A 57671-nucleotide genomic window follows, 5' to 3' on the forward strand; every position below is an offset into this window, starting at 1 on the left:
AACGTCCAGCAGGTCACTGACCAGGCGGGCGAACCGCTCGAACGCCTCGTCCGGGGCGGCGTTCAGCCCGGTGTCGGCGAGCGCCCGCAGCCGTGCCGGGTCGCTGAGCGCCGGGGGTGGGGCGATCGCGCGCCGGGGGCGGGCGGGGGAGCCGTCGGTCATCGCGAACCTGTCTGCCGGGGTGGAGGCCGAACTGGGCTCCGGCCCCTCGTTATACCTCGTCGGCGCCTGGCCTGAACATCGGTGTGCCGAGGCTCGCTCGCCCTGCGCGCCGCCACCTCCGGATCCCCGTTTGCCGCCGTGCCCGCACCGTCCACGGCCTCGGAGGCTATCGTCGGCGGACGTGAAGGTATGGATCCCGCACCAGGCCGGCCTGAACCTCATCGGCGAACTGCCCCCGGACGTGACGGTGGAGGTCGTCGAGCACGCCGACCGGCTGCCCTCGGCGGTGGCCGACGTGCGGTTCTGGGTGCCGCCGTTCCTGGCCGGCTCGGACGCGACCGCCCTGCTGCACGAGCTGCCCGATCTGGCGGCGGTGCAGCTGCTCTCCGCCGGGGCGGACGCCTGGGCCGGCCGCATGCCGGCGGGCGTCACGCTGTGCGACGCCCGGGGCGTGCACGACCCGTCCACCGCCGAGTGGGTCGTCACCGCGATCCTGGCCCAGCTGCGGGCGTTCCCGGCCTTCGTCCGGGCGCAGGCCGACCGGCGGTGGGCGTTCCAGGAGGAAGCCCCGACCGACGAGCTGACCGGCAAGCGGGTGCTCATCGTCGGGGCCGGGTCGATCGGCACCGCGGTACGGAACCGGCTCGCCCCGTTCGAGGTGAGCTTCACCCTGGTCGCGCGGACCGCCCGGCCCGAGCAGGGGGTGCACGGCGTCGACGAGCTGCCCCGGCTGCTGCCCGAGGCCGACGTGGTGGTGGTGCTGGTGCCGCTCACCGACCAGACCCGTGGCCTGATCGACAAGGAGTTCCTCGCCGCGATGCCGGACGGGGCGCTGCTGGTCAACGCGGCCCGGGGGCCGGTGGCCCGTACCGAGGCGCTCGTCGCCGAGTTGGGCACCGGCCGGATCGCGGCGGCGCTGGACGTCACCGACCCGGAGCCGCTGCCCGCCGACTCTCCGCTCTGGACGATGCCGAACGTGCTGCTCACCCCGCACGTGGCCGGGTCGGTGCGGGGGCTGCTGCCGCGGGCCTACCGGCTGGTCGGCGATCAGGTGCGGCGGTTCGCCGCCGGTCAGCCGCTGATCAACACGGTGGTCGACGGGTACTGACGGGAAGAGGTCTCAGCCGGCCGTGTCGGGCAGCGTCTGGCCGGTGGCGGAGACCAGCCGGGGCAGGTCCGTGCCGCGGACGGCCGGCAGGACGACCTGCTGGCCGTCGTCGAGCCGGGCGACCGCCCGTCCGCGCTGGTCGGTGACCAGCTCGACGACCCGGTCCCAGCTGATCCGGCGCTGCCCCGTCAACGCCCGCAGGCGCAGCTCCCGGGCGTCGGCGTCGGTGCCGGCCCGCCAGGCCCACACGCCGACGGCGAGTGGGACGAGCAGCACCGGCAGCAGGTACGCCCGGGCGTTGGCCAGCGGCAGGGCGCCGATGAAGGCGATGACCGCGGCCACCAGGATGGCTTGGTTGTACCGGAAACGGACCGTGTCGGGCGTACTCACCCTCTGATGATCCCACCACCGGCCGGTCCGGCTCGCGGCGGGCGGTGTCCGGCCGGTCAGCAGGCCGTACAGTGACACGGGTCACTGGCTCCTTCGGGTGACCGACGCGTAACCGATCTGGCCGCCGTTCGTTCTCGATTGTTGGGCAGCGGACCCGCAACGTCCGGCGCCCCGCACCGCCGCACCGCCCCCGTGCCCCTCACGAAGGCGACCGCCGTGCTCCTCGCGTACCCGTTCCGCCTCCTCGTCCCCCGCCGGGCCGCACCGGAGGCCGCCGTGTCCGCGGCGGTGGCGCTGCTCGTCCTCACCGGTGCCGCTGATCTGGTCCCGACCTCGGTGGTGATCGCGCTGGCCGGTGGCGCGGGCGCCACGCTCGCCGGGGTGCGGCTCTCCCGGCTGGCGACCCGCCGCCCCACCGATGCGTCCCCCACCGAGCTGTCGCCCACCGAGGTCACGCCCGCCGACCCGTCGACCGCCGGACCGTGGCGCGCCGACGCACCGCCCGGTAGGCCGATCGCAGTCGATCCCGTCGCCACGATGCCGTCGGGGCCCACGCCGCCCGCGTCGGGCGTGGATGCGGCCGGCGGGATGCCGGCGGCACGTCCGGCCGGGCGAGCCACCCGGCGGCGCGTGGCCGCACGTGCGGCGGGCGTGCTGCTCGACGCGGCGGTGGTGGCGGCCGGCCTCACCGCCGCCGTGCTGCCGCTGGCCGACACCGGGCACCGGACCGCGGCGCTGGTCGGGTTGCTGGTCGCGGCAGCCCTGTCCGCGGCCGGACTGCGCCGGCTCCCCGACCGGACGCGGCCACCGGTCCGGGTCCGGCTGCGCCACCTGATCGAGGCGACCGGCCCGGCCGTGGGGCTGGCCCTCGCCGCCTGGCTGCTGCTGCCCCGGGACATCCTGCCGGTGCCCGCCCGACTGGTCGCGGCACTGGGGCTCGGCGGGCTGGGCATGGCCGCGCTCAGTGCGCTCACCGGCCCGCATCGGCGCTCGGGTGCCGCGATCTGCCGGGGTGGAGTTCTGCTCACCCTGGTCGGGCTGGCGCTGCTGGCCACCCTGCCGCCCGCGCCGGCCGGTCGGGCGGCCCTGCTGGCCGTACCGCCGCTGGTGCTCGGGATGCTGCTCACCGCGCTGGGTGCGGGCGACGCCATGGATGCCGCCGGCGTGGAGGCGACGGATGAGCCGGCCGCCTGGCCCCGCTCGGTGCTCCCGGCGGCGATGCTGCTGCTGGCGGCGGGTCTGCACCTGGGCGCTGGCCGTTCGCCGGACCGGATGAGCGTGCTGCTGGCCGTGGCCGCGGTGCCGCCACTGGTGCTGCGCGAGCTGTTGCGCGCCGGTGACACGGCAACTCCCGACCGCCGTGCCGCACACCGCCGGCGTGCCGGCCGGGCCGTCCGGCACCGCCGCGCGAGCCAGCCACGCTGGCTCGGCGCGCCGGACCGCCGGGCCGGCGCGCCCGACGACCGGCCCGCCAGCTCGAACAGCATCGGCTCGACCTGGCCGCCCGACGGCGCGGTGCCGTGGTCGCCGCTCAGCCCCCGATCCGCGCGAGGTGGCGGCGGTCCGGGCGACCGCGCGGCCCTGATGGATGCCCTCGCCGCGATCGGCGACGTGCCGGCGCCAGCCGGCGCGCTGCTGCTGGTCGACCTGCACGGCGCGGACGGGATCGGCCCGGCGGCCAGGGAGGACGTGCTGGCCGAGGCGGTCCGTCGGGCCCGCGCGGTCGTCGCCCCCGGCGACCTGGTCACCGGCTGCGCGGGTGCCGGCTTCGCGGTGGTCACCGCCGTCGGCCCGGTGCTGGCGTACGCGTTGGGCACCCGGCTGATGACGGCGCTCACCCCGCCCTACCGGCTGGCCGGGTCGGTGCTGCGGGTGCAGGCGAGCATCGGGCTGGCCGAGGTGAGCGGCGCCGGACCGGCGGACGTGCTCCGCCAGGCCGAGCTGGCCCGGCGGCGGGCCGTGCAGCTGGGCCGGGACCGGGTCGAGTGGTACGACGCGTTCCTCGAGGAGCAGTTGGTCCGCCGGCTCGACCTGGAGCGTGAGCTGCCGGGTGCGGTGGCGCGTGGCGAGCTGGATCTGGTCTACCAGCCGGTGCTCGACCTGGGCGGCCGGCAGCCGGTGGGCGCTGAGGCGCTGCTGCGCTGGCGCAGCCCGGTGCTGGGCACGGTGCTCCCGGCTGAGCTGCTGCCGGTCGCCGAGGACCTGGACCTGGTCGGGGAGTTGGAGTGGTGGGTGTTGGACCGGGCGTGCCGCCAGTTGGCCGACTGGTCGGCGGGCACCCGGGAGCTGTGGATGGCGGTCAACGTCACCACCCGGGAGTTGACCACGCCCGACTTCGTGCAGCGTGCCGCGGCCGTACTGGCCGCGTACGGGGTGTCGCCGGAGCGGCTGGTGGTGGAGGTGGCTGAGCCGAGGATCGCCGCCGACCTGCCGACCGTGGTGGCCCGGCTGGCCGGCCTGCGGTCGCTGGGCGTCCGCACCGCGCTGGACGACTTCCGGGCCGAACAGGCCTCGCTGGCCCAGCTGCGCCGGCTGCCGATCGACCTGCTCAAGGTGGGCCCGGAGCTGGTGGGCGCCCGACCGGACGGGCAGCCGCCGCTGATCGACGTGGTGGTCAACGTCGGCGAGCGGCTGGGGGTGGAGATCGTCGCCGAGGAGCTGGAGTCACCGGCCCAGGTCGAGGGGGCGCACCGGGCCGGCTGCCGGTACGGGCAGGGCTTCGCGCTGGCCCGCCCGGCGACCGCCGAGCGGGTCGAGGCGTACTTCGAGGAGTTTCCCTCGACGTCCCGCTGACCACTCACCGCGGGTGAACCGGCTCACCTGCTCCGCGGAGGTGCGGTGCTGCCGCGCGGGGTGAGGTGCGGCGTCTCGTCCTGGACCCGGGTCGCGGGCTGCCCGGCGATGACGGCGAGAAGTTGCCGGGCGGCGTGCGCGCCGTACGCCGGGATGTCGCGGCCCAACGCGGTCAGCGGCGGGTGCACCAGCCGGCAGAGCGGTGAGTCGTCCCAGGCCACGATGGACAGATCGCCCGGCACGGTGAGCCCCATCTCCTGGGCCACGGAGAGCCCGGCGATGGCCATCACGTCGTTGTCGTAGATGACCGCGGTGGGCCGCTGCGCGGCGCTGAGCAGGCGGCGGGTGGCCCGGCCGCCCTCCTCGCCGGTGTAGTCGGACCAGACGGTGACCGCGTCGAGCAGGTCGAGCCGCCGGCATACCGCCGCGAAGGCCTCGGTACGGATCTCGGTGTGCCGCAGGTCGGGCAGGCCGCCGACCCGGGCGATGCGGCGGTGCCCGAGCGCGACCAGGTACTGCACCGCCTCGGTCAGTGCGGCTGCGTCGTCGGACCAGACGCTGGCCAGGTCGCCGGTGCCGCCCGGCCCGCCGATCACCACCGCCGGTAGCTGGAGCTGTTCGAGGGCGGGGATGCGGCGGTCGTCGGTGCGCAGGTCGCAGACGAGCACGCCGTCCACCCGGCGCTCGCCCCACCAGCGCCGGTAGACCGCGATCTCGGCGTCCTGGTCGGCCACCACCTGGAGGGTCAGCGCGTACGAGCGGGCGGAGAGTTCGGCCTCGACGCCGCTGATCAGCTCCATGAAGAACGGCTCGATGCCCAGTATCCGGGCCGGTCGGCACAGGGCCAGGCCGACCGCCTCGGCCGTGGCGCCGGAGAGTGCCCGGGCGGCGCTGCTCGGGCTGAACCCGATCTCGTCGGCGATGGCCAGGATGCGCTGCCGGGTGGTCTCGGAGACGCCGGGCTGCCCGTTCAGCGCGTACGACACGGCGCCCTTGGACACCCCGGCGCGTCGGGCGACGTCGGCGATGGTCGGCCGCTTCACCGGCGTGCTCCTTCACTCTCCGCCCCCAGGGGCCGGGTTTCTGGCTGACCGTCACCACACTCGGCCCGGTCAGCGGGCGGCGGGGTGAGTCGGCGGCCTCAACCTAGCGCAACCGGTGTCGGCGGCGGGCGACCGAAAGTCCACGATCGAATCGGCCGCCGGCTGCGGGGTGCTTGCACGGTTCAGCGTACCGATGCCCTCGCGGTTTCAGAGCGCGGTCCGGCGTGCGGAGCTGCTACGGAAAGCGCTCCACCACTCGTGTTCGCGCTCCCAGGAATCCCTCCGGGTGACGGGCCGAGCACCGCCGTAACAAGCCGTTGACACCCCTGGAACCGGCCCGTACGGTGGCCTCACTTATCCGGTTCAGTCAACGTCTCTCGTCATCTACCGCCGGGTGCTCGCCGAGGCCTTCGTGGCTACCATCCCCTTGCTGATCATGCTGTTCATCGGTGGACGCCAGATCGTCCGCGGAATCATGGAAGGTGCGGTGAAATCTTGAGCCGACAGGCACTCCACGACGGCTGGACCCTGCGGGCGGCGCCCGGAGCACAGGTCCCGGCGGAAATCGCCGACCGGTCCGTGCCGGCCACCGTGCCCGGCTGCGTGCACACCGACCTGCTCGACGCCGGCCTGATCCCCGACCCCTACCTCGACGACAACGAGGTGGCGCTGGCCTGGATCGGGCGCACCGACTGGAGCTACCGGACGAGCTTCCGCCGCCCGCCCGGCGACCACGACCGGGTCGACCTGGTCTGCGCCGGCCTGGACACCGTCGCCACCCTCACCGTCAACGGTGTCGAGGTCGGCCGCACCGAGAACATGCACCGCGGCTACCGGTTCGACGTCCGCTCGCTGCTGCGTGACGGCGACAACGACCTGGTGGTCACGTTCGGCTCCGCCTACCGGTACGCCGAGGCGCAGCAGGAGCGGCTCGGCGACCGGCCCAACGCCTATCCGGAGCCGTTCCACTTCATCCGCAAGATGGCCTGCAACTTCGGCTGGGACTGGGGCCCGACGCTGGTCACCGCCGGCATCTGGCAGGAGATCGGCCTGCACGCCTGGTCCACCGCCCGGCTGGCCACCGTCCGCCCGCTGGTCACCCTGGCCGGCCAGGACGGGCGGGTCGAGCTGCACGTCGAGGTCGAACGGGTCGCGGACGTCCCGCTGACCGTCCGGGCCACCGTCGCCGGCGCTCACGCCGAGGTGGTCGTCCCGGCCGGGCAGCGCACGGCCGTGCTGACCCTCGCCGTCCGCGAGCCCGCGCTGTGGTGGCCCCGGGGGTACGGCGAGCAGACGCGCCACCCGCTGGAGGTCACCCTGCACGCAGCGGACGGCGACACCCTGGACACCTGGTCCCGGCAGGTCGGCTTCCGCTCGGTCCGGCTGGACACCAGCCCCGACGAGCACGGCACCTCGTTCGCGCTGTCGGTCAACGACGTCCCGGTGTTCGTGCGCGGGGTCAACTGGATCCCGGACGACGCGTTCCCCACCCGGGTCACCCGGGAACGGCTGGCCGGGCGCTTCGACCAGGCCGCCGCGGCCAACATCAACCTGCTGCGGGTCTGGGGCGGCGGCCGGTACGAGTCGACGGACTTCTACGACCTCGCCGACGAGCGGGGCCTGCTGGTCCAGCAGGACTTCCTGTTCGCCTGCGCGGCGTACCCGGAGGAGGAGCCGTTCGGCAGCGAGGTGGCCGCCGAGGCCGCCGAACAGGTCACCCGGCTGGCACCCCACCCGTCGCTGGTGCTCTGGACCGGCAACAACGAGAACATCTGGGGCTGGCACGACTGGGACTGGCAGGAGGCGCTCGCCGGACGCACCTGGGGGCGCGGCTACTACCTGGACGTGCTGCCCCGCCTCGTCGGTGAGCTGGACCCGACGCGCCCGTACTGGCCCGGCAGCCCCTGGTCGGGCACTGAGGAGATCCACCCCAACGATCCGGCGCACGGCACCACGCACATCTGGGACGTGTGGAACACCGACGACTACACGAAGTACCGGGAGTACGTGCCGCGCTTCGTCGCCGAGTTCGGCTACCAGGGGCCACCGGCGTACGCCACCCTGCGCCGGGCGCTGAGCGACGAACCCCTCGCCCACAACTCACCGGGCATGGCGCACCACCAGAAGGCCGCCGGCGGAGACGCCAAGCTCCAGCGGGGCCTGGACGCCCACCTGCCCGCCCCGGCGGACTTCGACGACTGGCACTACCTGACCCAGCTCAACCAGGCCCGGGCGATCCAGCTCGGGGTGGAGCACTTCCGTTCGCACAGGGACGTCTGCGCCGGCACCATCGTCTGGCAGCTCAACGACTGCTGGCCGGTCACCTCCTGGTCGGCCATCGACGGTGACGGCCGGCGCAAACCCCTGTGGTACGCGCTACGCCACGCGTACGCCGACCGGCTGCTCACCGTCCAGCCCCGCGACGGCGGCCTGGCCCTCGTCGCGGTGAACGACGGCGGCACGCCCTGGCGGGCGTCGACCTCGGTGACCCGGCTGACCCTCGCCGGCGCGCCCAGGGTCAAGACGACGATGGAGCTGGACGTGCCCGCCTACTCGGCGGTGACGCTGGCGCTGCCGGCGGAGCTGGCCCGGCCGGACGAGGCCCGGCGGGAGCTGCTGGTCGCCGAGGCGGGGGAGAGCGCCGACCGGGCGCTCTGGTTCTTCGCCGAGGACCGCGACGGCGACTGGCCGGCGGCGGCCTGGGACGCGACGGTCGAGCCGGTCGACGGCGGGCAGCGGGTCCGGGTCACCGCCCGCACGGTGCTGCGCGACCTGACCCTCTTCCCGGACCGCCTGGACCCGACGGCGTCCGTGGACGAGGCGCTGGTCACCCTGCTGCCGGGCGAGTCGGTCACCCTCACCGTGCGGGCCGACACCGCGTTGGACCCGGCGGCGCTGACCAGCCGCCCGGTGCTGCGCTGCGTCAACGACCTCTGAAAGGAAGGGCCCCTTCTCAACGCCTCCGGTAGAGGAGGGGCCCCTTCTTGACAACCTGGGCGGACCGCCGTACCCAGCGGTTGAAGACTTCTTCAAGTGCTAAAGTCTTCGTATCGATCGGGGAGGTGCGCATGTCGGTCCCGCTTTACCAGGCGAAGGCGGAACTCTTCCGCACCCTCGGGCACCCGGTACGTATTCGGGTCCTCGAACTGCTTCAGGACGGCCCGAAGCCGGTCCGCGACCTGCTCGCCGTGATCGAGGTGGAGGCCTCCAACCTCTCCCAGCAGCTCGCCGTGCTGCGCCGTGCCGGGATGGTCACCTCACACCGCGACGGTCCCCTCGTCATGTACGCGCTCAGCACCCCGGACGTGGCCGACCTGCTGGCCGCCGGGCGGCGGATCCTCGGCGCGGTCCTCACCGACCGGGACGGCCTCCTCGACGAGCTGCGGGCCACCGGCGGGGACAGGTGAGCGGCGCCTTCCCTGTCGCCCGCGAGCGGCTCCTCGGGCTGCTGCCCGGCCGGGCCGACTGGGTGGCCGTCCGCCGCTCACCGCGCCGGGACCTGCTGGCCGGGCTCACCGTGGCGGTGGTGGCGCTGCCGCTGGCACTGGCATTCGGTGTCACCTCCGGGCTGGGCGCCCAGGCTGGGCTGATCACCGCCGTGATCGCCGGCGCGGTGGCTGCCGTCTTCGGCGGCTCCAACCTCCAGGTCTCCGGGCCGACCGGGGCGATGACCGTCGTGCTGGTGCCGGTGGTGCAGCAATTCGGAACCACCGGGGTGCTCATGGTCGGGGCGATGGCCGGCCTGGTGCTGATCGCGCTCGCCGTGGCCCGCCTGGGTCGGTACGTCCGCTACCTGCCCACCCCGGTGCTGGAGGGTTTCACCGCCGGCATCGCCGTGGTCATCGCCCTGCAACAGGTGCCCGCAGCGCTCGGCGTCACCGACGCGCACGGGGAGAAGGTCTGGGCCGTCGCCGCCGACGCGGTCGCCCGTTTCGTCGTACACCCGCGGCCGGCCGCGCTCGCCGTGGCCCTCGCCGTCGCGGCGCTGATGCTGCTGGGTGCCCGGTGGCGGCCCGGCCTGCCCTTTTCGCTGCTAGGCGTGAGCGCCGCCACCGTCATCGCCGAGGTTGTCCCGGTCGACCTGGTCCGGATCGGCGCGCTGCCGCAGGGCCTGCCCGCTCCCTCGCTCGGCTTCCTGGACCTCGACGCGCTCGGCGTGCTACTGCCCAGCGCGCTCGCGGTCGCCGCGCTCGCTGCCCTGGAGAGCCTGCTCTCCGCCACCGTCGCCGACGGCATGACCGTCGGTGAACGGCACGACCCGGACCGGGAACTGTTCGGTCAGGGGCTGGCCAACCTCGCCGCCCCGGTCTTCGGCGGCATCCCGGCGACCGCAGCCATCGCCCGTACGGCGGTCAACGTCCGCGCCGGGGCGGCCTCGAAGCTGGCGGCCCTCACCCACGCCGTCGCCCTCGCGGCGATCGTGCTGGCCGCCGCGCCGTTGGTCGGCCGGATCCCGCTCGCCGCCCTGGCCGGGGTGCTGCTGGCCACCACGGTCCGCATGGTGGAGGCTGGTTCGCTGTGGGCGTTGGCCCGGGCTACCCGGGGCGATGCGCTCGTGCTGGTGCTCACCTTCGCCGTCACCGTGATCTGGGACCTCGTCACCGCCGTCGCGGTCGGCGTCGGCGTCGCCGTGGTGCTCGCCCTGCGCGCGGTGGCCCGCAGCGCCCGGCTGGAACAGGTGCCCCTCGACCCCGGGGAACACAGCGCCGAGGAGTACGCGCTGCTCACCGAACACATCGTCGCGTACCGGCTGGACGGGCCGCTGTTCTTCGCCGCGGCCCACACCTTCCTGCTCGAGCTCTCCGAGGTCGCCGACGTCCGTGTCGTCATTCTGCGGATGTCCCGGGTGACCACCATGGACGCTACCGGTGCGCACGTCCTCGGCGATGCGATCCGACGGCTACGGGGACGCGGGATCACCGTCCTGCTCTCTGGCATCACCCCCGCCCACGAACAGGTCCTCGCCACCCTCGGAGTGGCCGACGACCTGCGCCGCGAGGGGCTGGTCTTTCCCGACACCCCGGCCGCGATCCGGCACGCTCGCGCGGAGGCGCTCTCCGTGCCGGGCGGCGCGGCTGGCCGGACGTGAGGGTCAGAGGGTGCGCGACCCGGGATCGGGGCCGGGTGGGGCTCAACCCAGGAGTCAGATCCGGGCGGCGGCGAGCACCTGGCCGACCAGGGCCCCGGACGTGCCCGATCGCTCGTACTCGGGCCGTTTGAGGCTGCCACCCATCAGCGGCGCAGGGTTGCGGTGCACCGCCGGGCTGTCCGACCTGACCAGGGCCGCGAAGTGGTACTCGTCGGCGCCGGTCGCCTCGACGATCCGGGCGATGTTGCGCGGGGTGATCCCGCCGCCCGGCATGATGATGATCCGCTCGGCTGCCCCGCGGACCAGGTCGGCGATGAGCGGGGCACCCTCCAGCACGCTGACCTCCTGGCCCGAGGTGAGCACCCGGTGGGCTCCCAGCTCGATCAGCTGCTCCAGGGCCGCGTACGGGTCGCGGGTCATGTCGAAGGCGCGGTGGAAGGTGATGCTGGCGCCACCGGCGGCGGCGATCAGCCGGCGGGTGGTCGGCACGTCGACGTCACCCTCGGCGGTCAGCGCGCCGATCACGATGCCGTGCGCGCCGGCGGCCACCGCGGCCCGTACGTCCCGCTCCATCGCCTCGATCTCCAGCGGCGAGTAGATGAAGTCGCCGGCCCGCGGCCGGACGATCACGTGCACCCGGATCCGGGTGACGCTGCGCAGGGTCGTTTCGATGGTGCCCAGGCTGGGCGTCAACCCGCCGTCGAAGAGTGCGGAGCACAGCTCCACCCGGTCGGCGCCGGCCTCCTCGGCGGCGACCGCCCCCTCGGCGCTGTCGACGCAGATCTCGAATGTGCTCATGACTCTTCCTTGTGATCGACACGGGGATCGCTGATATCGCGGTGTCCGGACCGACGGGATACCCCAGTCGTGTTGGTCATGCGAGCGCAGCCAAGCGCGTGACCGCTCGGCCCGACACGGTGGCCGCTCTACCCCGATGCCTACTCCGGGACGCGGCGGTAGGCGCCGTCGCTGGCCGAGGTGGCCATCGAGGCGTACGCCCGCAGCGCCGCCGACACCGGCCGCTGCCGGTCGGTCGGGGTGTACGGCTTGTCGCGCTTCTCCTCCTCGACCCGCCGGGCCTCCAACTCGTCGGACGGCACGTTCAGCTCGATGGACCGGCCCGGGATGTCGATGACGATCTCGTCGCCCTCGCGAACCAGTGCGATCAGCCCGCCGGAGGCCGCCTCGGGGGAGACGTGCCCGATGGAGAGCCCGGAAGTGCCGCCGGAGAAGCGGCCGTCGGTGAGCAGCGCGCAGGACCGGCCCAGCCCGCGGCCCTTGAGGAACGAGGTGGGGTAGAGCATCTCCTGCATGCCGGGGCCGCCCTTGGGCCCCTCGTACCGGATCACCACCACGTCCCCGGCGACCACCTGCTTGGCGAGGATCGCCGTCACCGCGTCGTCCTGGGACTCGTAGACCTTCGCCGGGCCGCGGAAGGTCAGGCAGTCGTCCGGCACGCCGGCGGTCTTCACCACGCAGCCGTCCGGTGCCAGGTTGCCGTGCAGGATGGCCAGCCCACCGTCGGCGGAGTACGCGTGCTCGCGGTCCCGGATGCAGCCGCCGGCCGCGTCGGTGTCCAGCGACGACCACCGGTTGGTGGTGGAGAACGGCTCGACGGTGCGCACCCCACCCGGCGCGGCGTGGAACAACTCGACCGCCGTCGGCGTCGGCGAGCCGCCGCGCACGTCCCAGTCGGTCAGCCACTGCGCCAGCGAGGGGGAGTGCACCGCGTGCACGTCCCGGTTGAGCTGCCCGGCACGATCCAGTTCGCCGAGGATCGCCGGAATGCCGCCGGCCCGGTGCACGTCCTCCATGTGGTACATCGGCGAGTTCGGCGCGACCTTGGCCAGGCAGGGCACCCGCCGGGAGATCGCGTCGATGTCGGCGACGCCGAAGTCCAACTCCGCCTCGCGGGCGGCGGCGAGCAGGTGCAGCACCGTGTTGGTGGAGCCGCCCATCGCCACGTCCAGGGCGACCGCGTTCTCGAACGCGGCCTTGGAGGCGACCGTGCGGGGCAGCACCGAGTCGTCGTCGCCGTCGTACCAGCGCTTGGCGATCTCCACGACGGTGCGGCCGGCCTCGACGAAGAGCGACCGGCGCGCGGCGTGGGTGGCCAGCGTCGAGCCGTTGCCGGGCAGCGCCAGCCCGATCGCCTCGGTGAGGCAGTTCATCGAGTTGGCGGTGAACATCCCGGAACAGGAGCCGCACGTGGGGCAGGCGGAGCGCTCGATCTCGCCGAGCTGGTCGTCGGTGACCGCCTCGTTCGAGGAGGCGATCATCGCGTCGATCAGGTCGATCTTGCTGTGCACGACGCCTTCGATCGCCATCGTCTTGCCGGCCTCCATCGGACCGCCGGAGACGAAGACGGTCGGGATGTTGAGCCGCAGCGCGGCCAGCAGCATGCCGGGAGTGATCTTGTCGCAGTTCGAGATGCAGACCAGGGCGTCCGCGCAGTGCGCGTTGACCATGTACTCCACCGCGTCGGCGATCAGCTCGCGACTGGGCAGCGAGTAGAGCATGCCGCCGTGGCCCATCGCGATGCCGTCGTCGACCGCGATGGTGTTGAACTCCCGCCCCACCCCGCCGGCCTCGGCCACCGCGTCGGCGACGAGGCCGCCCATGTCCTTGAGGTGTACGTGACCCGGCACGAACTGGGTGAAACTGTTGGCGATGGCGACGATCGGCTTGCCGAAATCGTCGTCGGTCATCCCGGTGGCCCGCCACAGGGCCCGGGCGCCGGCCATCGTACGACCGTGTGTGGAGGTCCTCGACCGCAGCTCAGGCATGCGTACCAGCATGACACCGCTCGGGCGCCGGACGTCCGGAGCGGGCGCCGTGTCCCAACAGATGCACACCCGGTCCCCACGACGAGCGCTCATCCGGCACTCTTGAGTGCGTGCACTTCCCCCCGGGCATGGTCGCTGTGGCGGCGCTGAGCGGGCTCGTCGCGGCTGTCGCCGCCGCACTGCTGACCGTGGTCGCCCGGCGGCGCACCGGGCCCCGCCGCCCCGCGCACGTCCTGCTCGTGGCTGCTGCCGGCGCCGCCGTGCTCAGCCTCCTGGTCGGGGTGGCGACCGTGCTCGCCACCGGCGAGCACTGGGCGCACGAGCAGGGGCAGCGCACCGGGTGGGCCACGGTGGTGGCGATCGGCACGGCGGTGAGTGGGCTCGCCTTCGCCGCCGGCCTGCTCCGGCTGCCCGGGGTGGCCGCCACCGCGGCGGGGACCGCCCGGCTGGCCCTGGACGGGTTGATCATGGCCGCCGCGCTCTGGTTCGTCGGCTGGGTGCTCTTCTCCGAGCCCACCCGGCTGCTCGGCGCCGCCACCCCGATGGCCTGCCCGGCGATCCTGCTGGCCACGGTGAGCGCCGCGCTCGGCACCGGGCTCTGCGTGATCGTCGTCTTCCGGGCCGCCGCCCCGCGTCGGCGGCTGGCCGCGCTCGGCGCGGGCATCAGCGCGGTGACCTGCGGCGGATTGGGTCTCGCCGCCGGGCTCTGCCAGGCCGGGCCGAGCATGGCGCTGACCGGCGCGGCGGTGCTCGCCGCCGGTCTGCTGACCGTCGCGCTCGCGGTGCATCGCGCCGACCGGCCGGGTCAGGTCGACCTGGATCTGATCGGTCGCGACGGCGAGTACGCGATCGCCCCGATGCTGGCGATGGCCGCCTCGGCGATGTACCACCTCCTCCAGGACGGCCGGTTCACCGCGGCGGGCATCGTCGCCGGCAGCGTTGAGGGCTTCGCCCTGGTGGCCCGGCAGTACCTCACCCTCAACGACGTCCGGAACTACGCCGGCCGGCTGGCCGAGCGGGAGGCGCACTTCCGCGAGCTGGCACACACCGACCCGCTGACCGCGCTGGCCAACCGGCGCGGGCTGCTGCGCGCCCTGCAAGACAGCGCGGCGGCGGGCACCCCGTGTGTGCTGCTCGGTCTGGACCTGGACGGCTTCAAGAACGTCAACGACATACGCGGCCACGACGTGGGCGACGCCGTGCTGGCCGAGGTGGGTCGGCGGCTGCGCGGCAACCTGCGCCCCGGCGACGTGGCGGCCCGACTCGGCGGCGACGAGTTCGCCGTACTCATGGCGGGCCGGCCCGCCGACGCGGATCGGGTCGCCGAGCGGCTGCTCGGGGTGCTCAACCGGCCGTACGACCAACCGGAAGGGCCCGTCTTCCTGTCGGTGAGCATCGGGGTGGCCGGGTGGGCCGGCGAGCCGGACGTCGAGTTGCTGCTGCGCCATGCCGACCTGGCGCTGCGCTACGCCAAGCAGCGCGGCAAGAACCGGATCGAGCGCTACGACGCCACGTACGACCAGCTGCTGCGCCGGCGCACGACGCTGGAGCACGAGCTGCGCGGAGCGATCGACCGCGACGAGCTGCGGCTGGCCTTCCAGCCGGTGGCCTCGCTGCCGTCGGTGCGGCCGGTCGGCGCCGAGGCGCTGCTCCGCTGGCACCACCCCGAGCTGGGTAACGTCCGCCCGGACGAGTTCATCCCGCTGGCCGAGGAGTGCGGCATGATCGCCACTCTCGGCGCCTGGGTGCTGCACCAGGCCTGCTACCAGCTTTCCCGCTGGCTGGCCGACGGGCACGACGTCTGGGTCTCGGTGAACGTCTCACCGCGCGAGCTGCACGCCCCGGAGTACGTGGTCCAGGTCGCCGAGGCGCTGCGCGCCCACCACGTACCGCCGCAGCGGCTGGTGCTGGAGGTCACCGAGCACGCGGTCGCCACCGACCTGGACGAGCTGATCCGGCGGCTGACCGCGCTGCGGCTGACCGGTGTCCGTATCGCGCTGGACGATTTCGGCGCCGGCTACTCCTCACTGGGGCAGCTGCGCCGGCTGCCGATCGACATCCTGAAGATCGACCACAGTCTGGTCGCCGAGCACGAGCCGGTCCGCCCGGTCGGCGCGGACGGTCCGGCGTTCGCGCCGATGGTCGACATCGTCATGCGCCTGGGCCACCAGTTGGGGCTGGAGGTGATCGCCGAGGGGGTGACCACCCCGACCGAGCTGGCCGCGGTGGTGGCCGCCGGCTGCCGATTCGGCCAGGGCGCGCTCTTCGGCTGGGGCGTGCCGGCCGAGCACCTGGAGGCGATGTTGGAGGCGGCCACCTCGCCGGGTGCGCGGCCCGCCCCGCTGCCCACGCCACGCCGGGTTCCGAGCGGGTCCGGGCAGGTCATTCCGGTTGCCGAGGGCGCGTCGCCGCCCGACGCGCCGCGCTCCGTTAACCAACATGTGGGATCAGTTGACTCATCGCGTGAGATGCGTCAGGCTTAGCCGCATGTCGTCGTACCGGTCGCTGCGAGTACTTACCTGAGCGCACTCTCCCTCATCGAGAGTGCGCTGGCCCCGTGCATCTGCACGAGGGCCGTTTTTATTGCCATCGGAACCTGTCGGGGCGGGCCCCGCCCGCGTCGCATCGCTTGACAAGCCCCAGCCATTCCAGCCGAAGGCCAGAACCGCCATGACGAGACCCACGCCCGAGACCCTCGCCCACACCGCCCGGCGCGCCCGCGCGGCCACCGAGCCGGCCGGCGACGTCGACCCCGCCGCCGCGAGCGCCGCAGCCACCCCGGCCGTCCCGGCGGTACGGACACCCGCTCCGGCGCAGGTCTCCGGCGCCGGCTCGCTCGTGCGGTCCCTCGAGGCGCTTGGCGTCGACGTCGTCTTCGGCATCCCGGGCGGCGCGATCCTGCCGGCGTACGACCCGCTCTACGACTCCACCGTCCGGCACATCCTGGTCCGCCACGAGCAGGGCGCCGGTCATGCCGCGACCGGGTACGCGCAGGCCACCGGCAAGGTGGGCGTCTGCATCGCCACCTCCGGCCCGGGCGCGACCAACCTGGTCACCCCGATCGCCGACGCGTACATGGACTCGGTGGCGATGGTGGCGATCACCGGCCAGGTGGCCCGCCCGTCGATCGGCACCGACGCCTTCCAGGAAGCGGACATCCAGGGCATCACCCTGCCGATCACCAAGCACAACTTCCTCGTGCAGAGCGCCGAGGAGATCCCGCAGGTGCTGGCCGAGGCGTTCCACCTGGCCAGCACCGGCCGGCCCGGCCCGGTGCTGGTCGACATCCCCAAGGACGTGCTCCAGGCGCCGACCACCTTCGCCTGGCCGCCCAACCTGGACCTGCCCGGCTACCGGCCCACCCTGCACCCGCACGGCAAGCAGATCCGCGAGGCGGCACGGCTGATGGCCGGCGCCCGCCGGCCGGTGCTGTACGTGGGTGGCGGGGTGCTCAAGGCCGGTGCCACCGACGGGCTGCGCCGGCTGGCCGAGCTGACCGGCATCCCGGTGGTCACCACGCTGATGGCGCTCGGCGCGTTCCCCGACTCGCATCCGCAGCACCTGGGGATGCCCGGCATGCACGGCACCGTGGCCGCGGTCTATGGCCTGCAGAAGGCGGATCTGGTCGTCGCGCTGGGTGCGCGGTTCGACGACCGGGTCACCGGCAAGCTCGACTCGTTCGCCCCGGACGCGATGGTGGTGCACGCCGACATCGACCCCGCGGAGATTGGCAAGAACCGGCACGCGGACGTGCCGATCGTCGGCGACGCCCGGCACGTCATCGACGAGCTGATCGCGGCGGTGACCGTCGAACGGTCGGCCGGGCACGGCAGTGACCTGGGCGACTGGTGGACCCAGCTCGACGACCTGCGCAACCGCTACCCGCTGGGCTACGACGAGCCGGCCGACGGCACGCTCTCTCCGCAGTACGTGATCAAGCGGCTGGGCGAGATCGTCGGCCCGGACGCGATCTACGTGGCCGGGGTGGGCCAGCACCAGATGTGGGCGTCGCAGTTCATCTCCTACGAGAAGCCGCACACCTGGTTGAACTCCGGCGGCCTCGGCACGATGGGCTACGCGGTGCCGGCGGCGATGGGCGCCAAGGTCGGCAAGCCGGACACGGTGGTCTGGGCGGTGGATGGTGACGGCTGCTTCCAGATGACCAACCAGGAGCTGGCCACCTGCGCGCTGGAGGGCATCCCGGTCAAGATCGCCGTGATCAACAACGGCAACCTCGGCATGGTCCGGCAGTGGCAGACACTGTTCTACAACGAGCGTTACTCCAACACCGACCTCGGCACGCACAAGCACCGCATCCCCGACTTCGTGAAGCTCGCCGAGGCGCTGGGCTGCGTCGGGCTGCGTTGCGAGAACGCCGATGACGTGGACAAGACCATCGCCGCCGCCATGGAGATCAACGATGCCCCGGTGGTGATCGACTTCGTGGTCGGCAAGGACGCGATGGTCTGGCCGATGGTCGCTGCCGGCACCAGCAACGACGAGATCATGTTCGCCCGCGGCGTCCGCCCGGTCTTCGACGAGGATGACATCTGATGACGATGCACACCCTGTCCGTGCTCGTGGAGAACAAGCCCGGCGTGCTCGCCCGGGTCTCCGGCCTGTTCTCCCGGCGCGGATTCAACATCGACAGCCTCGCCGTCGGTGAGACCGAGAACCCGGACGTCTCCCGGATCACCATCGTGGTCAACGCGGAGTCGTCCCCGCTGGAACAGGTCACCAAGCAGCTCAACAAGCTGGTGAACGTGCTCAAGATCGTCGAGCTGGACCCGCAGGTCTCCGTCGCCCGGGAGCTGCTTCTGGTGAAGGTCCGGGCCGACCGGTCCGCGCGCACCCAGGTGCTGGAGACGGTCAACCTGTTCCGCGCCCGGGTGGTCGACGTGGCACCGGACACGCTAACCATCGAGGCCACCGGCACCCCGGACAAGCTCGACGCGCTGCTGCGCGACCTCGAGTCCTTCGGCATCAAGGAAATGGTCCAGTCCGGGCTCGTGGCGATCGGGCGCGGCTCGCGTTCGATCACCGCCGGTCCCGCACTGCGGGCCGCCTGACCCATCCGCACAGACCACGACGGGCCGCCCGGGCCGTCGTACGAAAGGGAAGTCTCATGAGCGTTGAGGTGTACTACGACGACGATGCCGACCTCGGCCTGATCCAGGCCAAGAAGGTCGCGGTGATCGGCTACGGCAGCCAGGGCCACGCCCACGCGCTGTCGCTGCGCGACTCCGGCGTCGACGTGGTGATCGGTCTGCCGGAGGGTTCGAAGAGTCGCCCCAAGGCCGAGGAGCAGGGCCTGCGGGTCGTCACGCCGGCGCAGGCCGCCGCCGAGGCTGACGTGATCATGGTGCTCGCGCCGGACACCGCCCAGCGTGCCCTGTACACCGAGTCGATCGCCCCGCACCTCGCCCCGGGCAAGGCGATCTTCTTCGGCCACGGCTTCAACATCCGGTACGGGCTGATCAAGCCGCCGGCCGAGGTGGACGTGGCGATGGTCGCCCCGAAGGGGCCCGGCCACCTGGTCCGTCGCCAGTACGCCGACGGCAAGGGCGTGCCCTGCCTGGTCGCCGTCGAGCAGGACGCCAGCGGCAAGGCGCTCGCGCTCGCCCTCGCGTACGCCAAGGGGATCGGCGGCACCCGCGCCGGCGCGATCCGGACCACCTTCACCGAGGAGACCGAGACCGACCTCTTCGGTGAGCAGGCGGTGCTCTGCGGTGGCGCGGCGGCGCTGGTGCAGACCGGTTTCGAGGTGCTCACCGAGGCGGGCTACGCCCCCGAGGTGGCCTACTTCGAGTGCCTGCACGAGCTGAAGCTGATCGTCGACCTGATGTACGAGGGCGGCATCGCGAAGATGCGGTACAGCATCTCCGACACCGCCGAGTACGGCGACCTCTCCCGTGGCCCGCGGATCATCGACTCCCGGGTCAAGGACGAGATGCGCAAGATCCTCGGGGAGATCCAGTCCGGCGAGTTCGCCCGCGAGTGGGTTGCCGAGGATGAGGCGGGCCGGCCCAACTTCACCAAGTGGCAGGCCGAGGGTGCGGCGCACCCGATCGAGGAGACCGGCCGCAAGCTGCGCGGCATGATGAGCTGGGTCGACCGCCCGATCACCGAGACCGCCTGACGCCGCCGCGGGGACCGTCCGGCCGTCCAGCTACGGGCCGGACGGTCCCCGCGCGTCCATCTCGTCGATGCTCACTTGCTGGGACCGGGTGACCAACGCCTCGGCCAGCTTCCGCCGATCCGCAGAGATCGACTTGCGTCAGCCGCGCCAGGGGGTCCTCGCCAACCTGCGCTGAGCAGCGAGTCGCTGTCGTCGGCCGCCGTGACATGTCTGTTGAGCCGCTATACCTGTGGGTCATACCTATGACTCACAGGTATGACGGTCACGAGTGTGCGGCCCGCCGGGCCCGGGAGCTGGTGGGCGGCCGGCGGCGCGACGCCGCGAGACCAGCGGCCCGGAGCGGCGCCTCCCGGAGGGCCGCTGCCCTCGTTCGTCGTTGGCCCGCGTAACCGTGACGGTCGGGTGAACGGCCGATGTCCGGCGTCCGACCCGGCGTGTGAGGGCCCTCACCCCAAAGACCGGAACATGCCGACCAGCGAGGCCCCTACGATCGCGGGTAGGTGCGCAGCCGGCACCTGACGGCCACGGCACGGATCAGCGCAGGGCGCAGTGCGGCGCCTCGCCGCCCGGGCCGATCGCAAACACGACCTCTACGAGGACCGATGAATCCTGTCGTACTGATCGCCGAAGAACTCGCCCCCGCCGCCATCGAGGTGCTCGCCCACGACTTCGACGTCCGTCACGTCGACGGCACCGACCGTCCGGCCCTGCTCTCGGCGCTCTCCGAGGCCGACGCCGTCATCGTGCGCAGCGCGACCCAGATCGACGCCGAGGCGATCGCCGCCGCGCCGCGGCTCAAGGTGGTCGCCCGGGCGGGCGTCGGGCTGGACAACGTCGAGGTGCCGGCCGCCACCGCGCGGGGCGTCATGGTCGTCAACGCGCCCACCTCGAACATCGTCTCCGCCGCGGAGCAGGCCGTCGCGCTGCTCCTCGCCGTGGCCCGCAACACCGCGAGCGCCAGCGCCGCACTCAAGGCGGGGGAGTGGAAGCGGTCGAAGTACACCGGCGTCGAGGTGCAGGGCAAGACCGTCGGCGTGGTCGGGCTCGGCCGCATCGGGGTGCTCTTCGCGCAGCGCATCGCGGCGTTCGGCACCCGGCTGATCGCGTACGACCCGTACATCCAGCCGGCCCGGGCGGCGCAGCTCGGCGTACGCCTGGTCGGGCTGGAGGAGCTGCTGCGCGAGAGCGACTTCATCTCCATCCACCTGCCGAAGACCCCCGAGACGGTGGGCCTGATCGGTGAGAAGGAGCTGGCGATCGTCAAGCCGGGCGTACGCATCGTCAACGCCGCCCGCGGTGGTCTGGTCGACGAGCAGGCGCTCGCGGACGCCATCGCCGAGGGCCGCGTCGGCGGCGCCGGCGTCGACGTGTACTCCAAGGAGCCCTGCACCTCCTCGCCGCTGTTCGCCTTCGACAACGTGGTGGCCACCCCGCACCTGGGTGCCTCCACGCACGAGGCGCAGGACAAGGCCGGCCTGGCGGTGGCCAGGAGCGTGAAGCTGGCGTTGCAGGGCGAGTTCGTCCCGGACGCGGTCAACGTGCAGGCCGGTGGCGTGGTCGCCGAGGACGTGCGGCCGCTGCTCCCGCTGGCCGAGAAGCTCGGCCGCGCGTTCACCGCGGTCGCCGGCGGGGTCGCCGCCAGCGTCACGGTCGAGGTCCGCGGCGAGATCGTCAGCCACGACGTGTCGGTGCTCAAGCTCGCCGCCACCAAGGGCCTGTTCAGCTCGGTCGTCGAGGAGCAGGTCACCTACGTCAACGCCCCGCACCTGGCCGCCGAGCGCGGTGTCGAGGTCACCCTGGCCAGCCTGGTCGAGACGGCGGAGCAGCCCACCCTGGTCACGGTGCGTGGCGCGCTGCCGAACGGCCGTACGGTCAGCGTCTCCGGCACGGTCACCCACTCCGGCGCTCGCGACGTCCTGAAGCTGACCGAGGTGGACGGCTTCGACGTGGAGATCGGCGCGGAGGGCATCCTGCTCTTCCTGCGCTACGCCGACCGGCCCGGCGTCGTCGGCGTCGTCGGCACCCTGCTCGGCCAGTCGGGCATCAACATCGCCGCCATGCAGGTGGCCCGGCGCGAGGCGGGTGGCGAGACGTTGATGACGCTCACCGTCGACCAGGCGCTCGGCGCGGACCTGCTCACCTCGGCGGCCGACTCGATCGGCGCGACGGCGGCCAGCGCGGCGGATCTGCGCGACGAGTAGTCACGGCAGCACCACGGGGGGCCCGGCGATCCGCTGGGCCCCTTGTCGTACCCGGGGTGGAGTGTCCGGCCGCCCGGCCGGGTCAGCCGGGCAGCCGAGCCGGAGGTGGGTAGACCGAGCCGCCCTGCGGGTCGAAGAGCATCAGCCCGTGCTCGCCGGCCAGCCGCTCGATGTCCAGCAGCACCTGGTCCGCGCAGGTCGGGTGCAGGTTCAGCTCGACATGGTCGTGGGCGGCATGCAGTGGCGCCACCGCCCACGGGCTGTCCGCGCCGGGGTGCCGGTCCGGGTAGGAGGCGGTGATCGCCCGGTAGAAGGCCACCACTCGGGGATCCGGGTAACGGTCGCTGTGCCGCCCCTGCCGGCAACCCTCGACCGCGGCCCGCACGTCCTCGGGCGTCGCCCCGTCCTCCAGGGCCCACACGCTCAGATCGAAACTCACGGCGGACAGCGTGCCATCCGTCGATCACCATGTCGAAACTGCCTCGCCGCAGGCCAATCACTGATCTGCCACGCTCCGGTCGCGACCGTCCGCTGTGGAGACTCTTGCGTCGAGTTGCGTCGATTCGCTAGCGTACCGACTGCGGTCACTGGCCGAGTTCGCGGCGTCGGCCCGTCTTCGGGTGGCGCGGTCGACGTCCGGCCCGACCGGTCCGCACCCCTCGATTGTGCGAGCCACGCGCACTCGTCGCTGACCGGCCCCCACGGCCGTTGCCGAGACCGTGGGGGCCGATCGCAGGCCCGACCAGCCGACCGAGGGGACGGCCGAGGTGCGAATCGGGCTCGAGGGCGTGGCTCCCGGATCTTCGCCCGCTCAGCGCCGGTGGGCGAAGAGCGCGCGGTAGTCGGAGTTGCCGCGGAACCAGGCCAGGCCGGTGGGTCCGGCGGCGTAGAGCGCGGTGGCGTAGGCGTCGGCGACCGTCAGGTCCGGACCGACGACCGTGGCGGCGACGAGTTGGTTGGCCGGCTCACCGGTGTGCGGGTCCACCACGTGCCCCTGTCGTCCGGTCACCCCGGAGGTGCCGACCGCGCCGGCGGTCATCTCCAGCACCAGCGGCGCGCGGTCGGGTGCGGTCGGGTGGTGCACCGCCACCCGCCACGGCCCGCCATGCGGCGCGCGGCCGCGGACCACGAGGTCGGCACCGGTGAGCACGGCGTAGTCGTGGATGCCCGCGGCGCGCAGGCGGGCGGCCGCGCGCTCCACCGCCCAGCCGCCGAGCAGACCGCCCGGGTCGAAGCCGCCGGGCACCGCCCAGGCGTCGAACCACCCGTCGGTGGCGGCGCGCATCGCCGTGCAGCGGTCCACCAGGTCGGCCAGCGGGGGGTACGAGTCGGGACTGATCTCGCCCCGGCGCAGTCTGGAGACCAGGCTCTCCGGCCGGTTCGGGCCGTAGGTGAGGTCGATGGCGCGTAGCTCCGCGACGCTGTCCCGCAGCGCCTCGCCGACACCCCGGCGGCCGAGCCACTCCGGGGCGTTGAGCAGCAGGGTGTACTCGGCGGTCGGGGTGCGCACGCTGTGCTGCACCGCGATCCGGCCCTGACTGGCGGCGGCCGGGTCGATCCGCTGCCGCCGGCTGCCGAGCCGGAGGTCCGGCCGGCGGTTCCGGAACGCCGACGGTTCCGGCCAGCGTGTCCGCGGCTGCTCGTCGATGCGCATGGCACTGCCCCCTCGCAGTTGGAGTCGCGTCGTCGGCGACCCCCGGTCGCAGGCCCCCGTGACCCGCTGACCCCCACGGTAGGCAGCGGAGATGACCGCCGCATGAGTCCCGCCTGAGAGGGTGCTGTGTATCCGTGCTTCCCACATCATGGAAGCTCCGTACCGGGAGGCGGGACGGCGACGTACCGTTGCGGCGACGGTGCAGTCGAACAGAGGAGTGCGGGCGTGGCGCGGATCGCGGTGGTGGCCGGGGACGGCATCGGGCCCGAGGTGGTCGCACAGGCCCGCAAGGTCCTCGACGCCGTGCTGCCCGGCGTGCAGGCCACCGAGTACGACCTCGGCGCGGCCCGCTGGCACCGTACCGGAGAGGTGCTGCCCGACTCGGTGCTGGCCGAGCTGGCCGGCCACGACGCGATCCTGCTCGGCGCGGTCGGTGACCCGACGGTCCCGCCCGGAGTGCTGGAGCGGGGGCTGCTGCTCAAGCTCCGGTTCGCCTTCGACCAGTACGTCAACCTGCGCCCGTCCCGGCTCTGGCCCGGGGTCGCCGGCCCGCTGGGCAACGTGAAGCCGGGCGAGGTCGACCTCGTGGTGGTGCGTGAGGGCACCGAGGGGCTCTACGCCGGCGCCGGCGGCTCGCTGCACCGCGACACGCCCGCCGAGGTCGCCACCGAGGAGAGCCTGAACACCCGGCACGGTGTGGAGCGGGTGATCCGCGACGCGTTCGCCCGGGCCGGCCGCCGGGAACGGCGCAAGGTCACCCTGGTGCACAAGACCAACGTGCTCACCCACGCCGGGTCGCTCTGGGCCCGGGCCTTCGACGCGGTCGCCGCCGAGCACCCGGACATCGCCACCGAGTACCAGCACGTCGACGCGGCCGCGATGTTCCTGGTCACCCAGCCGCAGCGCTACGACGTGGTGGTCACCGACAACCTGTTCGGCGACATCCTCACCGACATCGCCGCCGCGGTCACCGGCGGGATCGGATTGGCCGCCAGCGGCTGCATCAACCCCGAGGGGGCGTACCCCTCCATGTTCGAGCCGGTGCACGGCTCGGCACCGGACATCGCCGGGCAGGGCATCGCCGACCCGGTCGCCGCGGTGCTCTCCGCCGCGCTGCTGCTGGAGCAGCTCGGGCACGCCGAGGCGGCGGCCCGGGTCAACGCGGCGGTCGCCGCCGAGCTGGCCGGTCGGACCCCGGGCGTGGCGCTGCGTACCGCCGAGGTCGGCGACCGGCTCGCCGCCCACGCCGTAGCCTGACCCGCCCCGGAGCGACGGCCACGCGCCGGCCGGTCCGGCAAGAGGCCATCCACGGTTTTCCATGCCCCGAGCGGCGCTACCCGCTGAACGACCGTTCGGGGTAAGTTTCTGGCACAGCCATGTCGGTGTGCGATCCCGCATGCCGTTGTCCCGCAGGGAGGTCAGCGCGATGAGCGGTGGTGACAAGCTCGACTTCGAGATCCGTCCGAATCCCGCGCCGGTATCCGCCACCGACCGGGCCGCCCTGCTGGCCAACCCCGGGTTCGGGCGGGTCTTCACCGACCACATGGTCACCGTCCGGTACGCCGACGGCAAGGGCTGGTACGACGCCCGGGTGGAGGCGCGCGGGCCGATCCCGATGGACCCGGCCAGCGCGGTGCTGCACTACGCGCAGGAGATCTTCGAGGGGCTGAAGGCGTACCGCACCGCCGACGGCGGCGTGACCATGTTCCGGCCGGACGCCAACGCCGCCCGATTCGTCGCCTCGGCGCAGCGGATGGCGATGCCCGCGCTGCCGCCCGAGGTCTTCATCGACTCGCTGCACAAGCTCATCGAGGTCGACCGGGAGTGGATCCCGACCGGCGAGGACGGCAGCCTCTACCTGCGGCCGTTCATGTTCGCCAGCGAGGTCTTCCTCGGAGTCCGTCCGGCCAACGAGTACCTCTACATGGTGATCGCCTCGCCCGTCGGGGCGTACTTCACCGGGGGCGTCAAGCCGGTCACCGTCTGGGTCTCGCCGGACTACACCCGGGCCGCGCCGGGCGGCACCGGCGCCGCCAAGTGCGGCGGCAACTACGCCGCGTCGCTCGCGGCCCAGGCCGAGGCCATCGAGGCCGGCTGCGACCAGGTGGTCTTCCTGGACGCGGTGGAGCGCCGCTTCGTCGACGAGCTGGGCGGCATGAACGTCTTCTTCGTCTACGACGACGACACGGTGGTCACCCCGCCGCTGACCGGCACGATCCTGCCGGGCATCACCCGGGACGCGGTCCTCACGCTGGCCGGCGCGGCCGGGCACCGGGTCGAGGAGCGGCCGGTCACCTTCGCCGACTGGCAGGCCGACGCGGCCAGCGGCCGGCTCCGCGAGGTCTTCGCCTGCGGCACCGCCGCGGTGATCACCCCGATCGGCGGGGTCCGCTTCCCCGACGGCGAGTTCCTGATCGGCGGCGGAGAGCCGGGCCGGGTCACCATGGCCCTACGTCAGCAGCTCGTCGACATCCAACGAGGCAAGGCCGCCGACCCCCAGGGCTGGGTACGCCGAGTCCTCTAACCCCGCCCCGCCGCCCCGCCGCCCGCTCCCGCCGTCCGCCGCGCCCCGCCGCCCCGCCCGCCGCCGTCGATCTAGGGCAGATCGTCGTGGATGGAGATCCACTGACAGCGATCTGCCCTAGATCGACGAGGTCAGGGGCGGGACGGGCCTGCGGGCGGACGGGGCGGGGTGGCAGCGGGCTAGTCGAGTAGGTGGTGGCGGAGGGCTGCCAGCTGCTCGTCGGTGACTCCGGCGTGACGCAGGTAGCCCTCGACCGAGCCGTGCCCCTCGCGCAGCTCGGCGAGGAACAGCTCCATCGCTTCGGCGGGCGAGGCCAGGAACGGCGCCGGCACGTTGTCCAGCCCGCCCGGGGTGGTCTCGGCCAGCCAGGCGCCGAACCGGGCCGACGCCTCGGCGGTGAGCGCGTAGTCCGCGACGATGTCGGCGTCGTCGACGCCCAGCACGGCGAGGGTCAAGGCGCAGACGATGCCGGTGCGGTCCTTGCCCGCCACGCAGTGCACCACCACCGGGGCGTTCGCGGATTCCGCGATCAGCCCGACCGCCTCGGCCAGCCCGGCCGTGCCGGTCTGCGCCAGGTCGGCGTAGCGGTCCGCGAGATAGCGGGCCAGGCTGACACCCTCCTCGTGTGGCCGCTCGGCCCAGTCCGCGTGCTCCGGGTGGATGTGCCGGTAGGTCAGCCCCTGGTACGCAGGCACCCGGCCGTCCCGGGCCACCTCGGTCGGGCGGCGCAGGTCGATGACGGTGCGGATGCCGATCGCGGCGAACGCGTCCTGATCCTGCTCGTCCAATCGGTGCAGCGAGTCGGAGCGGTAGAGCCGCCCCCGACGCACGGTGCGGCCGTCGTGGCCGGGGTAGCCACCGACGTCGCGGAAGTTGAAGGTCGCGGGCAGCGAGATGTGTCGGTTGTCCTCGATGGCGTCCACCCTGACACGGTAACGGCCGGTGGGACAGAGCCCCACCGGCCGTCGGGTCCGATCGGCTACCGCCCGGTGCCGGGCGGGAGCGCGCCGTACGTCTCGTCGTAGTAGCCACCCAGCTGGTTCCGGTAGTTCGGGTCGCTGTGGCTGGTCTCGTCGTACTCCGGGGCGGCCTTGATCTGGTCGCGGGTCCGGTCCACGGAGACGATGCGCTGGTCGTGGTCGACCTGGTTGACCGTGCCGGCCGGCAGCATCACCTTCTTGCCGAAGATCCACGGTCCGGTGTCCACCACCAGGTAGCTGCCGTCCACCTCGTGGCTGGCGCTGTCGATCTTTCCGATCCCACCGTCGGTGGCCTCGACCTTGTAGCCGACCAGGTCGGCGTCGGCCACCCCGGCCTGGTCGCGGTAGCGCCAGGGGTCGAAGGCGCCGGCCGGGGCGCCGCCGGGCACGGTGCCCTGGTCGCCTCCGCGCAGCGGCTCCGGCCCGGCGTGCGTCGCGTGCGGGTCGATCCTGTCCATGCCGTTCACTCCTGACTGTCGCCGATGCTCGCGGCGTAGGTGAGTGCGTCTCCGCAGGAGCTACCCGGCCGTCGGGGGCCGGAAACGGCGACGGGCCGACGCCGCGGGTGCGGCGTCGGCCCGTCGGGGCGTATCTGCTCAGGCCAGCGCGGCCTCGGCGTCGAGGGTGACCGCCGCGGCGTGCACCACGGCGGAGATCCGCAGCGCCTCGTGCACCTGCTCGCGGGTGAAGCCGCTGCCCCGCAGCGCCTTCTCGTGCGACTCGAGGCACACTCCGCAGCCGGTGATCGCCGACACGGCGAGGCACCAGAGCTCGAAGTCGCCCTTGTCCACCCCCGGCCGGGCGATGATCTGCATCCGCAGCCGGGCCGGCATCGAGGCGTACTGCTCGTCGCCGATGAGGTGCTTGGCCCGGTAGTAGATGTTGTTCATCGCCATGATGGCCGCGGCGCCCTTGGCCGCCTCGACGCCCTCGGGCCCGAGGTGACCGAGCGCCTCGGCGGCGATCTCGCGCAGCACCACCGGGTTACGGGCGGCCACCGCGCAGGCCAGCGCGGTGCCCCAGGCCTGAACCGGGGTCAGCGTCGAGGTGCCGACGGTGGAGCCCAGGTTGAGTTTGATGTCCTTGGCGTACTCGGGCAGGGCTGCCTTGATCGCGTCCAGACCCATGGTCAGGCTCCGGCGCCGGCGAGGAGGACGTTGGCGTCGAGGGTCTCGCCGCCCTTGTTCCAGTTGCACGGGCACAGCTCGTCGGTCTGCAGCGCGTCGAGCACCCGCAGCACCTCGGAGACGTTACGGCCGACCGAACCGGCGGTGACCATGGCGAACTGGATCTCGTTGTTGGGGTCGACGATGAACGTGGCGCGCTGGGCCACGCCGTCCTCGCCGAGCACGCCGCAGGCGGCGGCCAGCTCGCGCTTGATGTCGCTGAGCATCGGGAAGGGCAGCTCCCGCAGGTCCGGGTGGTCCTTGCGCCACGCGTAGTGGACGTACTCGTTGTCCACCGACGCCCCCAGGACCTGCGCGTCCCGGTCGGCGAACTCGCCGTTGAGCCGGCCGAACTCGGCGATCTCCGTCGGGCAGATGAAGGTGAAGTCCTTCGGCCAGAAGAAGACCACCCGCCACTTGCCCTCGTGGGACTTGTGGTTGAGCGTCTCGAACGCCTTGTCGGCGTCAAGCGACACGCAGGCGGTGAGTTCGTACTCGGGGAAGCGGTCACCGACAGTGAGCAAGGGTCCTCCTTGGGAGCGGCACAGAGGCCGTTAACTGGATCGGTTCCAGATACTTCCGTAGGCGAGTTTCCGCCGCTGAGCGGGCAGGTCACTTGTGAAGCCGATCACGAGCGGCGGGTTGCGTCCGAGACCGGACGAGGGCTGGAGTGAGGCAACGGTGCGTCACCATCCCGCCATGTGGATTGTTCCTCCCAAAACCAGGGGAGCGGTGGCAGAGTAGCGATCGTGACCAGCACCGCCCTGATTATTGCGACCTAGCGCGCCGGCCCTCCCTCCGCCGAGCGCGCAGACCTCCCGCATCCGCGGGGGGTCTTTTTGTTGCTCCGAGAAAGGATCCTGATGACGTTCCAGGTCTACGACACGACGTTGCGCGACGGTGCCCAGCGCGAGGGGCTCACCTACTCGGTGGTCGACAAGCTGGCGGTGGCCCGGCTGCTCGACGAGTTCGGCGTCGGCTTCATCGAGGGCGGCTGGCCGGGCGCGGTGCCCAAGGACACCGAGTTCTTCCGCCGGGCGCGCACCGAGCTGGACCTGCGGCACGGCGTGCTGGTCGCGTTCGGCGCGACCCGCAAGGCCGGCGTGGCGGTCGCCGACGACCCTCAGGTACGCGGCCTGCTGGACGCGCAGACCCCGGCGGTGGCGCTGGTCGCGAAGGCCGACACCCGGCACGTCGAGCGCGCGCTGCGCACGACCGGCGCGGAGAACCTGGCGATGATCCACGACACCGTGAGTCACCTCGTCGGCGAGGGCCGCCGGGTCTTCGTGGACGGCGAGCACTTCTTCGACGGCTACCGGCACGCCCCGGCGTACGGCGCGGCCGTGGTGCAGACCGCGCTGGCCGCCGGCGCCGAGCGGATGGTCCTGTGCGACACCAACGGCGGCATGCTGCCGTCCCAGGTGACCGCCGTGATCGCCGACCTCACCGGCCGGCTGGGGATCGACGCGGGGCTGCTCGGCATGCACGCGCAGAACGACACCGCCTGCGCGGTGGCCAACACGATCGCCGCGGTCGAGGCGGGCGTCCGCCACGTCCAGGGCACCGCCAACGGGTACGGCGAGCGCCCCGGCAACGCCGACATCTTCACGGTCGTCGCGAACCTTCAACTCAAGCTGGGCATGCCCGTCCTACCGGAGGGCTGCCTGGCGCAGATGGTGCGGGTCTCGCACGCCATCGCCGAGATCGCCAACATCGCCCCCGACACCCACCAGGCCTATGTCGGGGCTGCCGCCTTCGCCCACAAGGCGGGGCTGCACGCGAGTGCGATCAAGGTCGACCCGTTGCTCTACAACCACGTGGACCCGTCGGTGGTGGGCAACGACATGCGGATCCTGGTAACCGAGATGGCCGGCCGGGCCAGCGTCGAGCTCAAGAGTCGTGAGCTCGGCCTGGACCTGGCCGGCCGGCCGGAGGCGCTGACCCGGGTCACCAACCGGGTCAAGGAGTTGGAGGCCGGCGGGTGGTCCTTTGAGGCCGCGGACGCCTCCTTCGAGCTGCTGGTCCGCTCCGAGTTGCCGGAGGGCGGCCCGGCTCGGCCGTTCACTCTGGAGTCGTACCGGGTGCTGGTCGAGCATCGCGAGGACGGCGCGGTGGTCTCCGAGGCGACCGTCAAGATCCGGGTACGGGGTGAGCGGGTGATCGCCACTGCCGAGGGCAACGGTCCGGTCAACGCCCTGGACGAGGCACTGCGGGTGGGGCTGGCCCGGCACTACCCGCAGCTGCGCGACTTCGAGCTGGCCGACTACAAGGTGCGCATCCTGGAGGGCAGCCACGGCACCGGCGCGGTCACCCGGGTGCTGCTGGAGACCGCCGACGGCGGCGGCCGGGACTGGACCACCGTGGGTGTGCACCCCAACGTGGTCGAGGCCAGCTGGCACGCCCTCGTCGACGCCCTCACCTACGGCTTGGGCGTAAGGAAGGGCACCTTGTCAACGCCTCCGGTGGAGGATGGGCCCCCTACCAACACTCCGGCCGGCGCGCACGGGACGCCGGGCGGGCGCTGAGGATCGGTGCGGCGTCCGGTGGGGAGTCAGGCGGCGGGGAGGCGGATTGTGGCCAGTACGGGACGGTGGTCGGTGCCGGGTAGGTCGTGCACGGCCACGGCCCGGACGGCTATCCGGCGATCGATCAGCACGTGGTCGATGGTGACCGGCGGGATCAGGTCGCCGTCGTACGGGCCCCAGGTGCCGGTGAGCCCCGCCCCGGTGGCGTCGGCGGCATCGACGTAGCCGGTGCGCAGCAGGGCCCGCAGCGGGCCGTGGTCGAGGGTGGCGTTGAAGTCCCCGGCGAGGATTCGCAGGCCACCGTCCGGAGTGGCCGGTGGCTGGGTGGTGAGGTCGCCCCGCCAGGCGCCGACCTGGTCCAGCGCGTACGGCGCGGAGGGGTGGACCGACTCGACGCGGACCGGGGGCGCGCCGGGGACGGCCAGCGTGCCGTACGCCTGACTGAAGCCCCAACCGCCGCGGTTGTGCCGGACACCGGCGTCGGTGATCGGCCAGCGCGAGTAGAGGCCGGAGCCGGGCGTGCCGATCTGCGCGTTGAGCTGTCGGTGCGGCAGTAGGCGGTCGAGACCGAGCCGGTCCAGGGCGGCCTGCGCGTCCGGGGTGAACTCCTGCACGGTGAGCACGTCCACCCGGTGCCGCCGGACCAGCTCGACCAGTGTCCGGGCGTCGGCGGAGCCGGCGAGCAGGTTGGCGGTGAGCAGCCGCACGATGGGCCCGCCTGCCGCCGGTTGCGGAGCGGCCAGGGCCCGGGGTGCGACCACGCCGATCAGCACCGCCGCGGCCAGCGCCGCGACCGCCGCCGGCCACCAGCGCCGTAGGGCGAGGGCGAGGGTCAGGGCCAGCACGCTCCAGCCCGCGACGTACGGGGTGAAGGCGAGCGCCTGCACCAGCGGCCCCCGGTCCAGGCCGGCCAGCCGGGCGGCGGCCCAGGCGGTCGTCGGTACGACCGCCAACCAGCAGAGCGCCGTGCCGATCCCGTCGGCGCGGCGTCGGGTCGGCGCGGGCGGAGCGTCGACGATCATGGCGGTCAGCCTAGCGGCAACTGCCCGGTCCCATTTTCGTGAATGGTGACGCGCTCGCATTTCACAATTATCTGACGGTTGGCCGACAGTCCAATAAAGCTCGATCAACTATCGACGTTCGGCTTTTTCCGGTGCTACGTTCCATCTGGCCTAAACGACGCCACTCTGAGTAGTAATCCCTGCTCAGGCCGGATGCAGATCGTTGAGAAATCAACAACCTCACCAGGTGCGCGTGGGAATGCTTCCTCCGGTCTCATTGTCGTCGTCCACCTATTACAGGCAGTCATCCGTCCCGCCCCGCGGGTCGGCCGAATTCGCACGGTCACACAAGGGGGACCTGTCATGAGCACATCTTTCCGACGTAAGGCGGCAGCGGTCACGTTCGCTGTCCTGGGGCTGAGCCTGGCCGGCGGCGGGATCGCCGTCGCCCAGCCGAACGCGAAGGCGCCGGCGGAGACCGTCCAGCCGGCGGCGCGCAGCACGAACGCCCAGCCGCCGGTGACGGCGGAGTCCACTCGCAAGGCGAAGGCCGCACTGAAGGCCGGTGGGGCAACCACGCTCGCCGCCAGCACGTCCATCGTGGTCGTCAACGCCAACGGCACCAGGGCGCGCGGCGTCGGCACCGTGATCAAGTACGGCGTCGGCCAGTACGAGGTCCAGTTCGCTCGCAACGTCACCGGCGGCGTCTTCGTGGCCACCATCGGCCGCGCTGACGCCTGCTGCATCCCGTCTGCCGGCGAAATCTCGGTAGCGCGCCGGCTCAGCACGCCGAACGCGGTCTTCGTGCAGACCCGCAACTCGGCGGGGGTTGAGGCCGACCTGGGCTTCCACCTGGTCGTCCACACCCCCGACGGTCCGGGAGCCGGCCCTGGACAAGGGCCGGCGCCCCGGGTTGTTCCGATGAAGCCGCCGGCCCACCCGGCGGCTTCGCCCTGCACCCGGTCTGCCGCCGTAAGCGTGCCTCGTGCCGTCCCGGGGCCGTTGTCACCCGACCGGACAGTTCATCCCGGGCCGGGGTGCCCTTGGGCACTTCGGCGCTGATAATCCGACGTTTGCCGGGCTGCCGCCCCGGGAAGCAAGCACCGTGACGGACATCTCGGACACCCTGGCCAGCATGCCCAGCCCGGTCGATCCAGAGCCGACCGGCGGCGAGCTGGAACAGACCCTCTTCGAGGTCAAACGCGTGATCGTCGGGCAGGATCGGCTCGTCGAACGCCTGCTCACCGCCCTGGTCGCCAACGGGCACTGTCTCCTCGAGGGGGTGCCCGGCGTGGCCAAGACACTGGCCGCGCAGACCCTCGCGACCGTGGTCGGCGGGACCTTCTCCCGGATCCAGTTCACCCCGGACCTGGTCCCCTCCGACATCGTCGGCACCCGGATCTACCGGGCCTCCAAGGAGACCTTCGACATCGAGCTGGGCCCGATCATGGCCAACCTCGTGCTGGCCGACGAGATCAACCGGGCCCCCGCCAAGGTCCAGTCGGCGCTGCTGGAGGCGATGGCGGAGCGGCAGGTCTCGATCGGTGGGCGCAGCTGGCCGGTCCCGACGCCGTTCCTGGTGCTGGCCACCCAGAACCCGATCGAGTCCGAGGGGGTCTATCAGCTCCCGGAGGCGCAGCGCGACCGCTTCCTGATGAAGGTGGTGGTGGACTACCCGAGCGACGCCGACGAGTTGGCGATCCTCTACCGGATGAGCACCGACCGGCCGAGCCCGCGCCAGGTGCTCGACGCGCAACGGCTGCGGGACCTCCAGGTCCACGCCGAGCGGGTCTTCGTCCACCACGCGTTGGCCGAGTACGTGGTCCGGCTCATCCTCGCCACCCGCGACCCGGGCCGGTTCGGGCTACCCGAGATCGCGCCACTGCTGGCGTACGGGGCCAGCCCACGGGCCACCCTCGGCCTGGTCGCGGCAGCCCGGGCCCGGGCGCTGCTGCGGGGGCGGGAGTACGTGCTGCCCGAGGACGTCCGTGAGCTGGCGGTGGACGTCCTCGCCCACCGGCTGGTGCTCTCCTTCGACGCGGTGGCCGACGGGGTCTCGGCCGAGAGCGTGGTTCGCCGGCTGGTGGAGGCCGTACCACCGCCCCGACTGGCCAACGGCCACCCACAGCAGGCCCCTGATTTGGCGGCGGCATGAGGCGCGTCGTCGCCGCGCAGGCCGATCCCGGCCTCGCCGAGCTGGCTCCGGACCAGCGGCTGCGCCGCCTGGAGTTGACCGTCACCCGCCGGCTGAACGGCCTGCTGCACGGCCAGTACCGGGGCCTGCTGCCCGGGCCGGGCAGCGAACCAGCCGGCAGCCGCGAGTACCGGCCGGGCGAGGACGAGGTCCGCCGGATGGACTGGGCGGTGACCGCCCGGACCGCCGTGCCGCACGTCCGGCAGGTCGACGCCGACCGGGAACTGACCACCTGGCTGCTGGTCGACGCCAGCGCCAGCATGGAGTTCGGCACCGCCGAGCTGGACAAGCGGGAGCTGGCGGTCGCCGCGGTCGCCGCGATCGGCTTCCTGACCGCCGGCGTCGGCAACCGGCTCGGGGCCCAGGTGCTGCGCGCCGACGGGGTCCGGCGCTTTCCGGCCCGCAGCGGGCGTACCCATCTGCTCGGCCTGCTCCGCGCGCTGCTGGCCGCCCCCCGCGCCACCGCACCCGGCGACCGGCCAGGGCCGTCGGTCGGGGTGTCGGTCGGGCCGCCGGAGCTGGCGGACGGGCTCGACGCCCTGCACCGGACCGCCAACCGGCGCGGTCTGGTCGTGGTGGTCTCCGACTTCCTCGACGGACTACCCGACGACCCCGAGGAGCCACCGCCCTGGGAGCGGACCCTGCGTCGGCTGGCCGTCCGGCACCAGGTGCTGGCGATCGAAGTGACCGACCCGCGTGAGCTGGAGCTGCCGGACGTCGGCCTGATCACGCTGGTCGACCCGGAAACCGGCCGCCGGCGCGAGGTGTGCACATCGGACCGTCGACTGCGGGACCGGTACGCCGCAGCCGCCGCCGCCCAGCGTGACCAGGTCCACCAGGCGCTGCGGCGCAGCGGGACCACCCACCTGGCGCTGCGCACCGACCGGGACTGGAGCGTGGACATCGTCCGGCACGTGCACGCCCAGCGCCGCTTGGCCGCCGCCCCGGCCGGAGTCGTCCGGGCAGGTGCCGCGTGAACTGGCAGTCGCCGGTGCGACTCTGGCTGCTGCTCGGCGTGCTCGCCCTGGTCGTCGCGTACCTGGTGATGCAGCGCCGACGCAGCCGGTACGCCGTCCGCTTCACCAACCTGCGGCTGCTGGACCGGGTGGCGCCGGAGCGGCCGGCGTGGCGCCGGCACGTCCCCGCCGGGCTGTTCCTGGCCATGCTGGCGCTGCTCGTGGTCGGCTTCGCCCGGCCCACCGCCGAGGTCCAGGTGCCCCGGGAACGCGCCACGGTGATGGTGGCGGTGGACGTGTCCACCTCCATGCTCGCCACCGACGTCGACCCGGACCGGCTGACCGCGGCGAAGCAGGCGGCGCGGCGCTTCGTCGACGGCCTGCCCGACGAGTTCAACGTCGGTCTGGTCGCGTTCGCCGGCAGCGCCGCCGTGCTGGTGCCGCCCGGCACCGACCGGGAGGCTCTGGAAGACGGGATCGGCCGGCTCGCCGAGGGGGTGACCGGCGTGCAGGGCACCGCGATCGGCGAGGCCATCAACACCTCCCTCGGCGCGGTCAAGGGCCTGGACAGCCAGGCCGCCACGGAGACCCCGCCGGCCCGGATCATCCTGCTCTCCGACGGGGCGAACACCTCCGGAATGGACCCCATGGAGGCGGCGGCGGACGCGGTGGCGGCGGAGGTGCCGGTGCACGCAATCTCCTTCGGCACCCCGTCCGGGTTCGTGGACCGGGGCGGGCGGCCGATCCAGGTGCCGGTCGACGGGCAGACCCTCAAAGCGGTCGCCGACGAGACCGGCGGGATGTTCCACGAGGCCAGCACCACCGAGGAGCTGCGCGCCGTCTACGACGACATCGGCAGCTCGGTCGGCTACCGCACCGAACGGCAGGACGTCTCGGCCCGGTTCATCGGCCTCGGACTGGTCTTCGCGATGGGCGCCGCCGCCGGCTCGATGCGCTGGTTCTCCCGGCTTCCCTGACCCGCCGCGCGCAAGGACTTCGACCGTGAGGAGTACGCATGGCAGTGCCGACCGGACTGGGCGAACCGCGCGGTCCCTGGTTCATATCGCCGGAACTCGACCCGGACGGCCGCGGGTTCTGGGACCCGCCCGGTACCGGGCGGGACCGCGGGGGGCGGCGACCGGGCAGACTGCTCGCCGCGCTGGCGGTGGTGGCGATCTCCGCCGTCTCGGGAGCCGTGGCCGGTGGCGTGGTGGCCGGCCGGGACGGCGTTCCGGGCGAGGCCGCGGCGTCCGCCGCCCCGGTGCCGGCGGAGTTGGTCACCGCCGCCGAACGGACCGTGCCCGGAGTGGTGTCGGTGCTCGCCGGCGGCGCGAACGGCTCGTCCGCGACCGGTTCGGGCTTCGCGGTCGACGACCAGCAGCACCTCATCACCAACGACCACATCCTGGCGAAGGGGGGCGGCGGACCGGTGACGGTGGAGCTGCCCGACGGCCGCCGGTACGCCGCCGAGGTGGTCGGCCGGGAGCCGCGCAGCGACCTGGCGGTGCTGAAGGTGCCCGCGTCCGCCGGGCTCGCCCCGTTGCCGCTGGCCAAGCCGGGTGCCACCCGGGTCGGTGAGCCGGTGCTCGCGGTGGGCTCACCGCTCGGCCTGTCCGGGACGGTCACCGCGGGCATCGTCAGCGCGTTGGACCGTCAGGTGCGGTTGGGCAACAACCGGCACAGCGCGGTGCAGACCGACGCCTCGATCAATCCGGGTAACTCGGGTGGGCCGTTGGTCAACGCCCGTGGGGAGGTGGTCGGGGTGAACACCGCGATCGCCACCATCGACGGCAATGGCTCGATCGGGATCGGATTCGCCATCCCGATCGAGCAGGTGCAGCAGACCGCCGACACGATCATCGGCAAGGGTGGCTGAGCTGCCCGGACACCCCGGCGGCGGCCCGTGGGATCGCCGCCAGTGTCGGATATCCGGCCGGAGAGCATCGGTCCATGGAAATATCGCGCTGGGTATGGATACTGGCGGAGGTGGAGCGTCCTCTTCTCGTGGTCCTCCTGCTGGTGGGCCTGGTCATCGGAATTGCAGTGGGGTCGGCGTACACCCGGGCGCGGCGCGGGTGGAGTGACTACCAGACCATCAAGAAGTCGGTGCCGGGTGCCCGCCGCAGCGCGTGGCTGCTGATCCGGGCCGTCGCCACCAAGGCCGGGGTGATCGCGCTGCTGCTGTTCGGCGCGGTGGCGTACGCCGCGGTCGGCGCCGACGATGAGACCGCGGGCCCGGCGCCCAGCCCGTCGGCGACGCAGAGTGAACCGCCGCACCGGTGACCCCGGGAGCGGTGGTGCGGGTTAGCCTCGGGGCGTGGACGACGGACTGCGGGTGACCGACCGGTGGGTCGTCCCCGCCGGGGAGCTGCGGGAGCGCTTCTCCCGCTCGTCCGGGCCCGGTGGGCAGGGCGTGAACACCGCCGACTCGCGGGTCGAGCTGAGCTATGACCTGGCCAACTCGCCGGCCGTGCCGGAGTCGGTCCGGTCCCGGGCGCTGGCCCGGCTGGCCAACCGCCTGGTGGACGGGGTGCTGACGATCGCCGCCAGTGAGCATCGGGCGCAGCTGGCCAACCGGGAGGCGGCCCGCGAGCGGATGGTCGCGCTGCTGCGCGAGGCCGCGGCGCCTCCGCCTCCGCCGCGCCGGGCCACGCGCCCGTCCCGGGGAGCCAAGGAGCGCCGGCTGGCCGAGAAGAAGCGCCAGTCCCAGCGCAAGCGCGACCGCCGCGTCGACGGCGACTAGTACCTCCCACGACAGGCTCGGCGCCCTCGTGGGCTCTTGAGTGACAGAATCTGGAATCTGTCAGTCGAACGATGTACGCTCAGCGGGTCACCCAGGAGAGGAAGACCCATGGACACCCGCACCCTTGGCACCACCGGCCCCACCGTCTCCGCACTCGGGCTCGGCCTGATGGGCATGTCCGACCTCTACGGCGCCGCCGACGAGGCCGAGAGCATCGCCACCATCCACGCCGCGCTCGACGCCGGCGTCACCCTGCTCGACACCGGCGACTTCTACGGCATGGGGCACAACGAGCTGCTGCTGCGCGAAGCGCTGCGCGGCCGTAACCGGGACGACGCCGTGATCAGCGTCAAGTTCGGCGCGCTGCGCGACGCCGAGGGCGGCTGGAACGGCATCGACGTCCGACCCGCCGCGATCAAGAACTTCCTGGCGTACACCCTGCGCCGTCTCGGCACCGACCACGTCGACATCTACCGCCCCGCCCGGCTTGCGCCGGACGTGCCGGTGGAGGACGTGGTGGGCACCCTGGCCGAGCTGGTCAAGGCCGGCCACATCCGGCACATCGGCCTGTCCGAGGTGAGCGCCGAGACGCTGCGCCGTGCGCACGCCGTGCACCCGATCACCGACCTCCAGATCGAGTACTCGCTGATCTCCCGCGACCCCGAGGCCGAGATCCTGCCGACGGCCCGTGAGCTGGGCGTCGGGGTCACCGCCTACGGGGTGCTGTCCCGGGGCCTGATCAGCGGCCACTGGACGGCGCAGCGGGAGACCGCCGGCACCGACTTCCGCAGCCACCTGCCCCGGTTCGCCGGCGCCAACCTGGACCGCAACCTCGCCCTGGTGGACGCCCTGCGCACCATCGCCGAGGCTCGCGGCGTCACCGTGGCGCAGATCGCCATCGCCTGGGTGCTCGCCCGGGGCGAGAGCATCGTGCCGCTGATCGGCGCCCGCCGTCGGGACCGGCTGACCGAGGCGCTGGGCGCCGCGGCGATCACCCTGACCGAGGCGGACCTGGCCGCGATCGAGGCCGCCGTCCCGGCCGGCGCGGCCGCCGGCGCCCGCTACGACGAGGCGCAGATGGCGCACCTGGACAGCGAGCGGGCATGACCGCCCGGCCGTGGCGCGACCGCCGGCCGGGGGCCGCGCCACGGCCGCCCGCGCGGTCAGGGAGGCTGGAGGAATGAGCGACGCCACCGCCCTGACGGCCGACCGCATCCTCGACACCGCCGAGGAGGTGCTGCGCCGGTACGGGCCGGCCAAGGCCACCGTGCTGGACGTCGCCCGCGCGCTGGGCGTCAGCCACGGCAGCGTCTACCGGCACTTCGCCAGCAAGGCGGCGCTGCGCGAGGCGGTCGCCGAACGTTGGCTGGCCCGGGTCTCCACCCCGCTGATCGAGGTGGCCACCGGCCCCGGCCCAGCCCCGCAGCGGCTGCGCCGGTGGCTGGCCGAGCTGAGCGGCACCAAGCGCCGGATGGCCCGGGAGGACCCGGAGCTGTTCGACAACTTCCACCAGCTGGCCACCCTCTCCGAGGGCGCGGTCGCCAACCACCTAGAGGTCCTCGCCGGCCAGCTCAGCCTGATCGTCGCGGACGGGGTGGCGGCCGGTGAGTTCAGCGTGCCCGACCCGGCGGTGGCCGGCCGGGCGCTGTTGCAGGCCACCGCCCGGTTCCACCACCCGTCCCACCGCACCGAGTGGAGCGAGCCGGGCCTCGACGACGACATGGCGGCGGTGGTGGCGCTGCTGATCGACGGCCTGCGGACCCGCCCCGCGAGCTGACCCGAACGCTTCCCGGTCAGGCGGGCACGGCGGCGAGCAGCCGGTCGCGCAGCACGGCGGCCCGGTCGGCGAACCCGCGCTGCGCGGTGGCGTACTCCGCGCGGCCCTCCGGCGTCTCCACCCGCACCGGCGGATGGCCGAGCGCCGCCAGGTCGTACGGGGAGGCCCGCATGTCCAGGGTGCGGATCTCCCGGGCCAGCTCGAAGCAGTCCGCGACGAGCTCCGAGGGCAGCAGCGGCGACAGCTTGTACGCCCACTTGTAGAGGTCCATGTTGGCGTGTAGGCAGCCCGGCTGCTCGTGTGCGTGCTGGGTCTCCCGAGTCGGGGTGAGCACGTTCAACGGCCGGGCCGGCGGCGTGAAGAACCGGAACGCGTCGAAGTGGCTGCACCGCACGCCCCGCTCCTCGACGATCGCGGCGGTCCGCTCCGGGTCCAGCCGCAACGGCCAGGCGTTGTGCCGCAGCTCCTCGCGGGTCTGCCGGTAGACCATCGCCCACTCGTGCATCCCGAAGCAGCCGAAGTGCGGCGTCCGCCCGGCGGTGGCCGCCAGCAGCGAGCGGATCCAGCCGATCGAGTCGCCGCGCCGCGCGCGTACCGCCTCGGTGTCGAGGGTGACCCCGACGTCGGTGGCGCGGTAGTCCCGGCCGAACTCGGCCGGATCCGCACCGCGCAGCTCGACCCCGGCGCCCGGGTGCCAGCGACGCAGCTGGGCCGGACGGTGCGAGTAGTAGGTGAACAGGAAGTCCGCCACCGGATGCCGCTCGCCGCGGCGTCGGCGGGCCAGGTGCGGCGTCAGCCAGGCGTCCACCCGCTCCTCGTGCGCCCGGCGGCGGGCCTGCCAGGCCGCCACGTCGAGCACGGCGGGGGCGAGGGCGGCGGTCACGGACCCCAGGGTACGACCGCCGCCCACCCGCCGGTCAGGGCATGTCGACCCGCACCCCGGCGGAGAACACCCCGCTGCGCAGCTCCAGCTGCCGCGGTGGGTCCCGCCCGTCGACGGTGAAGACCAGCGGGAGCACCACCCGGCTGCCCGCGGCCACGGGATCGGCGAAGACGTCCCGACCCAGGTTGGCCGCCCGGGTGGCCGGCTCGTCGGTGCTCACCCAGCGCCCGCCGGGCAGGTAGGCCCGTTGCAGCTGACCGTGCCAGGGCTGCTGATCGCCGGTGACGTTGCGCACACCGACGGTGGCCTGGCAGCGCCGGCCGGCGGCCGTACCGCCGCCGTCGGCCGGCCCGGCGGCGCCGGCCGCACCGCAGGACACCCGGTACACGGTGAACTCGAACGCCGACTCGCGCAGCGGCACGCCGACCGGGCCGGCAACCGCGGTGCCCATCCACGCGCCGCTGGTCGGCTGCTTCTGGGTGTCGATCGACGCGACCCGACGGGTAGCCGTCCAGCCGGCAGCGCCGAGCACGCCGGCCAGCAGGACCACCGCCGCGCTGACCAGCAACCAGACCGGCGGGGTACGCCGACGCGTCGTCGGACTCGGGGCGGGCGGGCGCGGATAGACCGTCCCGCGTCCGCCCGTGGCCAGGGCGGCGGCCGTCACCCGACGCCCGCGTTGGCGACGCCACACCCAGAACGCACCGGCGCAGAGCAGCAGCAGGACGGCCAGCCCGGCCAGCAGGACCGGGATCCGCCGCCAGGGCGGCGCCTCGGTGACCTGGGCCGCGGGTGTCGCCGCCGCCTGCCAGGTGGCTGTGGCGCAGTCGTACGGTCGGCTGCCGTCGCTGGTGAACGCGCAGGCGGGCGCGGTCAACGATTGGCCCGGTGCGGTCGCTGTGAGCGCGGTGCCCAGCGTGGTGGTGCTGTGCGCGGGCAGCCTCAACCGCCAGGTCACCTCGGCGGCGGACCCGCCGGCGCGGGTGGCCCGGCCGCCGAAGCTGATCGAGGTGGCCGAGGCGCCGGGTGGCAGCTCCTGGCGCACCGTGGTGTCGACCGGCGAGTTGCCCACGTTGCGGACGTGGATCCGGTATCGGGGCGCGGGGCTGCTCTCCGGCGCGACGGCCACCGTGACCGGTGGCGGGATCGCCTTCGCCGGTGTCCGCGAGGGTGGCGCCACCGCTGGCGGCGCCGACGGTGGGGTGGGCTCCGGGCTCGCCGCGGCGGGCGCCCGTGCGGCCACCACCACCGGCGGCGGCGTGCCGGCGACCGGTGGCGGCACGGCCGCCGCCGGTCGTGGCGTGGCCGCCGTTGGTTGTGGCGTGACGGCCGGTGGTCGTGGCGTGGCCGCCGCCTCCGGGGCCGCCGCCGGCAGGGCCGGCACGGCGGCGAGGATGCCGAGGCAGTGCACGAGCACTGCGAGGGCTCTGTGGTGTCGTGTCGATGCAGGCATACGAACGAACCTCCGGAGCCGACGCTAGGGGCGGGCCGCCTCCGTGCGGGTACGAAGTCGGGAAGCCGGCCCGGGCCGTCGTCGCCTCGGGTAAAGTGCCCCGCTCTGACGGCTTGAGCACACCCGGCAGCCGGTCCTGGCCGGTAAACCCCTCGGCGGGGATAGATTGGCCGGGTGCGTATCGCTCGTTTCGCTCATGCCAAGGGAATGTCATTCGGGGTCGTCGAGGGTGAGCCGGAGGCCGGGCCGCAGAGCCTGACCATCGCCGAGATCGAAGGCCACCCGTTCGGCAAGCTCTCCTTCAGTGGGGCCCGCTGGGCCCTCTCCGACGTCCGGCTGCTCTCGCCGATCCTGCCCAGCAAGGTGGTCTGCGTGGGTCGCAACTACGCCGACCACGCCGCCGAGCACGGCACCGAGGTGCCCAAGGAGCCGTTGCTCTTCCTCAAGCCGTCCACCTCGGTGATCGGTCCCCGGGACGCGATCCGGCTGCCGATCTTCTCCAAGCAGGTGGAGCACGAGGCGGAGCTCGCGGTGGTGATCGGAGCGCCGGGCGCGCGCCGCGCCGACCGGGCCGCCGCCGAACGCGCCATCTTCGGCTACACCTGTGCCAACGACGTCACCGCCCGTGATCTCCAGCGCTCGGACGGGCAGTGGACCCGGGCGAAGGGCTTCGACTCGTTCTGCCCGATCGGTCCGTGGATCACCACCGGGCTGGACGTCTCCGATCTGGAGATCCGGTGTGAGGTGGGCCGCAACCCGGAGGAGATGGAGGTACGCCAGCTCGGCCGGACGAAGGACATGGTCTTCGATGTGCCCGGCCTGGTGTCGTACATCTCGCACGTGATGACGCTGCTGCCCGGCGACGTGGTGCTCACCGGCACGCCGGCCGGGGTTAGCCCGCTCGTCGAGGGGGATACGGTCACCGTGCGGATCGAGGGGATCGGCGAGCTCACCAACCCGGTGGTCCCGGTCGCCTGATCCGTCCGATGCCCCTGTTTCCGCAGCTCACGAGCGGTTCGGGGGGATCGGATTTGGCCTGTCGGCACCGGGAGGGTAATGTTCACTCCCGGCGCCGCAAGGGGCCAATGGGGTATGGGGTAATTGGCAGCCCGACTGATTCTGGTTCAGTTAGTCTAGGTTCGAGTCCTGGTACCCCAGCGCAGCTGGGATTCGTGAGAATCCCGGACGCTGGATTCTGACGGAGTTCGACTCCGCCCCTGCGGGGGCGGAGGGTGGTCTCTGGTAGAGTGCAGCTCCTCCGTCCGCGAGGGTGGAGGAGCAGAAGTGGTTCTGGCCCCGTCGTCTAGTGGCCCAGGACGCCGCCCTCTCAAGGCGGTAGCGCCGGTTCGAATCCGGTCGGGGCTACATCAGCGCACAGCCCGTCTCACCTGGTGAGGCGGGCTGTTTCGTGTCCGCCTCGTGCACCCCGCCGGGCCCGCACCCCGTGCTGCCCCTCCGCGTACGGTGCCGCTAGACTACAGCCGCACCGCTCGCCAGGGCGGTGAAGCAGGAAAGTTCTGGCCCCGTCGTCTAGTGGCCCAGGACGCCGCCCTCTCAAGGCGGTAGCGCCGGTTCGAATCCGGTCGGGGCTACAACCAAGGCCCGTCTCGCAAAGCGAGACGGGCCTTTCCCGTATCCACCCCTGGCTCTGGTGACCCCGCATGCCCCTTGATCACCGCAGGCGGGCCGTGGGGCGGTCAGAGACCGGAGAGGCGTTGGCCTGCTCTGACCACCGCCATGGCGTGGCGTTCGCCGGGGCGGCGGCCGAGGCGCTCGATCGGGCCGGAGATGCTGACGGCGGCGATCACCCGGCCGGTGCGGTCCCGGATCGGGGCGGAGACGCTCGCCACACCGGCCTCCCGCTCGGCGACGCTCTGCGCCCAGCCACGGCGCCGTACCTCGGCCAGGGTGCGGCCGGTGAACTTGCTGCGCGGCAGCAGCGGCATCACCGCCTCCGGCGGCTCCCAGGCGAGCAGGATCTGGGCTGCGGACCCGGCGGTCATCGGCAGCACCGACCCGACCGGAACGGTGTCCCGCAGGCCGCTGGCACGCTCCGCCGCCGCCACGCAGATCCGCTCGTCGGCGCGGCGCAGGTAGAGCTGTGCGCTCTCGCCGGTGGCGTCGCGCAGTGCGGCCAGCAGCGGCTCGGCGGCGGTCAGCAGGACGTCCGGCGCGGCGTTGGCCAGCTCGCCCAACCGCGGGCCGGGGCGCCAACGGCCCTGGGTGTCCCGGACCAGCATCCGGTGAATCTCCAGGGCCTGCGCCAGCCGGTGCGCGGTGGCCCGGGGCAGCTTCGTGCGCTCAACGAGTTCGGCCAGGCTGGCGCCGTCGACACAGGCGGCCAGGATGACCACCGCCTTGTCGAGAACGCCGACACCGCTCATACTGTGTCCCACAAGCCGAAACTTACCTCCCAGAATTTAGGATGTCCAGATGGTGGGAGTCACTCCTGAGCCGAGGACCCTGGCCGAGAAGGTCTGGGACGCGCACGTCGTACGGTCCGCCGCTGGTGAGCCGGACCTGCTCTTCATCGACCTGCACCTGCTGCACGAGGTGACCAGCCCGCAGGCGTTCGACGGGCTGCGGCTCGCCGGGCGCCGGGTGCGCCGTACCGACCTGACGCTCGCGACCGAGGACCACAACACCCCGACCGGGTACGCCGATCCGGCGTTCCGGTCCCGCCGTGGTGATTTGCTCACCATCGCGGACCCCACGTCGCGGACGCAGATCGAGACGCTGCGCCGCAACTGCGCCGAGTTCGGCGTGCGGCTGCACCCGCTCGGCGACGACAACCAGGGCATCGTGCACGTGATCGGTCCGCAGCTCGGCCTCACCCAGCCGGGCATGACCATCGTCTGCGGCGACTCACACACCGCTACCCACGGCGCGTTCGGAGCGCTCGCCTTCGGCATCGGCACCAGCGAGGTGGAGCACGTGCTGGCCACCCAGACGCTGCCGCAGAGCCGGCCGAAGACCATGGCCGTGAACGTCACCGGCCAGCTCGCCTCCGGGGTCACCGCCAAGGACCTGGTGCTCGCGCTGATCGCCCAGGTCGGCACCGGCGGCGGTCGCGGGCACATCGTCGAGTACCGCGGCGAGGCCATCCGCGCCCTCTCCATGGAGGGTCGGATGACCATCGCCAACATGTCCATCGAGTGGGGCGCCAAGGCAGGCATGATCGCGCCGGACGAGACCACCTTCGCGTACCTGAAGGGTCGGCCGAACGCGCCGCAGGGCGCGGACTGGGACGCGGCGGTCAAGTGGTGGCGGACGCTGCCCACCGACGAGGGCGCGCGCTTCGACGCCGAGGTGACCCTGGACGCCAGCCGGATCACCCCGTTCGTCACCTGGGGCACCAACCCCGGGCAGGGCGCGCCACTGAGCGCGCCGGTGCCGGACCCGCAGGAGTTCGCCACCGACTCCGAGCGTGCCGCGGCCCGCCGTGCGCTGGAGTACATGGACCTGCGTGCCGGCACGCCGCTGCGTGAGCTGCCCATCGACGTGGTCTTCGTGGGTTCCTGCACCAACGGCCGGCTGGAGGACCTGCGGGCCGCCGCGGACGTGCTGCGCGGCCACACGGTCGCCGACGGGGTCCGGATGCTCGTGGTGCCCGGCTCCGCCGCAGTGCGGGAGGCCGCCGAGGCCGAGGGGCTGGACAAGGTCTTCGTCGACGCCGGCGCCGAGTGGCGGTTCGCCGGCTGCTCGATGTGCCTGGGGATGAACCCCGACACGCTGAAGCCGGGCGAGCGCTCCGCCTCCACCTCCAACCGCAACTTCGAGGGCCGTCAGGGCCGGGGCGGTCGTACCCACCTGGTCTCCCCGCCGGTCGCCGCCGCCACCGCCGTGGTCGGTCGGCTGGCCGCCCCCGCCGACCTGTAGAAGGGATTGAGGAGATGGACAAGTTCACCACCCACACCGGCACCGCCGTGCCGCTGCGGCGCTCCAACGTGGACACCGATCAGATCATCCCGGCCGTGTACCTCAAGCGGGTGACTCGGACCGGCTTCGCCGACGGCCTGTTCAGTGCGTGGCGGGAAGATCCGGCATTCGTGCTCAACGATCAATCGTATTCCGGGGCGTCGATCCTCATCGCCGGTCCGGAGTTCGGTACCGGATCCTCCCGCGAGCACGCCGTCTGGGCGCTGCGGGACTGGGGCTTTCGCGCTGTCGTGGCCCCGCGCTTCGGCGACATCTTCCGCGGCAACGCACTCAAGGAAGGTCTGCTGCCGGTCGAGTTGGAATTGAAAGCCGTCGAAGAGCTGTGGGGCCTGGTCGAGGCGGATCCGAGCACTCCGGTGACCGTCGACCTGACCGCCCGCCAGATCCGGGCCGGGGACGCCAGCTGGTCTTTCCCGCTGGATGACTTCAGCCGGTGGCGGTTGCTGGAGGGCCTGGACGACATTGGACTCACCCTCCGGCACGCCGACGACATCGACGCCTACGAGGCGGGGCGACTGCCGTTCCTGCCCTTGGTGGCATAGCCGTACGCCCGACCGCACACCGGATTGCACCCCCATCGGTCCAACCGGTGGGGGTGAATCCGTTACGACACAAGGGCTTTTTTCTACCGAATGTTTGTGTCCCGGCAGCACAGGGCATACCGTGCGCGCAGAATGGCTCGCGTCGAGTCAGTTGCACAATCGGGAGGAAGTCGTGAACAAGGCCGAGCTCATCGAGGCGCTCGCCGTTCGCCTGGGGGACCGGAAAACGGCGATGGCCGCGCTCGACGCGGTCCTCACTGAGGTCCAGGCGGCGGTTACCAAGGGCGAGAAGGTGGCGATCACCGGATTCGGAGCCTTCGAAAAGCGTGTGCGTGGCGCCCGAACAGCGCGCAATCCGCGTACCGGCGAGGCGGTGAAGGTCAAGAAGACATCTGTCCCCACCTTCCGCGCCGGCGCCGGGTTCAAGGAGATGGTGGCCAGCGGCAAGGTGCCGAAGGCCACGGCGGCGGCGAAGAAGACCGCCGCCGCCACCGCCAAGGCGGCGGGCGCCAAGGCGGCGGGCGCCAAGGCGGCGGGCGCCAAGGCGGCGGGCGCCAAGGCGGCGGGCACCAAGGCCACCGCGGCCAAGGCGGCCACCAAGAAGACCGCCCCGGCCAAGGCGACGAAGACCGCCGCGGCCACCAAGGCGGCCACCAAGAAGACCGCTCCGGCCAAGGCGACGAAGACCGCCGCGGCCACCAAGGCGGCCGCCAGCAAGAAGACCGCTCCGGCGAAGAAGAGCGCCGCGGCGACCAGGGCCACCGCGGCGAAGAAGACCACCACGGCGGCGAGCAAGAGCACGGCGGCGAAGAAGGCCCCGGCCAAGAAGGCCCCGGCCAAGAAGGCGGCCAGCAAGCGCTGACCGACCCGCACGAAAGGGCGTCCACCCGTAGGGTGGGCGCCCTTTTCGGCGTAGCCGGACCGTTGACCGGGCGGGCCGGCACACGCAGAATCGCCGTGCCGGCCCCCCTTTGCCGGCCCGCCGACGGGAAGAGGGCGCCGGTGCGCTACCGCCAGCTCACCACCGGATGGCTCGCGCTGGGTGTCATCCTGCTCATCGACGTGCTGCGGGTCTGGTTGCCCGGCATCATCACCATCTTCGGCCAGGCCGCGTCCACCCCGGCCGAGCTGATGGGCGCGTTCGCCCTCGGCTGGTTCGTGCTCGCGCTGGCCGCACCGGCGCTGGTCCGCCGGGTGGGCGCCCGCCCGGTCACCGTCGCCGCTGCCGTTGTGCTGTCCGCCGCCCGGCTCACGCTCACCGCCGCTCCGGGCGGGCGTACGCAGCTCTGGCTGGCCACCGCCGGGCTGTTGGCCGGGCTGGTCTGGCTGGTCGGCGTCGCCGCCGCCACCGACCGGCCGGTTCCCGGGCTGGCGCTGGGGTTGGCGGCCAACGCGGCCGTACACGCGGTGCTGGACACGTACGACCTGGTCTGGCGGGGCGACTGGGTGGCCTGGCTGCTTAGCGCCGTCGCGGTGACGCTGTTCCTGCTCGGCACGGCGTTGCCGACCCTGCCTGCCGGCCCCGGTGGCGCCCGGGCCTGGCTGCTGGCGGGGCCGGTACTGCTGCTGGCCGGGATGGTGGCGCTCGCACCGGCCCTGGCCCGGACCGGAACCTCGTACCTGGTCGCCGGGGACGGCGTGGCCCGCTCGCCGCTGTTCGGGCTGGCCCCGGTGCCGGTGGCGGTCGCCGGATTCCTGCTGGCCGCACTGGTCGGTCCGCCCCGGCGGTGGGGCCGGGTGCTCGGGCCGGCGGCATTGCTGGCCGGTGCGCTGCTCTTCGCGCTGGACCGGGGCGACCTGCTCGTCGCGGCCGTTCTGCTCACCGCCGTCGGTCTCGGCGCCTGCCTCGCCCTCGCCGACACCGCCGGCCGTCCCGACGCCGCCGGCCGTCCCGACGCCGCCGGCCGTCCCGACGCCGCCGACCGCCCCGACGCCGCCGGCCGCCCCGGCGCCGCCGAGAGCCCCGTTGTCGCCGCCGTCGCAGGCCGCTCCGGCGCCGCCGGCCGTACCGTTGACGCTGCCGCCGATGGTGCCGGCCGCCCCGACACCGTCCACGGCGCCGGGAGCGCTGACGCCGGCGGCCGACCCGACACCGGCGCCGACGCCGGCGGCCGACCCGACACCGGCGCCGACGCCGGCGGCCGATTCGGCACCGGCGACGGCGCTGGCCGTCTCGAAGGCGTCGGCGGCATCCCGGACAGCGCGCGTTCGGCGGGCCGCCGGGGGTACGCGGCCGCCGCCGGCATGCTGGTCTTCGCGCTGGGCGCGGTCGGCTACTACTCCGCCTACGACCTGGGCTACCCCAACGGCGCGGTGCCGGTGGTGGTCGCCGCGCTGGTCGCCGTCGTGGCTCTCGTCGCCCGTCCCGCCGGCCGCCCGGTTCCGGCGCCGTTGCCGCCGCTGCGGACCACGGCCGCGGTCACCACGCTGGCCCTGCTGGCGCCGCTGCTGGCCGACGACGTGCCGGTCGCCAGCAACCGCAACGGCCCTCCGGACCGACTGACCGTGGTTGCGTACAACATCCGGATGGGCTTCGGGCTGGACGGCCGGTTCGACCTGGGGGCGCTGGCCGACGTCGTCGACCGGCAGCGGCCGGACGTGGTGCTGCTCAGCGAGGTGGACCGGGGCTGGCTGCTGAACGGCGGCCACGACACCCTGGACCTGCTGTCCGACCGGCTCGGCATGCCGTACGTCTTCGGGCCGGCCGCCGACCCTGTCTGGGGCGACGCGGTGCTCAGCCGTTGGCCGGTGACCGATCCGCGGACCCTGCCGCTGCCCACCGTCGGGGCGCCCACCGGCGCGCAGGCTCTCGCCGTCACCCTGGACCTCGGCGACGGTGTCCGCGCCGCAGTGGTCAGCACCCACCTGCAACCGCCGCCCGGTCGGGGCCCGGTGGTCCAGGCCCGCGCGGTCGCCGACTTCGCTACCGGGTACGCGGCTGGCCGGCCGCTGGTGGTGGCCGGCGACCTGAACACCGAGCCGGGTGACGAGGCGTTCGGGCAGTTCACCGCTGCCGGTCTGGTCGACGCGTTGGCGGGCGCCCGACCGCTGGCGACCAGCCCCGCTGACGACCCGCGCCAGCAGATCGACCACGTCTTCGTCTCACCCGGCCTGAGCCCCACCGGTCCGGTCGCGCCGCGCGGCACGGCCAGCGATCACCTGCCCGTGGCGGTCACCCTCACCCTTCCGCGCCGTTGACCCCGCGCCTGATCCACTCCGGATCAGCGATGTGGGGGTGTCCAGGCCAGCGGGACACCCCGATACCGTGTGGATCAAGAGGGCGACGGCCGCACCCAGGAGACCGCAGGCGGGCGGCGGCTACAGGCGGTCGGCGGCGAGCAGCCGGTCGGCGGTGAAGGCGAGCAGCCATCCGCCGCCCTTCGGCGTGATGAAGTCCTCGTCGGCGCGGCCGGTCAGCTGCGCCAACGCGCCCGGCAGCACCTTGCCCTGGCTGCACACCGCCACCTGCCCGCCGGCGCCGGCCAGCTCCAGCAGCCGGGCGGCGGTGGCCAGGACCTGCTCGTCGAGCTGCTGGCCCGGCTGCGGCTCGTTCAGGTCGCCGCAGATCTCGATGGGCAGGTCGAGCAGCGCGGCAGCCGGGTCCAGGGTCTGCACGCAGCGGCGCGGCGAAGCCGACACCAGACGGCCCGGCCGGACTAGGGCGACCAGCCCGGCCAGCGCGTACGCCTGGGCCCATCCCTCGGCGTCCAGCGGCCGGCCGGTGTCGGGGCCGGTCCAGGTGGCCCGTTTGCCGGCGTGCCCGTGCCGCAGCAGCGCGACCGTCCCGGTCACCGGTGGCAGCGCGGCGAACGCGCCCAGCACCTCGGCGTCGTGCGGGTAGCTGACCAGCCGGATCGCGTCGTCCACGGCGAGCCAGCGCACGTCGTCCACCTCGGTGCCCGGCTGGAAGCCGCCGGTGCCCACCGCGAGCATCGACCAGTAGTCGACCAGCTTCGGCTGGCCCTCGCTGCGGTAGCGGACCGATGGCAGCCGCACCTGCGGCACGCCCTGCACGTCGGACTCCTCGGCCACCTCGCGTACCGCCGCGACCAGCGGGTGCTCGCCCGGTTCCAGCTTCCCCTTCGGCAGCGTCCAGTCCCCGTAGCGTGGACGATGCACGACGCAGACCTGCGCCCCGTCGGCGGACGGTCGCCACGCCACCCCGCCGGCCGCCCGGATGCCGGTCACGGCAGCCATCGGGTCCGCCGTCGCCGGCTTGCCCGGTGCCAGGCGGCCGGGAAGCGGGCACGCATGCGGCGTACCGTGTCGCGTTCCCGTTCGGCCAGCCGACCGGCGGTGACGGCCAGCTCGTGGTCGTCCGGCCGGCCGGCGGCGAGGGCCAGCCAGGTGTCCGCGGCGACGGCGGCGTCCTGGTGCTCGCCCAGCACGTCCTGTACGCCGGCCAGCGCGCGGGACAGCCGGCGCGCACCCTTGCCGAGGGCCGGGGCCACCGCGTTGACCGCGTAGCGGGCCTGCTTGCCCTCCTTGCGTACGGCGTGCCAGCGGTCGTCCGGCGCCAGCGGGTCGAGGGCGTCGACGCCGTCCGGCCCGGTGAGTTGTCGCCAGGGGCGCGCCACCAGCCCGGGCAGCACCCGTTGCGCCGGGACGGCCGCCCGGCGGGTGAGCCGGGGGGCGCGGGCGGCCAGCACCAGGGCGTCCACCAGCGCCAGATAGCGCGCGGAGCGCAGCGCCTCGTGGACCGCGGCGAGCGCCTGCCGTTGCCGTTCGGCCAGCGCCTCGTCCAGCCGATCCACCGCGCCCAGGTCGAGCGGGCTGAGCGGATCGGCGGCCGCGGTGCGCCGCAGCCGGTCGCGCAGCACCTCGGCGTCGCGGGCCACGCCGAGCACCGCGGCCAGCCAGCGCAGCTCGGCCCGCAGTGGGCGGGACCAGCTCCGGCGGACCAGCGGCGCGAAGGTGCGCAGGTCGGTGCGGAGCCGCCGGCAGGCGACCCGCATCTGGTGGACGGCGCTCTTGCCGCCGCCGCTCGGGGCACGCAGCCGCACCAGCGGGTCGTGCGCCAGCAGGCGGCGTACCTCCTTGCGGATCGCCTCGGTCACCACGTCTCCGGCGGTCGGGTCGGCCGGCAGCCCGGCCGGCGCGACCAGGTCCGGCTCGGCCCGCGCCGCCGCTCCCAGCGCCCGCACGTGCTTCGGAACGAACGCTCCGCCCCGAGCGCCGGCCTTTCGCAGCACCGCGCCAATTCGATTCAGCAGCTTGCGGTCGCCGGCCTTGAGCTCCACCTCCAGCTCGCGGAAGGTGTCGGTGGTGGCGCCGGCGTCGTCGAGCACGGTCACCCGGTCGTCCACCACCTCGGCGAGCACCGTGCCGGCGCTGTCGCACACCTCGTGGGCGTGCCGGACGGTCCGCACCACCGTCACCGGCGCCAACGGCGCGCCCCGGTGCAGGGTGGTGACCAGCTCCACCAGCTCCGGCGGCGGCTGCCGGACCGGCCCCGGGCGGGAGATCTCGTGCCGGACGCCGGGCGTCGACGTGGGCAGCTTCACCGTCCAGGGCAGATCGTCGCCGCGGCGGTGGCGCAGCGAGGCACCGGCCCGGGCAAGCCGCAGGTCGACGGTGTCGAGGTAGCGGGCGACCAACGTCACCGGCGGCAGCGCGCGGACCCGCCCACCGGCCGGGGAGGTGGTGGACAGGTCCGGCAGCACGTAGGCGTCGTCCACCTCGTGCTTCTGCTCCTCCTCCACCATCAGGTCAGCCTATGCCGGGACCCGGTCAGCCGGCGGTGCCACCGACGCGGCGCAGCAGCAGTTCCTGGAGATGCTCCCGGGCCGCGTCGTCGCCGCCGGAACGCCGGCTCCAACAGCCGTCCCCGGCCAGCTCGAACGCGTCCACGTCGGGGCTCATCGCCAGGTTCAGCACCTGGTCCAGCTCGGCTCGGGCCACCGGGTCGCTCACCTGCACCAGCGCCTCCACCCGCCGGTCCAGGTTGCGGTGCATCAGGTCCGCCGAGCCCATCCAGAATTCGGCGTTGCCGTTGTTGCCGAACCGGAAGATGCGGGAATGCTCCAGGAACCGGCCGAGGATCGAGCGGACGCGGATGTTCTCCGACAGCCCCGGCACCCCGGGGCGCAGCGTGCACATGCCCCGGATGAGCAGGTCGACGTGTACGCCGGCCTGGGACGCCCGGTACAGCGCGTCGGTCACCCCCTCGTCGACCAGCGAGTTGACCTTGAACTGGACGAGGCCGGGCATGCCCAGTCGCACGTGCGAGATCTCCCGCTCGATCCGCTCGATCAGGCCGCTGCGGATGCCCTGCGGGGCGACCAGCAGCCGCCGGTACGCGGTTTGCCGGCTGTAGCCGGTGAGCACGTTGAACAGGTCGGTGAGATCGGCGCCGACCTCCGGGTCTGCGGTGAGCATGCCGAAGTCCTCGTACAGCCGCGCGGTCTTCGGGTGGTAGTTGCCGGTGCCGATGTGGCAGTAGCGGCGGATCTGGTTGCCCTCCTGCCGGACCACCAGCGCGGTCTTGCAGTGCGTCTTCAGGCCGACCAGGCCGTACACGACGTGGCACCCGGCGCGTTCCAGGGTGCGGGCCCAGCCGATGTTGGCCACCTCGTCGAAGCGGGCCTTCACCTCCACCAGCACCACCACCTGCTTGCCGGCGGCGGCCGCGTCGACCAGCGCGTCGACGATCGGCGAGTCGCCGCTGGTGCGGTAGAGGGTCTGCTTGATGGCCAGCACGTGCGGGTCGGCGGCGGCCTGCTCGATGAAGCGCTGCACGCTGGTGGCGAACGAGTGGTACGGATGGTGCACCAGGATGTCCCCGTCGCGCAGGGTGGCGAAGACGCTGCGCGGCACCTCACCCTCGGCGAGCCGGGGGTGGGTGGCCGGCACGAACGGTGGGTCCTTGAGGTCCGGCCGGTCCGCCTCGCCGTAGACCTGCCAGAGCGCGGAGAGGTCCAGCAGCCCGGGCACCCGCAGCACGTCCTGGTCGTCCATGTCGAGTTCCCGGATGAGCAGGTCCAGCATGTGATCGGAGATCGACGCGGCCACCTCCAGCCGGACCGGTGGGCCGAACCGGCGCCGCGCCAGCTCGCGTTCCAGGGCCTGGAGCAGGTCCTCGTCGCGGTCCTCGTCGACCTCCACCTCGGCGTTACGGGTGACCCGGAAGAGATGGCACTCGACCACCTGCATGCCGCTGAACAGCTGCCCCAGGTGCACCGAGATCAGGTCCTCCACCGGCACCATCCGGACGCCCGGCTGGTCCCGGTCCACCCGCACGAAGCGGGGAACGTTGTTGGGCACCTTGACCCGGGCGAACAGCTCGGAACCGCCGTCGGGGTCGCGGACCGCCACCGCCAGGTTCAGCGATCGCCCGGAGATGTACGGGAACGGGTGCGCCGGGTCCACGGCGAGTGGGGTCAGCACCGGGAAGATGTGCTCCCGGAAGTAGGTGCGCAGCCGCTCCCGTTCGGCGTCGCCCAGGTCGCCCCAGCGCAGTATGCGGATGCCCTCGTCGGCGAGCTTGGGCAGCACGTCGTCGACGAAGCTGGCGGCGTGCCGGGCGACCAGCTCGGCGGTCCGCTCGGCGATCAGCTCCAGCTGGGTACGCAGGGGCAGCCGGTCGCCGCCGCGTACCGGAAGGCCGGCGGAGAGCCGTCGCTTCAGCCCCGCGATCCGCACCATGTAGAACTCGTCGAGGTTGCTGGCGAAGATGGCGAGGAACTTGGCCCGTTCCAGCAGTGGGGTGCGCTGGTCCTCGGCGAGCGTGAGCACCCGGGCGTTGAAGTCGAGCCAGGACAGTTCCCGGTTGAGGAACCGGTCCTCCGGCAGCGGCGTCGGAGTCGGAGGCTCACCGCCGGGCGCGGTGTCCGCCGGCGGGATCGGCCCGGTTCCACCGGCCCGGTCCTCGGCCGGGGCGGACGGGACGACGGGGTCGATGACCTCGTCCAGCCCGGAGGAGGCCGCGGCCGGGTCGTCGGCGAGCGTGTCGGCGTGGGCGGCGCCGGCGCGTTCGGCCCGGGACGGGCGGAAGCGGCCGTCGGCGCCACGGGTGGGGGCGCCGTTGCGGGGGGTGCCGGGGTCGGTGGCGGGCGGGCTGGCCGGGTGCTCGCGAGGGGTGCTCACCCGCTCATAATCACCCGATTCCGGTTAACGCAAAATGAACTTGGCGCCGCCGGGTCAGTTCATCGTCGGTAATGTCACCCGGACGACCTCGCCGTCGGGATCGGTGTCGATGCGGACCCGCTGGCCGAGCCGGAGCAGCCGCAGACCGGAGGCGTCGAAGGCCCGGGCGGGAAACCGCAGCTCGGTGCCGTCGTCGAGCAGCAGAACGCCGCTGCGCGTCGCCGCGTCGTAGCTGGCCACCGTGCCTTGCATGCTGGCACCGTACACCGGCGGGTCAGCCCGCGGAGCGGACCGGGCGGCCGGCGGCGAGCAGCGCGGCGGTGCTTGGCCCCAGCCCGAGCCGGGCGGCCGCGGTGAGGTCCGCGGCGGTGTCCACGTCCCGGCGCAGGCTGGGCCAGTCCCCGGTGAGCGGCAGCGCCCCGCTGGCGGCGTGCGCCGCCGCCGAGCCCACCCCGAATCGCGGGTCCAGGGGTACGCCCGGTGGCGCGGCGAGCAGCACCGTGCCGCCGCCCGGCGCGTCCGGCACGAACCGGCGTACCCCCGCTCGGCCGGTCTGCGCCGCGAGCAGCGCGCCGGCCAGCTCGGTCGGGCGCAGCGCCGGCAGGTCGGCGGTGAGCCCTGCCACCCACCCGGCGGGCACGCCCGCCGCGCCGTGCCGGAACGCGGCGTTCAGACCGGCGTCCGGCTCGTCGGGCACGACCCGCGCGCCGGCGGCCCGGCTCGCCGCCGCGACCCGGGCGTCGTCGGTCACCACCAGAACCTCGGCGACCGCCGGGCAGGCCAGCACCGCGCGGAGCGTGTCGGCCGCCAGTGCCAGTGCCAGCTCCTCGTGCGGTACGCCGGTCAGCGCGCCCCGCAGCCGGCTCTTGGCTGCGGTCAGACGCTTCACCGGCACCACCACGGCCCACCCCGACTGACTCACGTCGGCAATCCTGCCAGCCGGACGGCGGGACCCTCGCTGGCCGTACCGGGGGCGAGCAGGCATGATTTCCGCTGCGGGTGTCGCGGACGGGGTTCGCGGCGGGGTCGGGGCGCGACGAGGAGGCACGGTGGCACGGCGGAGGCTGGGGTTCTGGCAACGGTTCGCTGTGTCGCTGGTGAAGCCGGTGATGACCGTCTGGACCCGGCGCACCTGGCGCGGCATGGAGCACCTCGGCCGGGACGGTGGCGTGATCATCGTCGCGAACCACATCTCGCACGCCGACCCACTGGTCTCCGCGCACTTCATCTTCGACTCCGGGCGGTGGCCGCAGTACCTGGGCAAGGCCAGCGTGTTCCGGGTGCCGGTGATCGGCTGGATCCTGCACCGCTGCCGGCAGATTCCGGTCGAGCGGGGCACCGTGGAGGCGGTCCGCTCGCTGGACGCGCTGGTCGCCGCGCTCGACGAGGGTGGCGCGGTGGTGATCTACCCGGAGGGCACCACCACCCGGCAGCCGGAGCTGTGGCCGATGAAGGCCAAGACCGGCGCCGCCCGGCTGGCGCTGGCCACCGGTGCGCCCGTGGTGCCGCTGGTGATGTGGGGGCCGGAGCGGATCTTCGACCCGCGGACCACCCGGATCAACCTGCGTCCGCGGATCCCGGTGACCGTGGTCGCCGGCGAACCGGTCGACCTGAGCCGGTGGGCGGACGCCCCGCCGACCCGAGCCACCCTGGAAGAGATGACGGACGCCATCATGCTGCGGCTGCGGGACATGCTCGCCGAGATCCGTGGCGGCACGCCGCCGCCGCTGTGGGAACGACCGGCCCGGCCGTCCGCCGAGCGCCAGCAGCAGGGTGGTGTCGCGTGAGCGAGCAGACCAGCGACCACGTGGCGGTGCTCGGCGCCGGCTCCTGGGGCACCGCGTTCGCCAAGATCCTCGCCGACGCGGGGCGGGACGTGACGGTGTGGGCCCGTCGCGCGCCGGTGGCGGAGAGCATCCGCACCGAGCGCCGCAACCCGGAGTACCTGCCGGACCTGCTGCTGCCGGCCCGGGTCACCGCCACCCACGACGCGGTCGAGGCGATCACCGGCGCCGAGCTGGTGGTGCTGGCCGTACCGTCGCAGACCCTGCGCGGCAACCTCGCCGAGTGGGCCGGGCACCTGCACCCGGACGCCACCCTGGTGTCGCTGATGAAGGGCATCGAGCTCGGCACCACCAGGCGGATGAGCGAGGTCATCGTGGAGACCACCGGTGTGGCCGCGGACCGCGTGGTCGTGGTCTCCGGCCCGAACCTGGCCCCGGAGATCGCCGCCGAGCAGCCGGCCGCCACCGTGGTCGCCGGAACGAACAGCCACCGCACCGCGCTCGTGCAGGCGTCGATCCGGACGCCCTACCTGCGCCCGTACACCAACGACGACGTGATCGGCTGCGAGCTGGGCGGGGCGGTCAAGAACGTGATCGCCCTGTCGTACGGCATCGCCACCGCGATGGGCTTCGGCGACAACACCCGGGCCATGTTGATGACCCGCGGGCTGGCCGAGACGGCCCGCCTGGGTGTGGCGCTCGGCGCGGATCCGATCACCTTCGCCGGCCTGGCGGGCATGGGCGACCTGGTCGCCTCCTGCTCGTCCCCGCTGGCCCGGAACCGCACCTTTGGGGAGCACCTGGGCCGGGGCGAGACGCTGGAGCAGGCGCAGGCCGCCACCCGGCAGACCGCCGAGGGCGTGAAGAGCTGCCTGGCGATCCGTGACCTGGCGCGGGCGCACGGTGTCGAGATGCCGATCACCGAGCAGGTCGAGCGGATCTGCCACGAGGGGATGGATCCCCGCCTCGCCGTGGACACCCTGATGAGCCGGACAGCCAAACCCGAGTCGTACGAGTGAGGACCCGATGAGCGATCTGGGAGACGGCACCCGCTGTGTGCATGCCGGGCTGCCCGAGCCGGCGCCAGGTGATCCCTTCCTGCCCGGGCCGGTCTTCGCCGCGCCGTACCACCTCGACCCGTGGCAGGGCCCGGCCGGCTCGCCGAACGGCTACGGCCGCCCCGACAACCCCACCCGGCGGCTGCTGGAGGCGGCCGTGGGTGAACTGGAGGGCGGCGACTGCCGCGTCTTCGCCACCGGTCAGGCGGCTATCACCGGGATGCTGCTCACCCTGCTGCGCCCGGGGGACACCGTGGTGCTGCCCACCGACGGATACTTCCCGGTCCGGGCGTTCGCCACCGATGTGCTGGAGGCGATCGGCGTCCGCGTGCTCTTCGTCCCGACCGTCGGTCCGTACCCGTCGCTGGAGGGCGTCCGGCTGGTGCTGGTGGAGACCCCGGCCAACCCGGGCCTGGACGTGGTCGACGTGGTCGCCCTGGCGGAACGGGCGCACGCCGCCGGCGCGCTGCTCGCGGTGGACAACACCACGGCGACCCCGCTCGGCCAGCGTCCGCTGGACCTCGGCGCCGACCTGGTGGTCGCCTCCGGCACGAAGGCGCTCACCGGCCACTCCGACCTGCTGCTCGGCTACCTGGCCAGCCGGTCCGCCGAGCTGATCGAGGCGGTGACGCGCTGGCGTACCACCACCGGCTCGGTGCCGGGCGCGTTCGATGCCTGGTTGGCCCACCGCTCGCT

The 57671-nt window shown here is 73.3% G+C and carries 50 protein-coding genes and 3 tRNA genes (2 of these 53 only partly in view); 33 read left to right on the forward strand and 20 right to left on the reverse strand.

Translation table 11 applies throughout. The features are described from left to right. Positions 1–162, reverse strand: the beginning of a protein-coding gene (locus BUS84_RS30030; RefSeq protein WP_074317634.1) for a SpoIIE family protein phosphatase. The gene continues 1656 nt to the left of window position 1, outside the view; 162 of the gene's 1818 nt are visible here — the first part of the coding sequence; its start codon is at positions 160–162; its stop codon lies off the left edge, out of view. A 181-nt stretch (positions 163–343) separates the two neighbouring features. Here BUS84_RS30030 and BUS84_RS30035 point away from each other — a divergent pair, with 181 nt between their 5' ends. Continuing rightward, positions 344–1270 (forward strand): 2-hydroxyacid dehydrogenase, encoded by a 927-nt coding sequence (locus BUS84_RS30035; RefSeq protein WP_074317636.1) that lies wholly within the window; start codon positions 344–346, stop codon positions 1268–1270. 12 nt (positions 1271–1282) lie between these two features. Here BUS84_RS30035 and BUS84_RS30040 read toward each other — a convergent pair whose 3' ends face one another. Next, a complete protein-coding gene (locus BUS84_RS30040; RefSeq protein WP_074319212.1) occupies positions 1283–1660 on the reverse strand; it encodes a PH domain-containing protein in 378 nt (125 codons plus the stop codon). Positions 1661–1876: 216 nt separating this feature from the next. Here BUS84_RS30040 and BUS84_RS30045 point away from each other — a divergent pair, with 216 nt between their 5' ends. Next, entirely contained in the window at positions 1877–4453 is a 2577-nt protein-coding gene (locus tag BUS84_RS30045) for a GGDEF domain-containing phosphodiesterase (RefSeq protein ID WP_244298773.1), read from the forward strand. A gap of 23 nt (positions 4454–4476) precedes the next feature. Here BUS84_RS30045 and BUS84_RS30050 read toward each other — a convergent pair whose 3' ends face one another. Beyond that, positions 4477–5496, reverse strand: coding sequence for a LacI family DNA-binding transcriptional regulator (locus BUS84_RS30050; protein WP_074317637.1), 1020 nt, complete (start codon positions 5494–5496; stop codon positions 4477–4479). Positions 5497–5991: 495 nt separating this feature from the next. On the opposite strand from BUS84_RS30050, the gene BUS84_RS30055 reads away from it, so the two are divergent. From BUS84_RS30055 to BUS84_RS30065, 3 genes are all read left to right on the forward strand, one after another. Continuing rightward, entirely contained in the window at positions 5992–8433 is a 2442-nt protein-coding gene (locus tag BUS84_RS30055) for a glycoside hydrolase family 2 protein (RefSeq protein ID WP_084757640.1), read from the forward strand. 131 nt (positions 8434–8564) lie between these two features. After that, positions 8565–8903, forward strand: coding sequence for an ArsR/SmtB family transcription factor (locus BUS84_RS30060; protein ID WP_074317640.1), 339 nt, complete (start codon positions 8565–8567; stop codon positions 8901–8903). Continuing rightward, positions 8900–10585 (forward strand): SulP family inorganic anion transporter, encoded by a 1686-nt coding sequence (locus tag BUS84_RS30065; protein WP_074317642.1) that lies wholly within the window; start codon positions 8900–8902, stop codon positions 10583–10585. The genes BUS84_RS30060 and BUS84_RS30065 overlap by 4 nt, the downstream gene beginning before the upstream one ends. 54 nt (positions 10586–10639) lie before the next feature. Here the strand turns inward: BUS84_RS30065 and BUS84_RS30070 are convergent, their stop codons facing one another. Continuing rightward, positions 10640–11383 carry a copper homeostasis protein CutC gene (locus BUS84_RS30070; RefSeq protein WP_074317643.1) on the reverse strand — a complete coding sequence of 248 codons (744 nt, stop codon included), beginning with the start codon at positions 11381–11383 and terminating at the stop codon, positions 10640–10642. Positions 11384–11523: 140 nt separating this feature from the next. After that, complete coding sequence (gene ilvD, locus BUS84_RS30075; protein WP_074319213.1) at positions 11524–13371, reverse strand: dihydroxy-acid dehydratase; 1848 nt, start codon at positions 13369–13371, stop codon at positions 11524–11526. Between the two features lie 128 nt (positions 13372–13499). On the opposite strand from ilvD, the gene BUS84_RS30080 reads away from it, so the two are divergent. The 5 genes from BUS84_RS30080 to serA all read left to right on the forward strand — a co-directional run bounded on the left by BUS84_RS30080 (position 13500) and on the right by serA (position 21711). Beyond that, a complete protein-coding gene (locus BUS84_RS30080; RefSeq protein WP_074317645.1) occupies positions 13500–15854 on the forward strand; it encodes a putative bifunctional diguanylate cyclase/phosphodiesterase in 2355 nt (784 codons plus the stop codon). Positions 15855–16041: 187 nt separating this feature from the next. After that, positions 16042–17925 (forward strand): acetolactate synthase large subunit, encoded by a 1884-nt coding sequence (locus BUS84_RS30085; protein WP_074317646.1) that lies wholly within the window; start codon positions 16042–16044, stop codon positions 17923–17925. Beyond that, a complete protein-coding gene (ilvN, locus tag BUS84_RS30090) occupies positions 17925–18440 on the forward strand; it encodes an acetolactate synthase small subunit (protein WP_074317648.1) in 516 nt (171 codons plus the stop codon). Before BUS84_RS30085 ends, ilvN begins: the two co-directional genes overlap by 1 nt. A gap of 56 nt (positions 18441–18496) precedes the next feature. Beyond that, the gene (ilvC, locus tag BUS84_RS30095; RefSeq protein WP_074317649.1) at positions 18497–19510 is read left to right on the forward strand and encodes a ketol-acid reductoisomerase; all 1014 of its coding nucleotides are present in this window, start codon (positions 18497–18499) and stop codon (positions 19508–19510) included. A gap of 602 nt (positions 19511–20112) precedes the next feature. Further along, positions 20113–21711, forward strand: a complete 1599-nt coding sequence (gene serA, locus BUS84_RS30100) for a phosphoglycerate dehydrogenase (protein ID WP_074317651.1) — start codon at positions 20113–20115, stop codon at positions 21709–21711. A gap of 82 nt (positions 21712–21793) precedes the next feature. On the opposite strand, the gene BUS84_RS30105 is transcribed toward serA, so the two are convergent. Both BUS84_RS30105 and BUS84_RS30110 read right to left on the reverse strand, forming a co-directional pair. Further along, complete coding sequence (locus tag BUS84_RS30105; protein ID WP_074317653.1) at positions 21794–22150, reverse strand: hypothetical protein; 357 nt, start codon at positions 22148–22150, stop codon at positions 21794–21796. A gap of 372 nt (positions 22151–22522) precedes the next feature. Then, entirely contained in the window at positions 22523–23365 is an 843-nt protein-coding gene (locus BUS84_RS30110) for an FAD:protein FMN transferase (RefSeq protein ID WP_074317655.1), read from the reverse strand. A gap of 225 nt (positions 23366–23590) precedes the next feature. On the opposite strand from BUS84_RS30110, the gene BUS84_RS30115 reads away from it, so the two are divergent. Next, positions 23591–24622: a 3-isopropylmalate dehydrogenase gene (locus BUS84_RS30115; RefSeq protein ID WP_074317656.1), complete on the forward strand. Its 1032-nt coding sequence runs from the start codon at positions 23591–23593 to the stop codon at positions 24620–24622. 169 nt (positions 24623–24791) lie between these two features. Next, positions 24792–25889, forward strand: coding sequence for a branched-chain amino acid aminotransferase (locus BUS84_RS30120; protein WP_074317658.1), 1098 nt, complete (start codon positions 24792–24794; stop codon positions 25887–25889). Positions 25890–26068: 179 nt separating this feature from the next. Here the strand turns inward: BUS84_RS30120 and BUS84_RS30125 are convergent, their stop codons facing one another. From BUS84_RS30125 to BUS84_RS30140, 4 genes are all read right to left on the reverse strand, one after another. Further along, a complete protein-coding gene (locus BUS84_RS30125) occupies positions 26069–26812 on the reverse strand; it encodes a tyrosine-protein phosphatase (RefSeq protein WP_074317659.1) in 744 nt (247 codons plus the stop codon). A 56-nt stretch (positions 26813–26868) separates the two neighbouring features. After that, positions 26869–27327 (reverse strand): PRC-barrel domain-containing protein, encoded by a 459-nt coding sequence (locus BUS84_RS30130; RefSeq protein ID WP_074319214.1) that lies wholly within the window; start codon positions 27325–27327, stop codon positions 26869–26871. A 138-nt stretch (positions 27328–27465) separates the two neighbouring features. Continuing rightward, complete coding sequence (gene ahpD / locus BUS84_RS30135; RefSeq protein ID WP_074317661.1) at positions 27466–27996, reverse strand: alkylhydroperoxidase, AhpD family; 531 nt, start codon at positions 27994–27996, stop codon at positions 27466–27468. Positions 27997–27998: 2 nt separating this feature from the next. Next, positions 27999–28559 (reverse strand): peroxiredoxin, encoded by a 561-nt coding sequence (locus BUS84_RS30140; RefSeq protein WP_074317662.1) that lies wholly within the window; start codon positions 28557–28559, stop codon positions 27999–28001. A 339-nt stretch (positions 28560–28898) separates the two neighbouring features. Between BUS84_RS30140 and cimA the strand changes: the two genes are divergently transcribed. Next, positions 28899–30560: a citramalate synthase gene (cimA, locus tag BUS84_RS30145; protein ID WP_244298775.1), complete on the forward strand. Its 1662-nt coding sequence runs from the start codon at positions 28899–28901 to the stop codon at positions 30558–30560. A 26-nt stretch (positions 30561–30586) separates the two neighbouring features. Here cimA and BUS84_RS30150 read toward each other — a convergent pair whose 3' ends face one another. Continuing rightward, entirely contained in the window at positions 30587–31582 is a 996-nt protein-coding gene (locus tag BUS84_RS30150) for an endonuclease/exonuclease/phosphatase family protein (RefSeq protein WP_084757642.1), read from the reverse strand. 342 nt (positions 31583–31924) lie between these two features. Here BUS84_RS30150 and BUS84_RS30155 point away from each other — a divergent pair, with 342 nt between their 5' ends. The 9 genes from BUS84_RS30155 to BUS84_RS30195 all read left to right on the forward strand — a co-directional run bounded on the left by BUS84_RS30155 (position 31925) and on the right by BUS84_RS30195 (position 39231). Next, complete coding sequence (locus tag BUS84_RS30155) at positions 31925–32623, forward strand: hypothetical protein (RefSeq protein ID WP_208869764.1); 699 nt, start codon at positions 31925–31927, stop codon at positions 32621–32623. Between the two features lie 43 nt (positions 32624–32666). After that, positions 32667–33716: an AAA family ATPase gene (locus tag BUS84_RS30160; protein ID WP_074317663.1), complete on the forward strand. Its 1050-nt coding sequence runs from the start codon at positions 32667–32669 to the stop codon at positions 33714–33716. Continuing rightward, the gene (locus tag BUS84_RS30165; RefSeq protein WP_074317665.1) at positions 33713–34732 is read left to right on the forward strand and encodes a DUF58 domain-containing protein; all 1020 of its coding nucleotides are present in this window, start codon (positions 33713–33715) and stop codon (positions 34730–34732) included. Before BUS84_RS30160 ends, BUS84_RS30165 begins: the two co-directional genes overlap by 4 nt. Beyond that, complete coding sequence (locus BUS84_RS30170) at positions 34729–35688, forward strand: VWA domain-containing protein (RefSeq protein ID WP_074317666.1); 960 nt, start codon at positions 34729–34731, stop codon at positions 35686–35688. The genes BUS84_RS30165 and BUS84_RS30170 overlap by 4 nt, the downstream gene beginning before the upstream one ends. A gap of 38 nt (positions 35689–35726) precedes the next feature. Continuing rightward, positions 35727–36587 carry a S1C family serine protease gene (locus BUS84_RS30175; RefSeq protein WP_074317668.1) on the forward strand — a complete coding sequence of 287 codons (861 nt, stop codon included), beginning with the start codon at positions 35727–35729 and terminating at the stop codon, positions 36585–36587. 110 nt (positions 36588–36697) lie between these two features. Next, positions 36698–36994: a hypothetical protein gene (locus tag BUS84_RS30180; RefSeq protein WP_074317670.1), complete on the forward strand. Its 297-nt coding sequence runs from the start codon at positions 36698–36700 to the stop codon at positions 36992–36994. Positions 36995–37028: 34 nt separating this feature from the next. Continuing rightward, positions 37029–37454, forward strand: coding sequence for an alternative ribosome rescue aminoacyl-tRNA hydrolase ArfB (gene arfB / locus BUS84_RS30185; RefSeq protein ID WP_074317671.1), 426 nt, complete (start codon positions 37029–37031; stop codon positions 37452–37454). A 108-nt stretch (positions 37455–37562) separates the two neighbouring features. After that, on the forward strand, positions 37563–38561 hold the full coding sequence (locus tag BUS84_RS30190) for an aldo/keto reductase (protein ID WP_074317673.1): 999 nt from the start codon (positions 37563–37565) through the stop codon (positions 38559–38561). A 73-nt stretch (positions 38562–38634) separates the two neighbouring features. Continuing rightward, positions 38635–39231 carry a TetR/AcrR family transcriptional regulator gene (locus tag BUS84_RS30195; protein WP_074317675.1) on the forward strand — a complete coding sequence of 199 codons (597 nt, stop codon included), beginning with the start codon at positions 38635–38637 and terminating at the stop codon, positions 39229–39231. Between the two features lie 16 nt (positions 39232–39247). Here the strand turns inward: BUS84_RS30195 and BUS84_RS30200 are convergent, their stop codons facing one another. Together BUS84_RS30200 and BUS84_RS30205 are read right to left on the reverse strand one after the other, a co-directional pair. After that, positions 39248–40114, reverse strand: coding sequence for a 3-methyladenine DNA glycosylase (locus BUS84_RS30200; RefSeq protein WP_074319216.1), 867 nt, complete (start codon positions 40112–40114; stop codon positions 39248–39250). Positions 40115–40148: 34 nt separating this feature from the next. Further along, positions 40149–41567, reverse strand: coding sequence for a hypothetical protein (locus BUS84_RS30205; protein ID WP_074317676.1), 1419 nt, complete (start codon positions 41565–41567; stop codon positions 40149–40151). A gap of 174 nt (positions 41568–41741) precedes the next feature. Here BUS84_RS30205 and BUS84_RS30210 point away from each other — a divergent pair, with 174 nt between their 5' ends. From BUS84_RS30210 to BUS84_RS30225, 4 genes are all read left to right on the forward strand, one after another. Continuing rightward, on the forward strand, positions 41742–42545 hold the full coding sequence (locus BUS84_RS30210) for a fumarylacetoacetate hydrolase family protein (RefSeq protein WP_074317678.1): 804 nt from the start codon (positions 41742–41744) through the stop codon (positions 42543–42545). A gap of 108 nt (positions 42546–42653) precedes the next feature. After that, a tRNA-Gln gene (locus tag BUS84_RS30215) sits at positions 42654–42725 on the forward strand. A 134-nt stretch (positions 42726–42859) separates the two neighbouring features. Continuing rightward, positions 42860–42932: transfer RNA gene (locus BUS84_RS30220), tRNA-Glu, on the forward strand. 154 nt (positions 42933–43086) lie between these two features. Then, positions 43087–43159, forward strand: a tRNA-Glu gene (locus tag BUS84_RS30225). 105 nt (positions 43160–43264) lie between these two features. Here BUS84_RS30225 and BUS84_RS30230 read toward each other — a convergent pair. Further along, positions 43265–43951, reverse strand: coding sequence for an IclR family transcriptional regulator (locus tag BUS84_RS30230; RefSeq protein WP_036374687.1), 687 nt, complete (start codon positions 43949–43951; stop codon positions 43265–43267). Positions 43952–44000: 49 nt separating this feature from the next. Here BUS84_RS30230 and leuC point away from each other — a divergent pair, with 49 nt between their 5' ends. The 4 genes from leuC (at position 44001) to BUS84_RS30250 (ending at position 49246) form a co-directional block, all read left to right on the forward strand. Further along, positions 44001–45446, forward strand: a complete 1446-nt coding sequence (gene leuC, locus BUS84_RS30235; RefSeq protein ID WP_074317680.1) for a 3-isopropylmalate dehydratase large subunit — start codon at positions 44001–44003, stop codon at positions 45444–45446. Between the two features lie 14 nt (positions 45447–45460). Beyond that, positions 45461–46048, forward strand: a complete 588-nt coding sequence (leuD, locus tag BUS84_RS30240; RefSeq protein WP_074317682.1) for a 3-isopropylmalate dehydratase small subunit — start codon at positions 45461–45463, stop codon at positions 46046–46048. 172 nt (positions 46049–46220) lie between these two features. Continuing rightward, a complete protein-coding gene (locus BUS84_RS30245) occupies positions 46221–46910 on the forward strand; it encodes an HU family DNA-binding protein (RefSeq protein WP_208869765.1) in 690 nt (229 codons plus the stop codon). 140 nt (positions 46911–47050) lie between these two features. Then, on the forward strand, positions 47051–49246 hold the full coding sequence (locus tag BUS84_RS30250) for an endonuclease/exonuclease/phosphatase family protein (protein WP_074317685.1): 2196 nt from the start codon (positions 47051–47053) through the stop codon (positions 49244–49246). 120 nt (positions 49247–49366) lie between these two features. Here the strand turns inward: BUS84_RS30250 and BUS84_RS30255 are convergent, their stop codons facing one another. From BUS84_RS30255 to cofC, 5 genes are read right to left on the reverse strand one after another with little or no spacing between them, the layout of a single operon-like run. Next, positions 49367–50245, reverse strand: coding sequence for an NUDIX hydrolase (locus BUS84_RS30255; RefSeq protein WP_074317686.1), 879 nt, complete (start codon positions 50243–50245; stop codon positions 49367–49369). Beyond that, on the reverse strand, positions 50233–51753 hold the full coding sequence (locus BUS84_RS30260; protein WP_074317688.1) for a CYTH and CHAD domain-containing protein: 1521 nt from the start codon (positions 51751–51753) through the stop codon (positions 50233–50235). Before BUS84_RS30260 ends, BUS84_RS30255 begins: the two co-directional genes overlap by 13 nt. A 25-nt stretch (positions 51754–51778) precedes the next feature. Continuing rightward, positions 51779–54133, reverse strand: coding sequence for an RNA degradosome polyphosphate kinase (locus BUS84_RS30265; protein WP_074317690.1), 2355 nt, complete (start codon positions 54131–54133; stop codon positions 51779–51781). Between the two features lie 54 nt (positions 54134–54187). Then, positions 54188–54385: a cold-shock protein gene (locus BUS84_RS30270; protein ID WP_007456426.1), complete on the reverse strand. Its 198-nt coding sequence runs from the start codon at positions 54383–54385 to the stop codon at positions 54188–54190. A gap of 22 nt (positions 54386–54407) precedes the next feature. Then, positions 54408–55055, reverse strand: coding sequence for a 2-phospho-L-lactate guanylyltransferase (gene cofC / locus BUS84_RS30275; RefSeq protein ID WP_074317692.1), 648 nt, complete (start codon positions 55053–55055; stop codon positions 54408–54410). Positions 55056–55182: 127 nt separating this feature from the next. On the opposite strand from cofC, the gene BUS84_RS30280 reads away from it, so the two are divergent. The 3 genes in view from BUS84_RS30280 to BUS84_RS30290 are tightly spaced (at most 7 nt apart) and all read left to right on the forward strand, a layout consistent with a single transcriptional unit that may run on beyond the window. Beyond that, a complete protein-coding gene (locus BUS84_RS30280) occupies positions 55183–55920 on the forward strand; it encodes a lysophospholipid acyltransferase family protein (protein ID WP_074317694.1) in 738 nt (245 codons plus the stop codon). Beyond that, the gene (locus BUS84_RS30285; RefSeq protein WP_074317696.1) at positions 55917–56936 is read left to right on the forward strand and encodes an NAD(P)H-dependent glycerol-3-phosphate dehydrogenase; all 1020 of its coding nucleotides are present in this window, start codon (positions 55917–55919) and stop codon (positions 56934–56936) included. Before BUS84_RS30280 ends, BUS84_RS30285 begins: the two co-directional genes overlap by 4 nt. Positions 56937–56943: 7 nt before the next feature. Next, a protein-coding gene (locus BUS84_RS30290; protein WP_074317698.1) for a cystathionine gamma-lyase crosses the window boundary here: on the forward strand, positions 56944–57671 show its 5' portion. The gene runs 391 nt beyond the window's last position; 728 of the gene's 1119 nt are visible here — the first part of the coding sequence; it begins with the start codon at positions 56944–56946; its stop codon lies beyond the right edge, outside the window.

Source organism: Micromonospora cremea, from assembly GCF_900143515.1.
GTDB lineage: Bacteria > Actinomycetota > Actinomycetes > Mycobacteriales > Micromonosporaceae > Micromonospora > Micromonospora cremea.

Bases quoted from the DNA above. Each gene is read 5' to 3' on its own strand.
- BUS84_RS30205 (WP_074317676.1), bottom strand. From the start codon at position 41,567: ATGCCTGCATCGACACGACACCACAGAGCCCTCGCAGTGCTCGTGCAC.
- BUS84_RS30260 (WP_074317688.1), bottom strand. From the start codon at position 51,753: ATGGTGGAGGAGGAGCAGAAGCACGAGGTGGACGACGCCTACGTGCTG.
- BUS84_RS30120 (WP_074317658.1), top strand. From the start codon at position 24,792: ATGAGCGGTGGTGACAAGCTCGACTTCGAGATCCGTCCGAATCCCGCG.
- ilvN (WP_074317648.1), top strand. From the start codon at position 17,925: ATGACGATGCACACCCTGTCCGTGCTCGTGGAGAACAAGCCCGGCGTG.
- BUS84_RS30155 (WP_208869764.1), top strand. From the start codon at position 31,925: ATGAGCACATCTTTCCGACGTAAGGCGGCAGCGGTCACGTTCGCTGTC.
- BUS84_RS30165 (WP_074317665.1), top strand. From the start codon at position 33,713: ATGAGGCGCGTCGTCGCCGCGCAGGCCGATCCCGGCCTCGCCGAGCTG.
- ilvD (WP_074319213.1), bottom strand. From the start codon at position 13,371: ATGCCTGAGCTGCGGTCGAGGACCTCCACACACGGTCGTACGATGGCC.
- BUS84_RS30110 (WP_074317655.1), bottom strand. From the start codon at position 23,365: ATGCGCATCGACGAGCAGCCGCGGACACGCTGGCCGGAACCGTCGGCG.
- leuD (WP_074317682.1), top strand. From the start codon at position 45,461: ATGGACAAGTTCACCACCCACACCGGCACCGCCGTGCCGCTGCGGCGC.
- BUS84_RS30230 (WP_036374687.1), bottom strand. From the start codon at position 43,951: ATGAGCGGTGTCGGCGTTCTCGACAAGGCGGTGGTCATCCTGGCCGCC.
- BUS84_RS30130 (WP_074319214.1), bottom strand. From the start codon at position 27,327: ATGGACAGGATCGACCCGCACGCGACGCACGCCGGGCCGGAGCCGCTG.
- BUS84_RS30190 (WP_074317673.1), top strand. From the start codon at position 37,563: ATGGACACCCGCACCCTTGGCACCACCGGCCCCACCGTCTCCGCACTC.
- BUS84_RS30085 (WP_074317646.1), top strand. From the start codon at position 16,042: ATGACGAGACCCACGCCCGAGACCCTCGCCCACACCGCCCGGCGCGCC.
- serA (WP_074317651.1), top strand. From the start codon at position 20,113: ATGAATCCTGTCGTACTGATCGCCGAAGAACTCGCCCCCGCCGCCATC.
- BUS84_RS30270 (WP_007456426.1), bottom strand. From the start codon at position 54,385: ATGCAAGGCACGGTGGCCAGCTACGACGCGGCGACGCGCAGCGGCGTT.
- BUS84_RS30080 (WP_074317645.1), top strand. From the start codon at position 13,500: ATGGTCGCTGTGGCGGCGCTGAGCGGGCTCGTCGCGGCTGTCGCCGCC.
- leuC (WP_074317680.1), top strand. From the start codon at position 44,001: ATGGTGGGAGTCACTCCTGAGCCGAGGACCCTGGCCGAGAAGGTCTGG.
- ahpD (WP_074317661.1), bottom strand. From the start codon at position 27,996: ATGGGTCTGGACGCGATCAAGGCAGCCCTGCCCGAGTACGCCAAGGAC.
- BUS84_RS30150 (WP_084757642.1), bottom strand. From the start codon at position 31,582: ATGATCGTCGACGCTCCGCCCGCGCCGACCCGACGCCGCGCCGACGGG.
- BUS84_RS30195 (WP_074317675.1), top strand. From the start codon at position 38,635: ATGAGCGACGCCACCGCCCTGACGGCCGACCGCATCCTCGACACCGCC.
- cimA (WP_244298775.1), top strand. From the start codon at position 28,899: ATGACGTTCCAGGTCTACGACACGACGTTGCGCGACGGTGCCCAGCGC.
- BUS84_RS30255 (WP_074317686.1), bottom strand. From the start codon at position 50,245: ATGGCTGCCGTGACCGGCATCCGGGCGGCCGGCGGGGTGGCGTGGCGA.
- BUS84_RS30175 (WP_074317668.1), top strand. From the start codon at position 35,727: ATGGCAGTGCCGACCGGACTGGGCGAACCGCGCGGTCCCTGGTTCATA.
- BUS84_RS30060 (WP_074317640.1), top strand. From the start codon at position 8,565: ATGTCGGTCCCGCTTTACCAGGCGAAGGCGGAACTCTTCCGCACCCTC.
- ilvC (WP_074317649.1), top strand. From the start codon at position 18,497: ATGAGCGTTGAGGTGTACTACGACGACGATGCCGACCTCGGCCTGATC.
- BUS84_RS30070 (WP_074317643.1), bottom strand. From the start codon at position 11,383: ATGAGCACATTCGAGATCTGCGTCGACAGCGCCGAGGGGGCGGTCGCC.